54 protein-coding genes (2 of these 54 cut by a window edge) are annotated in these 56,733 nt (G+C 72.8%); 12 read left to right on the top strand and 42 right to left on the bottom strand.

Annotated elements, in window-relative coordinates; translation table 11 throughout:
* From lgt to hisI, 11 genes are all read right to left on the bottom strand, one after another.
* A protein-coding gene (gene lgt, locus K7787_RS05865) for a prolipoprotein diacylglyceryl transferase (protein WP_223000681.1) crosses the window boundary here: on the bottom strand, positions 1-515 show its 5' end (the start). It extends 559 nt beyond the left edge of the window; only the first 515 of its 1,074 coding nucleotides appear in the window; its start codon is at positions 513-515; its stop codon lies off the left edge, out of view.
* Positions 516-695: 180 nt separating this feature from the next.
* The gene (locus tag K7787_RS05860) at positions 696-1,466 is read right to left on the bottom strand and encodes a DsbA family protein (protein ID WP_223000680.1); all 771 of its coding nucleotides are present in this window, start codon (positions 1,464-1,466) and stop codon (positions 696-698) included.
* Between the two features lie 77 nt (positions 1,467-1,543).
* Positions 1,544-2,362: a tryptophan synthase subunit alpha gene (gene trpA / locus K7787_RS05855; protein ID WP_009188061.1), complete on the bottom strand. Its 819-nt coding sequence runs from the start codon at positions 2,360-2,362 to the stop codon at positions 1,544-1,546.
* Positions 2,359-3,642, bottom strand: a complete 1,284-nt coding sequence (gene trpB / locus K7787_RS05850; protein WP_223000679.1) for a tryptophan synthase subunit beta — start codon at positions 3,640-3,642, stop codon at positions 2,359-2,361. The genes trpA and trpB overlap by 4 nt, the downstream gene beginning before the upstream one ends.
* 80 nt (positions 3,643-3,722) lie before the next feature.
* Positions 3,723-3,947, bottom strand: coding sequence for a tryptophan biosynthesis modulator TrpM (gene trpM, locus K7787_RS05845; RefSeq protein ID WP_019984363.1), 225 nt, complete (start codon positions 3,945-3,947; stop codon positions 3,723-3,725).
* 21 nt (positions 3,948-3,968) lie between these two features.
* The gene (gene trpC / locus K7787_RS05840) at positions 3,969-4,778 is read right to left on the bottom strand and encodes an indole-3-glycerol phosphate synthase TrpC (protein ID WP_027758495.1); all 810 of its coding nucleotides are present in this window, start codon (positions 4,776-4,778) and stop codon (positions 3,969-3,971) included.
* 198 nt (positions 4,779-4,976) lie between these two features.
* Positions 4,977-5,420, bottom strand: a complete 444-nt coding sequence (locus K7787_RS05835; RefSeq protein ID WP_164390017.1) for a DUF2752 domain-containing protein — start codon at positions 5,418-5,420, stop codon at positions 4,977-4,979.
* Positions 5,421-5,585: 165 nt separating this feature from the next.
* On the bottom strand, positions 5,586-5,834 hold the full coding sequence (locus tag K7787_RS05830) for an HGxxPAAW family protein (protein ID WP_019984366.1): 249 nt from the start codon (positions 5,832-5,834) through the stop codon (positions 5,586-5,588).
* A 139-nt stretch (positions 5,835-5,973) separates the two neighbouring features.
* Positions 5,974-6,621, bottom strand: a complete 648-nt coding sequence (locus K7787_RS05825; protein ID WP_020657176.1) for a TIGR02234 family membrane protein — start codon at positions 6,619-6,621, stop codon at positions 5,974-5,976.
* A 70-nt stretch (positions 6,622-6,691) separates the two neighbouring features.
* Complete coding sequence (locus tag K7787_RS05820; protein ID WP_164387435.1) at positions 6,692-8,182, bottom strand: anthranilate synthase component I; 1,491 nt, start codon at positions 8,180-8,182, stop codon at positions 6,692-6,694.
* Between the two features lie 11 nt (positions 8,183-8,193).
* On the bottom strand, positions 8,194-8,649 hold the full coding sequence (gene hisI / locus K7787_RS05815) for a phosphoribosyl-AMP cyclohydrolase (RefSeq protein WP_372456610.1): 456 nt from the start codon (positions 8,647-8,649) through the stop codon (positions 8,194-8,196).
* 152 nt (positions 8,650-8,801) lie between these two features.
* On the opposite strand from hisI, the gene K7787_RS05810 reads away from it, so the two are divergent.
* Positions 8,802-9,437 carry a TIGR03085 family metal-binding protein gene (locus K7787_RS05810; protein ID WP_019984370.1) on the top strand — a complete coding sequence of 212 codons (636 nt, stop codon included), beginning with the start codon at positions 8,802-8,804 and terminating at the stop codon, positions 9,435-9,437.
* Between the two features lie 505 nt (positions 9,438-9,942).
* Here K7787_RS05810 and K7787_RS05805 read toward each other — a convergent pair.
* The 10 genes from K7787_RS05805 to hisD form a co-directional block, all read right to left on the bottom strand.
* A complete protein-coding gene (locus K7787_RS05805) occupies positions 9,943-11,199 on the bottom strand; it encodes an MFS transporter (protein ID WP_223000678.1) in 1,257 nt (418 codons plus the stop codon).
* Between the two features lie 14 nt (positions 11,200-11,213).
* Positions 11,214-11,801, bottom strand: a complete 588-nt coding sequence (locus K7787_RS05800) for an ArsR/SmtB family transcription factor (protein ID WP_009188071.1) — start codon at positions 11,799-11,801, stop codon at positions 11,214-11,216.
* A 134-nt stretch (positions 11,802-11,935) separates the two neighbouring features.
* Positions 11,936-12,691 carry an imidazole glycerol phosphate synthase subunit HisF gene (gene hisF / locus K7787_RS05795; RefSeq protein ID WP_223000677.1) on the bottom strand — a complete coding sequence of 252 codons (756 nt, stop codon included), beginning with the start codon at positions 12,689-12,691 and terminating at the stop codon, positions 11,936-11,938.
* On the bottom strand, positions 12,688-13,092 hold the full coding sequence (locus tag K7787_RS05790; protein ID WP_223000676.1) for a RidA family protein: 405 nt from the start codon (positions 13,090-13,092) through the stop codon (positions 12,688-12,690). The genes hisF and K7787_RS05790 overlap by 4 nt, the downstream gene beginning before the upstream one ends.
* A 16-nt stretch (positions 13,093-13,108) precedes the next feature.
* Positions 13,109-13,834, bottom strand: a complete 726-nt coding sequence (gene priA, locus K7787_RS05785; protein ID WP_009188074.1) for a bifunctional 1-(5-phosphoribosyl)-5-((5-phosphoribosylamino)methylideneamino)imidazole-4-carboxamide isomerase/phosphoribosylanthranilate isomerase PriA — start codon at positions 13,832-13,834, stop codon at positions 13,109-13,111.
* Entirely contained in the window at positions 13,834-14,478 is a 645-nt protein-coding gene (hisH, locus tag K7787_RS05780; RefSeq protein ID WP_043260691.1) for an imidazole glycerol phosphate synthase subunit HisH, read from the bottom strand. The genes priA and hisH overlap by 1 nt, the downstream gene beginning before the upstream one ends.
* The gene (locus K7787_RS05775; RefSeq protein WP_019984376.1) at positions 14,475-14,639 is read right to left on the bottom strand and encodes a CG2302 family histidine operon protein; all 165 of its coding nucleotides are present in this window, start codon (positions 14,637-14,639) and stop codon (positions 14,475-14,477) included. The genes hisH and K7787_RS05775 overlap by 4 nt, the downstream gene beginning before the upstream one ends.
* Positions 14,636-15,229 (bottom strand): imidazoleglycerol-phosphate dehydratase HisB, encoded by a 594-nt coding sequence (gene hisB / locus K7787_RS05770; protein ID WP_009188076.1) that lies wholly within the window; start codon positions 15,227-15,229, stop codon positions 14,636-14,638. The genes K7787_RS05775 and hisB overlap by 4 nt, the downstream gene beginning before the upstream one ends.
* Complete coding sequence (locus K7787_RS05765) at positions 15,226-16,335, bottom strand: histidinol-phosphate transaminase (protein WP_223000675.1); 1,110 nt, start codon at positions 16,333-16,335, stop codon at positions 15,226-15,228. Before K7787_RS05765 ends, hisB begins: the two co-directional genes overlap by 4 nt.
* A complete protein-coding gene (gene hisD / locus K7787_RS05760) occupies positions 16,332-17,657 on the bottom strand; it encodes a histidinol dehydrogenase (protein ID WP_009188078.1) in 1,326 nt (441 codons plus the stop codon). The genes K7787_RS05765 and hisD overlap by 4 nt, the downstream gene beginning before the upstream one ends.
* Positions 17,658-17,905: 248 nt before the next feature.
* On the opposite strand from hisD, the gene K7787_RS05755 reads away from it, so the two are divergent.
* The 4 genes from K7787_RS05755 (at position 17,906) to ybaK (ending at position 22,003) form a co-directional block, all read left to right on the top strand.
* Positions 17,906-19,486 carry an oxidoreductase gene (locus tag K7787_RS05755; RefSeq protein WP_223000674.1) on the top strand — a complete coding sequence of 527 codons (1,581 nt, stop codon included), beginning with the start codon at positions 17,906-17,908 and terminating at the stop codon, positions 19,484-19,486.
* Positions 19,487-19,666: 180 nt separating this feature from the next.
* On the top strand, positions 19,667-20,716 hold the full coding sequence (locus K7787_RS05750) for a hypothetical protein (RefSeq protein WP_019984380.1): 1,050 nt from the start codon (positions 19,667-19,669) through the stop codon (positions 20,714-20,716).
* 11 nt (positions 20,717-20,727) lie between these two features.
* Positions 20,728-21,468, top strand: coding sequence for an LON peptidase substrate-binding domain-containing protein (locus tag K7787_RS05745; protein WP_009188081.1), 741 nt, complete (start codon positions 20,728-20,730; stop codon positions 21,466-21,468).
* Between the two features lie 31 nt (positions 21,469-21,499).
* Entirely contained in the window at positions 21,500-22,003 is a 504-nt protein-coding gene (gene ybaK, locus K7787_RS05740) for a Cys-tRNA(Pro) deacylase (protein WP_009188082.1), read from the top strand.
* A gap of 418 nt (positions 22,004-22,421) precedes the next feature.
* On the opposite strand, the gene K7787_RS05735 is transcribed toward ybaK, so the two are convergent.
* From K7787_RS05735 to K7787_RS05720, 4 genes are all read right to left on the bottom strand, one after another.
* Entirely contained in the window at positions 22,422-23,192 is a 771-nt protein-coding gene (locus K7787_RS05735; RefSeq protein ID WP_223000673.1) for a CrcB family protein, read from the bottom strand.
* 34 nt (positions 23,193-23,226) lie between these two features.
* On the bottom strand, positions 23,227-24,069 hold the full coding sequence (locus tag K7787_RS05730; protein WP_223000672.1) for an ABC transporter permease: 843 nt from the start codon (positions 24,067-24,069) through the stop codon (positions 23,227-23,229).
* Between the two features lie 56 nt (positions 24,070-24,125).
* Entirely contained in the window at positions 24,126-25,100 is a 975-nt protein-coding gene (locus tag K7787_RS05725) for an ABC transporter ATP-binding protein (protein WP_223000724.1), read from the bottom strand.
* Positions 25,101-25,282: 182 nt separating this feature from the next.
* Entirely contained in the window at positions 25,283-26,506 is a 1,224-nt protein-coding gene (locus K7787_RS05720) for an NYN domain-containing protein (RefSeq protein WP_169436626.1), read from the bottom strand.
* Between the two features lie 251 nt (positions 26,507-26,757).
* On the opposite strand from K7787_RS05720, the gene K7787_RS05715 reads away from it, so the two are divergent.
* The gene (locus K7787_RS05715; RefSeq protein WP_019984386.1) at positions 26,758-26,931 is read left to right on the top strand and encodes a hypothetical protein; all 174 of its coding nucleotides are present in this window, start codon (positions 26,758-26,760) and stop codon (positions 26,929-26,931) included.
* Positions 26,932-27,093: 162 nt separating this feature from the next.
* On the opposite strand, the gene dnaE is transcribed toward K7787_RS05715, so the two are convergent.
* On the bottom strand, positions 27,094-30,633 hold the full coding sequence (gene dnaE, locus K7787_RS05710) for a DNA polymerase III subunit alpha (protein WP_009188087.1): 3,540 nt from the start codon (positions 30,631-30,633) through the stop codon (positions 27,094-27,096).
* 215 nt (positions 30,634-30,848) lie between these two features.
* Here dnaE and K7787_RS05705 point away from each other — a divergent pair, with 215 nt between their 5' ends.
* The 4 genes from K7787_RS05705 (at position 30,849) to K7787_RS05690 (ending at position 35,972) form a co-directional block, all read left to right on the top strand.
* Positions 30,849-32,186 (top strand): DUF2252 domain-containing protein, encoded by a 1,338-nt coding sequence (locus K7787_RS05705; RefSeq protein WP_223000671.1) that lies wholly within the window; start codon positions 30,849-30,851, stop codon positions 32,184-32,186.
* A gap of 69 nt (positions 32,187-32,255) precedes the next feature.
* Positions 32,256-32,948, top strand: coding sequence for a hypothetical protein (locus tag K7787_RS05700; RefSeq protein ID WP_223000670.1), 693 nt, complete (start codon positions 32,256-32,258; stop codon positions 32,946-32,948).
* A gap of 178 nt (positions 32,949-33,126) precedes the next feature.
* Positions 33,127-33,969 carry a thioredoxin domain-containing protein gene (locus K7787_RS05695; RefSeq protein WP_009188090.1) on the top strand — a complete coding sequence of 281 codons (843 nt, stop codon included), beginning with the start codon at positions 33,127-33,129 and terminating at the stop codon, positions 33,967-33,969.
* A 320-nt stretch (positions 33,970-34,289) separates the two neighbouring features.
* Positions 34,290-35,972 (top strand): alkaline phosphatase D family protein, encoded by a 1,683-nt coding sequence (locus tag K7787_RS05690; RefSeq protein WP_223000669.1) that lies wholly within the window; start codon positions 34,290-34,292, stop codon positions 35,970-35,972.
* Between the two features lie 70 nt (positions 35,973-36,042).
* Here the strand turns inward: K7787_RS05690 and K7787_RS05685 are convergent, their stop codons facing one another.
* A complete protein-coding gene (locus tag K7787_RS05685; protein ID WP_223000668.1) occupies positions 36,043-36,612 on the bottom strand; it encodes a dienelactone hydrolase family protein in 570 nt (189 codons plus the stop codon).
* Between the two features lie 202 nt (positions 36,613-36,814).
* Between K7787_RS05685 and K7787_RS05680 the strand changes: the two genes are divergently transcribed.
* Positions 36,815-37,984, top strand: a complete 1,170-nt coding sequence (locus K7787_RS05680) for a mechanosensitive ion channel family protein (RefSeq protein ID WP_169436621.1) — start codon at positions 36,815-36,817, stop codon at positions 37,982-37,984.
* 12 nt (positions 37,985-37,996) lie between these two features.
* Here K7787_RS05680 and K7787_RS05675 read toward each other — a convergent pair whose 3' ends face one another.
* From K7787_RS05675 to K7787_RS32390, 6 genes are all read right to left on the bottom strand, one after another.
* Positions 37,997-38,737 (bottom strand): SDR family NAD(P)-dependent oxidoreductase, encoded by a 741-nt coding sequence (locus tag K7787_RS05675; protein ID WP_164389383.1) that lies wholly within the window; start codon positions 38,735-38,737, stop codon positions 37,997-37,999.
* A 346-nt stretch (positions 38,738-39,083) separates the two neighbouring features.
* Entirely contained in the window at positions 39,084-40,670 is a 1,587-nt protein-coding gene (locus tag K7787_RS05670) for a Na+/H+ antiporter (protein WP_043260694.1), read from the bottom strand.
* Positions 40,671-40,809: 139 nt separating this feature from the next.
* On the bottom strand, positions 40,810-41,286 hold the full coding sequence (locus K7787_RS05665; RefSeq protein ID WP_019984395.1) for a GNAT family N-acetyltransferase: 477 nt from the start codon (positions 41,284-41,286) through the stop codon (positions 40,810-40,812).
* Positions 41,283-42,227, bottom strand: coding sequence for an RluA family pseudouridine synthase (locus K7787_RS05660; RefSeq protein ID WP_019984396.1), 945 nt, complete (start codon positions 42,225-42,227; stop codon positions 41,283-41,285). The genes K7787_RS05665 and K7787_RS05660 overlap by 4 nt, the downstream gene beginning before the upstream one ends.
* Before the next feature lie 52 nt (positions 42,228-42,279).
* Positions 42,280-42,990 carry a signal peptidase II gene (gene lspA, locus K7787_RS05655; RefSeq protein ID WP_009188098.1) on the bottom strand — a complete coding sequence of 237 codons (711 nt, stop codon included), beginning with the start codon at positions 42,988-42,990 and terminating at the stop codon, positions 42,280-42,282.
* Positions 42,991-43,051: 61 nt separating this feature from the next.
* A complete protein-coding gene (locus K7787_RS32390) occupies positions 43,052-43,882 on the bottom strand; it encodes a TraR/DksA family transcriptional regulator (protein WP_223000667.1) in 831 nt (276 codons plus the stop codon).
* A 640-nt stretch (positions 43,883-44,522) separates the two neighbouring features.
* On the opposite strand from K7787_RS32390, the gene ileS reads away from it, so the two are divergent.
* Entirely contained in the window at positions 44,523-47,669 is a 3,147-nt protein-coding gene (gene ileS, locus K7787_RS05645; RefSeq protein WP_223000666.1) for an isoleucine--tRNA ligase, read from the top strand.
* Positions 47,670-48,005: 336 nt separating this feature from the next.
* Here the strand turns inward: ileS and K7787_RS05640 are convergent, their stop codons facing one another.
* The 9 genes from K7787_RS05640 to ftsW form a co-directional block, all read right to left on the bottom strand.
* Complete coding sequence (locus K7787_RS05640; RefSeq protein ID WP_043260695.1) at positions 48,006-49,193, bottom strand: DivIVA domain-containing protein; 1,188 nt, start codon at positions 49,191-49,193, stop codon at positions 48,006-48,008.
* Between the two features lie 52 nt (positions 49,194-49,245).
* Complete coding sequence (locus tag K7787_RS05635; protein ID WP_009188102.1) at positions 49,246-49,536, bottom strand: YggT family protein; 291 nt, start codon at positions 49,534-49,536, stop codon at positions 49,246-49,248.
* Positions 49,537-49,587: 51 nt separating this feature from the next.
* The gene (locus tag K7787_RS05630; protein WP_027758500.1) at positions 49,588-50,229 is read right to left on the bottom strand and encodes a cell division protein SepF; all 642 of its coding nucleotides are present in this window, start codon (positions 50,227-50,229) and stop codon (positions 49,588-49,590) included.
* Positions 50,230-50,356: 127 nt separating this feature from the next.
* Positions 50,357-51,076 (bottom strand): YggS family pyridoxal phosphate-dependent enzyme, encoded by a 720-nt coding sequence (locus K7787_RS05625; protein ID WP_009188104.1) that lies wholly within the window; start codon positions 51,074-51,076, stop codon positions 50,357-50,359.
* Between the two features lie 5 nt (positions 51,077-51,081).
* Positions 51,082-51,810 carry a peptidoglycan editing factor PgeF gene (gene pgeF / locus K7787_RS05620; protein ID WP_164391842.1) on the bottom strand — a complete coding sequence of 243 codons (729 nt, stop codon included), beginning with the start codon at positions 51,808-51,810 and terminating at the stop codon, positions 51,082-51,084.
* On the bottom strand, positions 51,807-53,012 hold the full coding sequence (ftsZ, locus tag K7787_RS05615; RefSeq protein WP_009188106.1) for a cell division protein FtsZ: 1,206 nt from the start codon (positions 53,010-53,012) through the stop codon (positions 51,807-51,809). Before ftsZ ends, pgeF begins: the two co-directional genes overlap by 4 nt.
* Before the next feature lie 279 nt (positions 53,013-53,291).
* Positions 53,292-54,095, bottom strand: coding sequence for a cell division protein FtsQ/DivIB (locus tag K7787_RS05610; RefSeq protein WP_223000665.1), 804 nt, complete (start codon positions 54,093-54,095; stop codon positions 53,292-53,294).
* Between the two features lie 190 nt (positions 54,096-54,285).
* Positions 54,286-55,374 (bottom strand): undecaprenyldiphospho-muramoylpentapeptide beta-N-acetylglucosaminyltransferase, encoded by a 1,089-nt coding sequence (gene murG / locus K7787_RS05605; RefSeq protein ID WP_009188108.1) that lies wholly within the window; start codon positions 55,372-55,374, stop codon positions 54,286-54,288.
* Between the two features lie 6 nt (positions 55,375-55,380).
* Positions 55,381-56,733, bottom strand: partial view of a putative lipid II flippase FtsW gene (gene ftsW / locus K7787_RS05600; protein WP_164391838.1) — the 3' portion only. The gene runs 147 nt beyond the window's last position; the window shows 1,353 of its 1,500 coding nt (coding positions 148-1,500); the start codon falls outside the window, past its right edge — the gene reads right to left on this strand; the stop codon is at positions 55,381-55,383.

Raw genomic sequence — 56,733 nt, 5'->3', positions numbered from 1 at the left:
GGGACCCGGCCGTCCGCCGAGGAGGTGATGTGCAGCGCCCACGGAACGTGCGTCTCCCGGCCGTACAGCTCCTGGTTGAACCAGTTGCCCCAGCGGCCGATGGCCTGCGCGAAGGCGATGCCCGGCGCGACGGCGTCGGCGTAGGCGGGCATCGGGACGCCCCGGCGCCGGGCGCCGATCCACGCTCCGAGCGCGCCGAGCGCGATCGCGCCCCAGATGCCGAGGCCGCCCTGCCACACCTTGAAGGCGTCCACCCAGTCACGGCCGTCGCTGAAGTACAGCTCGTAGTCCGTGATCACGTGGTAGAGCCGGCCGCCGACCAGGCCGAACGGCACGGCCCAGACGGCGATGTCGGCGACCGTGCCGGCCCGCCCGCCCCGGGCGACCCAGCGCTTGTTGCCGAGCCAGACGGCGACGAAGACGCCGATGATGATGCAGAAAGCGTAGCCGCGCAGCGGAACGGGTCCGAGGTAGACCACTCCGTGCGACGGGCTGGGAATGTAGGCAAGTTCCATGGCAGGGTCGACGCTACCGCAGCCGGAGCCGGGCCACGGCGGGCAACCCGGCTACGGGTCCATAACAGGGGCCCGCTTCACCGGTCCGCCGCCCGCCGCCGGACGCGGTCCTCGCCGATTCCTCGCCCGTCCTTCGCCCGCCGTCCGTCCCGGGCCCCTCGTCCGTCCCGTGCGCGCCGCTCATCCCTTGCTCGCCGCCTCCACCGTCTGCTTCAGCTTGGCCGGGGTCATCGAGCGGTCCTCGATGATGTTCTTGCCGTTCAGCAGGACTGTCGGGGTGCCGGAGTAGCCGCCGGCCTGGAACGCCTTGTTGGACTTGCCGACCCAGCTGTCGTGCACACCGTCCTTGACGCACTTCTGGAAGGCGGGCGTGTCCAGGCCGTTCACCTTGCCGGCCAGTTCGATCAGCTTGCCGTTGTCCGCGAAGGCGTCGTCGGTCTCCTCGGGCTGGTTGTCGTAGAGCACGTCGTGGTAGGCGGGGAACTTGCCGGCGTCCTGCGCGCAGGCGGCGGCGTTGGCCGCGCGCAGCGAGCCGGTGCCGCCGAGGTTGCCGTCGATCAGGCGGACCAGGTGGTACTCGATGCGGAGCTTGCCCGCGCCGGTCAGCTCGTGCAACGTGGGGCGGTAGGCCGCCTCGAAGGCCTTGCAGGCCGGGCAGCGGAAGTCCTCCCACACCGTGAGCGTCGACTTCGCGCCGTCCTGGCCGACCGGGATGGCGAGGCCGTCCTTGCCGAGCGCCCCGGAGGGCGCGGCGACCGGGCCGGAGCCGGAGCCGCTCTTGCCGGCGTTCGCCGCGAGCACGCCGATCACCGTGGCCAGGCCCAGCACACAGACCACGCTCGCGGCCACGATCAGCGTGCGCCGCCGCCGCTCCGAGGCCTTCTGCTTCTCCCGCTCGACCGCCAGCCGCTGCCGGGCGGTGCGCTTTGCGTCATGGTTCTTCTCGCTCACACCACCAGAACGAACCGGGGAGGCGCATTGCGCCTCCCCGGTCCCAGGTCCACCCCTTCGGGTGATGCGATCTTGCGCTACGCCTGTCCGCGCACCCCGCGCGCCAGCTCACCGGCGAGCGTGCGGACGGCCTCGACGCCGGCCGCCTGGTCGGGGGCGTCCAGCATCCGCTTGACGAACGCCGAGCCGACGATCACGCCGTCGGCGAAGCCGGCGACCTCGGCGGCCTGCGCCGGGTTGGAGACGCCGAGGCCGACGCAGACGGGCAGGCCGGTGCCGGTGGCCCGGGTGCGCCTCACCAGGTCCTGGGCCTGCTCGCCGACGGACTCGCGGGTGCCGGTGACGCCCATCAGGGAGGCGGCGTAGACGAAGCCGGAGCCGGCCGCGGTGATCTCGGCCAGCCGGGCGTCCCTGCTGCTGGGGGCGACGACGAAGACGGTGGCGAGACCGTGCTTGTCGGCGTGCTCGCGCCACAGCGCGGACTCCTGCACCGGCAGGTCGGGCAGGATGCAGCCGGCGCCGCCCGCGTCGGCCAGTTCGGCGGTGAACCGCTCGACGCCGTAGCGGTCGATGGGGTTCCAGTAGGTCATGACGAGGACGGGCTTGCCGGTGGCCGCGTGGGCCTCGCGCACCGTCCGCATCACGTCCGCGATCCGGACGCCGCCGCGCAGGGCGATGTCGTCGGCGGTCTGGATGACGGGGCCGTCCAGGACCGGGTCGCTGTGCGGCAGGCCCACCTCGACGACGTCGGCGCCGCCGTCGAAGACGGCCTTGATCGCCTCGATGCCGCCGTCCACGGTCGGGAAGCCGGCCGGGAGGTAGGCGATGAGCGCGGAGCGGTCCTCGGCGCGGGCGGCGGCGAGGGTGTCGGTCAGCAGCTGGATGTTCCCGCTCACTTGGCGTCTCCCTCGATCTCGGCGGTGTCGGCCTGGTCGGCGGCGACCTCGGCGTCGGTGTCGTACAGCCCGAAGTAGCGGGCGGCGGTGTCCATGTCCTTGTCGCCGCGCCCGGAGAGGTTGACGACGATCAGCCCGTCCTTGCCGAGTTCCCTGCCGACCTCCAGGGCGCCGGCCAGGGCGTGGGCGCTCTCGATCGCCGGGATGATGCCCTCGGTGCGCGACAGCAGGCGCAGCGCCTGCATGGCCGCGTCGTCGGTGACCGCGCGGTACTCGCCGCGCCCGGAGTCCTTGAGGTAGGAGTGCTCGGGCCCGATGCCGGGGTAGTCGAGGCCGGCCGAGATGGAGTACGGCTCGGTGATCTGGCCCTCGTCGTCCTGGAGGACGTAGGAGCGGGAGCCGTGCAGGATGCCGGGCTCGCCGGCGGTCAGGGTGGCCGCGTGCTCGCCGGTCTCCACGCCGTGCCCGGCGGGTTCGCAGCCGATCAGGCGGACCTCCGCGTCGGGGATGAAGGCGTGGAAGAGGCCGATGGCGTTGGAGCCGCCGCCGACGCAGGCGACGGCGGCGTCGGGCAGGCGGCCGGCCTGCTCCAGGAGCTGGCGGCGGGCCTCGACGCCGATGACCCGGTGGAAGTCGCGGACCATGGCCGGGAAGGGGTGCGGTCCGGCGACGGTGCCGAAGAGGTAGTGGGTGTGGTCGACGTTGGCGACCCAGTCGCGGAACGCCTCGTTGATGGCGTCCTTCAGGGTGCGGCTGCCGGACTTCACGGCGACGACCTCGGCGCCGAGCATGCGCATCCGGGCGACGTTGAGGGCCTGCCGCCGGGTGTCGATCTCGCCCATGTAGATCGTGCAGTCCAGGCCGAACAGCGCGCAGGCGGTGGCGGTGGCGACGCCGTGCTGGCCGGCGCCGGTCTCCGCGATCACCCGCGTCTTGCCCATGCGCTGGGTGAGCAGCGCCTGGCCGAGCACGTTGTTGATCTTGTGGGAGCCGGTGTGGTTGAGGTCCTCGCGCTTGAGGAACACCCGGGCGCCGCCGGCGTGCTCGGCGAAGCGGGGCACCTCGGTCAGGGCGCTGGGGCGGCCGGTGTAGTGGACGAGCAGCTCGTCCAGCTCACGGGCGAACTCGGGGTCGGCCTTGGCCTTGTCGTACTCGACGGCGACCTCGTCCACGGCGGCGACGAGCGCCTCCGGGATGAACTTGCCGCCGTAGACGCCGAAGTAGCCCTCGGGACTGGGGACCTGACCCTCCGGGTCGGGGAAGAAGTAGTTGCTGGGCATGCCAGTACCTCACGGTGAGTGCGTGTGGAAGAACACTGTTCGCCGTGGGGGGCGGGGTTTCATCCGTCGGCCGCGCGCCGTCAGTGGCTGATCGCGGCCCTGCGGCCGAGCCGCGTGTCCGGGCACAGCCCCGCGCCCCTGGGGGCGCGGTGCCATCGGCGGCCGTTCACCTGCCCGGGCTCGTCGCCGATGACGTACCTGACACGGCGGCCGTGGACCCGGCGGGCGGGCGCGCGGCAGCCTCGGGGGCGGCAGCCGCGCGCCAGGCGGGCGTACCGGTCCACGGGGGTCATGGTCAGCGTCATCGGGGACAGCCTACCGGCAGCTCAGCCGCGGCCGTGCCGCAATGCGGGATGGGTGCCGGCCGCCACCAGGTCGGCGACCGCGGTCTTGGGGTCGCGGCCGGTGACCAGGGACTCGCCGACCAGGACCGCGTCGGCGCCGGCGTTGGCGTAGGCGATCAGGTCGTGCGGGCCGCGGACGCCGGACTCGGCGACCTTGACGATGTGGTCCGGGATCTCCGGCGCGACGCGCTCGAAGGTGTCGCGGTCGACCTCGAGGGTCTTGAGGTTGCGGGCGTTGATGCCGATGACCTTGGCTCCGGCGTCCACCGCGCGCTCCACCTCGTCCTCGTCGTGGACCTCCACGAGCGGGGTGAGTCCGATGGACACCGCGCGTTCGATCAGCGACTCCAGGGCCGGCTGGTCGAGCGCGGCGACGATCAGCAGGGCGAGGTCGGCGCCGTAGGCGCGGGCCTCCCAGAGCTGGTACGACGTGACGATGAAGTCCTTGCGCAGGACCGGGATGTCCACCCGGGCGCGGACCGCCTCCAGGTCGGCGAGCGAGCCGCCGAAGCGGCGCTGCTCGGTCAGGACCGAGATGACGGAGGCGCCGCCCGCCTCGTAGTCCGCGGCGAGTCCGGCCGGGTCGGCGATCGCGGCCAGCGCGCCCTTGGACGGGCTGGAGCGCTTGACCTCGCAGATCACCTTGACGCCGTCGCCGCGCAGCGCGGCCACACCGTCCTTGGCGGCCGGAGCCTTCGCCGCGCGCTCCTTGAGCTCTTCGAGGCTGACGCGCGCCTGCCGCTCCGAAAGGTCGGCACGGACTCCGTCGATGATCTCGTCGAGCACACTCACGCGAGCGGCCCCCTTCCAGACGGTGGGATGTTCCAGCGGGTCGGATCGGCCCCCGGCGTCCGCTTGGCGGTGAAACGGGCGGAACCGGCGGTCACTGCGATGGTATCCGCAGGACGGCGTCGGGCTCGCATCCGGTGGAGCACGGTCCCACGTCCTGGACAGCCGCCGGGCCGGGCCGAGGGACGGCGGCGGCTCCGCTCAGGGGTGGAGCGGGGCGCCGAGGGGGAGGTTGCGCAGCACGGTGAAGACGGCGAACAGGGTGAGCGCGCTCCACAGGTGGACCGGTCGCGGGTCCAGGCGCAGCCGCCTGCCGCGCGCGGCCTGGACGGTCCACGCGGTCCACACCACGGCGCAGACCAGGTAGCCGGCGACGGCCAGGGCGTTGTCGTGGAGGGCGGCGGCGAGGTCGCCGTGGACGACGGCGTGCGCGCTGCGCAGTCCGCCGCAGCCGGGGCAGTAGAGGCCGGCGTAGCGCAGCAGGGGGCAGGCGGGGTAGTGGCCGGGCTGGTTGGGGTCCACCGCGCCGACGTAGGCGAAGGCGGCGGCGACGGCGGCCAGCGCCCCGGCGGGGACGGCGAGCCGTCCGAGGAGGGACTGCTGTCCCGGCGGCAGCGCTCGGCTCTCGGCGTTCACGCCTGGCATTCTGCCCGGCGCGCCGGGCGTGCGCGCGCCCGCGGGTCCGTACGCGCGAGGGGCGGTGTCACGCCCGGCCTCGCCCCGATGCCTCGCGGCAGGGTCCGTACGCGCGCGAGGGGCGGCTGCCGGCCGCCCCTCCTGCTCGTCCCGTGCGGCTGCGCCGTACGGGTGTCAGCTCTTGGCGCCGGCCGGCTCGCCCTTGCCCGCGATCTGGTGGACGGGGTGCTCGTTCTTCTGGCCGAGGCCCATCATGCGCATGATGGCGCCGACGACACCGCCGAGCAGCACGACGCCCATGCTCGCCCAGAAACCGACCGGCTGGGCGGCCACCATGAAGGCGCCCGCGGCGCAGAAACCGATGAAGGCGATGATGACACCGGTCCAGGCGGCCGGGGTGTGACCGTGGCTGCTGCCCGCCATGACTTGCTCCTCGTTGCTTGTACGTGTCTGAGCCGGACGCTCGGGTCCATTGTCCCGTACCCGCGCACGGGAGGTGATCGGGGGTGGCTCCTTGCGCACGCGTTTCGCCGCGGCCCGCGGGCGGGCCGCGGCGCCCGGGTCAGGCGGGTCCGGTGCCGGTGGGGTCCTCGCCGCGGTCGAGGGCCTTCCACAGGTCCTCGGGACGGTCCGGGTCGACCGGGCGCGCCGCGCGGGGCCGGGGCGCGCCGGAGCGCTCGTAGCGGCCGGACATGGCGGGCCACAGGCGGCCGAAGCGCAGGGCGAGCAGACCGGCCAGCAGGATCAGGGCGCCGCCGGCCGCGGCGACGTAGGGCCAGCCGGTGTGGCCGATCGAGGCGGCGGTGGCGGCGGCGTCGCCGGAGACCTGCGCGGCCTTGCTGTCCAGGGAGCCGCTGTCGGAGGCGCCGGAGACGGCCGCGGCGATGGTGCCGGCGCCGGAGAGCGCGAGCAGGGCGGAGACCAGGAGGCGGCCGGAGCGGCGGACGGCGAAGACGGCGACGAGTGCGGCCAGGCCCACTATGGCGAGCGCCGCGGGCACGCCCGTGACGTCGCTGCCCTTGACGGTCAGGGGGAAGGCGCCGCCGGCCACCGTCGCGGTGCCCTCCGCCCAGCGCTGCCGGGACGCCAGCAGCGCCACGGCCGCGCCGAGCGCACCGCACAGCAGGGCGACGGCGAGGCTGCGGCGGCCGGACCGCGCGGGGGCGGCGGCTTCGGTACGGGGGTGAGGTACGGCAGTCACGTACTCCACTATCGCGTGAACCCGGGGCGAACCGTCACCCGGGGCTCTTTACGGGCACGTGAGATATGCCCCACCCGTCCTACCTGGCCAGCCGGTTGGCGGTGTGCACCGCGCGGAGGACGGCCGCCGCCTTGTTGCGGCATTCGGTGTCCTCGGCCTCCGGGTCGGAGTCGGCGACGATGCCGGCGCCCGCCTGGACGTGGGCGGTGCCGTCGCGCAGCACGGCGGTGCGGATGGCGATGGCGGTGTCGGAGTCGCCGGCGAAGTCGAGGTAGCCGACGCAGCCGCCGTACAGGCCGCGCCGGGAGGGTTCGAGTTCGTCGATGATCTGCAGGGCGCGCGGCTTGGGGGCGCCGGACAGGGTGCCGGCCGGGAAGCAGGCGGTGAGCACGTCGAAGGCGGTGCGGCCCGGTGCGACGCGTCCGGTCACGGTGGAGACGATGTGCATGACGTGGGAGTAGCGCTCGATGGACATGAAGTCCACGACCTCGACGGAGCCCGGTTCGCAGACCCGGCCCAGGTCGTTGCGGCCGAGGTCGACCAGCATGAGGTGCTCGGCGCGCTCCTTGGGGTCGGCGAGCAGTTCCTCGGCGAGGGCCTGGTCGCGCTGCGGGGTGGCGCCGCGCGGCCGGGTGCCGGCGATGGGGTGGACCATGGCCCGCCCGTCCTCCACCTTGACCAGGGCCTCGGGCGAGGAGCCGACGACGTCGAAGCCGTCGAAGCGCAGCAGGTACATGTACGGCGAGGGGTTGGTGGCCCGCAGCACCCGGTACACGTCCAGGGCGCTCGCGGTGCACGGCGTCTCGAAGCGCTGCGAGGGGACGACCTGGAAGGCCTCGCCGGCGCGGATGCGCTCCTTGATGTCCTCGACGGCGGCCTTGAAGTCCGCGCCGCCCCACCGGGCGGTGTACTCGGGCAGTTCGGACGGCGGGAGGGCGGCGGGCGGCTGGGGCACCGCCCTGGACAGGTCGGCCTCCATCGCGTCGAGGCGGGCGACGGCGTCGGCGTAGGCCTCGTCGACGCCGGTGTCGAGGTCGTTGTGGTTGATCGCGTTGGCGATCAGCAGCACGGTGCCGTCCCAGTGGTCGAGGACGGCGAGGTCGGAGGTGAGCAGCATGGTCAGCTCGGGGAGCTTCAGGTCGTCCCGGTCGCCGGGGCCGATCTTCTCCAGGCGGCGCACGATGTCGTAGCCGAGGTAGCCGACCATGCCGCCGGTGAAGGGCGGCAGGCCGAGGTCGTGGGCGAGGTCGCGGGGGGTGTGCAGGGCCTCGACGGTGGCCCGCAGGGCGGCCAGCGGGTCGCCCTCGACGGGGACGCCGACCGGCGGTGCGCCCTGCCAGTGGGCGCGGCCGTCCTTCTCGGTGAGGGTGGCGGCGCTGCGCACGCCGACGAAGGAGTAGCGGGACCAGGTGCGGCCGTTCTCCGCGGACTCCAGCAGGAAGGTGCCGGGGCGCTCGGCGGCGAGCTTGCGGTAGAGGGCTACGGGGGTGTCGCCGTCGGCGAGGAGCTTGCGGGTGACCGGGATGACGCGCCGGTCGGTGGCCAGCTTGCGGAACGTGTCGAGGTCCATGGCGGCAGACCCTACTGATCCGCGGCGGTCGCGGCGGAACCGGCGCCGTGCTGCGCGCGGGGCGCGGCGTCGTGGGCCACGCGGGGCGCAGGGCCGTCGTCCTTGAGGAGCACGTCGGCGTCGAAGCAGGTGCGGTCGCCGGTGTGGCAGGCGGCGCCTACCTGGTCGACCTTGACCAGCAGGGTGTCCGCGTCGCAGTCCAGGGCGACGGAGCGGACGTGCTGCACGTGGCCGGAGGTGTCGCCCTTGACCCAGTACTCGCCGCGGCTGCGCGACCAGTAGGTGCAGCGGCCGGTGGTGAGCGTGCGGTGCAGCGCCTCGTCGTCCATCCAGCCGAGCATCAGCACCTCTCCGGTGTCGAACTGCTGGGCGATCGCGGGCAGGAGTCCGTCGGCGCTGCGCTTGAGCCGCGCGGCGATCTCGGGGTCGAGGCTGCTGGGCCGGGGGGTCCCGGGCATGCTGGTCATGGGTGCCATTGTGCCGCGCGGGACGGGTGGGCGGAGGACGCCGTCCACTCAGTGGGCACGCCGGTGGACGTCGGCGGGCGGGGCGGCGGGGCCGGGTGCGGTGGCGCGGGGGACGGGTGGGCGGACCCGGTGGGTGGTCGTAGGCTGACTCCATGTCGACCTTTGCCAAGCGTGAACGGCTTCTGCTCGCCGACCTCTTGGAGACCGCCGGTCCGGAGGCGCCGACCCTGTGCGAGGGGTGGCGCACCCGTGATCTGGCCGCGCACGTGGTGGTGCGCGAACGGCGTCCCGACGCGGCCGGCGGCATGTTCATCAAGCCGCTGGCGGCCCGTCTGGACAAGGTGCAGGAGGAGTACGCGGCCAAGCCGTACGAGGAGCTGATCCAGCTGATCCGCACCGGCCCGCCGCGGTTCTCCCCCTTCCAGCTCAAGCAGGTCGACGAGGCGGCCAACACCGTCGAGTTCTACGTCCACGCCGAGGACGTGCGGCGGGCGCAGCCGGACTGGGCGCCGCGGGAGCTGGACCCGGTCTTCCAGGAGACCCTGTGGTCGCGGCTGGAGCGCACCGCCCGGATGCTCGGCCGGGGCATCCCGACCGGCCTGGTGCTGCGCCGCCCCAACGGCCAGACGGCGGTCGCGCACCGGGGCACCCCGGTGGTGACGGCGACCGGCGAACCGTCGGAGCTGCTGCTGTTCGCCTTCGGCCGGCAGAGCGCGGCCAAGGTGGAACTGGAGGGCGAGCAGACGGCCATCACCCAGGTCTCGGAGACGAACCGCCTCGGCTTCTGAGCGACCACCTGCCCGATTCGGCCCGACCGGCCCCGGCGCGCCCACCCCTGCGGCCCGGGCGGCACCCACGGGGCGGCGGCCTGCTCGCTCGGCCCCGAGCGCCGGCGACGGGCGCTGCCCGGAGCCGAGCGGCGGCGACGAGCGCAGCCGGGCTGCCAACTGCCCGCACACGGCCGCACCGGCGCGACCGGGGCCGCCCCGGCCCGGCAGTCAGCTACGGGCCCAACCCGCGCACCACCCCCGCCAGGATCACGCGGAGCCGGCCCGGAGGCCCCGTCTCCGAGTGGAAGCCGACTCCCCGGGCGCAGCCCAGAAGCCAACCGCCCGCACACGACCGAAACGGCGCGAGCGGAGCCGCCCCGGCCCGGCAGTCGGCCGTGGGCCCGACCCGCGCACCGCCCCGGCGAGATCGCGCGAGCCCGGGGGTTCGCCTCCGGGTGCGGGTCCGTCGCCCGTAGGGGGCGACGGGCGGGACAGGGCGTTGCGCGTGAGGGTGGGCCCGGGGTCAGTTCGGGAGTTGTGCGCGGCGCAGGGCCGGGGCGGTGAGGGCGATGACGCCGCCGAGGGCGCAGATCGCCGCGCTCACGACGAACACCGGGCCGGTGCCGAAGGCCCCGATCGCCGCGGCGGACAGGGGCATGCCGAGCGGGGCGAGGCCCAGGCTGACCAGGCCGGAGACGGCGGTGACCCGGCCGAGGTAGGCCGGGTCGGCCTGGGTCTGGAGCAGCGCGCCGCACAGGGCGCCGCTGAGTCCGGCGAGGAGGCCGACCAGCAGGGCCACGCCGACGGCGGCGGCGACGCCCGGGGCGTAGGCGAGGGCGCCGATGGCCACGGAGCCCGCGAAGATCGTGTACGCAAGCAGGCGGCCGGCGTGCGGGAGGCGGCCGCGCACGGCCAGCAGCAGGGAGGCGGCGCCGGCCCCGGTGCCGAAGCCGGCCAGCACCCAGCCCATGCCGGCCGCGCCCCAGCCGCGTTCGTCGGCGAGCAGGGTGAGGCCGACGTTGAGCGGCCCGACGAAGCCGAGGTCGCCGAGGGCGATGGCGAGCATGAGCGGGGCCAGCACCCGGTGCCGGCGGATGTAGCGCAGGCCCGCCGCGAGGTCCTGCCGAGCGGTGGCGCGACCGGCCGGAGCGGCGTCGTCCGGCGGCAGTTCCCTCACCCGTACGGAGGTGAGCAGCGGCACGGAGACTGCGATCAGCAGTCCGGCGATCCCGAAGGCGGCCGCGGCGCCCCCGGCCGCGATCGCGAGGCCGCCGAGCGGGGCGCCGACGACGCTCGCGAGCCGGATCGCCAGGCCCCGCATGCCCTGCACCCGTGCGAGCTGGTCGCGGCTCGTCACCCGGGACGGCAGCGCGCCCACGGCGGGCAGGAACACGGCGTCCACGGTGCCGAAGAGGAGGGCGAGCACGGTCAGCGGCCACAGCCCCGGGCCGGTGTGCCACAGCAGGGCGGCCACCGCGAGGACGGCCGCGCACCGCACGGCGTCGCTGCCGATGACGACCCGGCGCGGCCCGAACCGGTCGGCGACCACTCCCCCGCCGAGCATCAGCAGCGCCCGGGGCAGCGCGCTCACCGCGGTGACGACACCGGCCTGCGCGGGCGATCCGGCGCGCACGGCCGCCCAGGACAGGGCGAGGTAGTAGACGTTGTCGCCGATCATCGAGGCGGCGTAGGCGGTCAGCCAGCGCAGGACGTTGCCGTCGCGGTGGGCGGGGACCTCGGTGCGGGGCGCGGCGGTGCGGGTCACGGGCAGGACGGTCACGGCGGTGGCCTCTCTCAGACGCGGAACGGGAATCCGTACACGTGCAGCGCGACGTTCTCGCGCCCTTCGGTGTCGCCGGCCGCCTCCCGGGCGCGGCCCTCGGCGTCGTACTTCTTCACCAGGTCGAGCAGGTCCTTCTGGAGGCCGGCCAGTTCGGCGGCGGTCAGCCGCAGCAGCGACTCGCTGTCGTGGGCGGCCTCGTTCCACTCGGGGCCCCAGTGGGCGCGCCCGTCGAGGTAGGCGCGGTACATCTCGGCGCGCTGCTCCACGAAGAGCCGGGAGGCGGCCAGGTGCGCCGCCGCCTTCTCCGGCGCGTCGCGGAAGTCCTCGTCGCGGATGGAGACGCCGTCGGAGGCGGGCTGCCACCAGCGTTCCCGGGCGTCCCCGCTGCGCGGCTCGGCCTCCTCGATCAGGCCGTGCCCGGCGAGTTTGCGCAGGTGGTAGCTGACCAGCGACACGGCCTCGTCCACCTGTTCGGCCAGTTGGGAGGCGGTGGCGGTGCCGGCCACGAACAGCAGCCGGTACAGCTTCATCCGCAGCGGGTGGGCGAGCGCCTTGAGCGTGCCGAGATCGGTGATCTCGCGGCTCTTCTCGGGTGACATGCCCTGAACAGTAGAAGGGAAAGAAAAACTGCGCAATATAGTTTGCGCAACTTTTCTTTCGCGTCTGCCCACGAGAAGGCCCCGGCCGCCCGCAGGGGCGACCGGGGCCGGACCGCTTCTTCGTCCGCCCGGGCTCAGCGCACCGGGTGGCCCGCCGCGCGCAGGGTCTCCTTGACCTGACCGATGCGCAGGTCGCCGAAGTGGAAGACGGAGGCGGCGAGGACCGCGTCCGCGCCCGCGCCGACGGCCGGCGGGAAGTGGTCGAGCCGGCCGGCGCCGCCGGAGGCGATGACCGGCACCGTGACGTGCTTGCGGACGGCGGCGATCATCTCCAGGTCGTAGCCGTCCTTGGTGCCGTCCGCGTCCATGGAGTTCAGCAGGATCTCCCCCGCGCCGAGTTCGGCGGCGCGGTGCGCCCACTCCACCGCGTCGATCCCGGTGCCCTTGCGGCCGCCGTGCGTGGTCACCTCGAAGGAGCCGGACTCGGTGCGGCGCGCGTCGACGGACAGCACCAGCACCTGGCGGCCGAAGCGCTCGGCGATCTCCCGGATCAGGTCCGGGCGGGCGATCGCGGCGGTGTTGACGCCGACCTTGTCGGCACCCGCCCGCAGCAGCTTGTCCACGTCCTCGGCGGTGCGCACGCCGCCGCCGACGGTGAGCGGGATGAACACCTGCTCGGCGGTGCGGCGCACCACCTCGTACGTCGTCTCGCGGTTGCCGGAGGAGGCGGTGATGTCCAGGAACGTCAGCTCGTCGGCGCCCTCGGCGTCGTACACCTTGGCCATCTCGACGGGGTCGCCCGCGTCGCGCAGGTTCTGGAAGTTGACGCCCTTGACGACCCGGCCGCCGTCCACGTCCAGGCAGGGGATGACTCGGACCGCCAGGGTCATGTGCTCTCGGCTCCTCTGAATGCCTCTAGTTCCACTTCGACCAGGATGCGCGGGTCGACGAAGCCCTCCACGACCAGCAGGGTCGCCACCGGGCGCACGGAGCCGAACAGCTCCTGGTGGGCGCGGCCCACCTCGTCGACGTCCCGGGAATGGGACAGGTACATCCTGGTCCGCACCACCGACTCCGGACCGAGCCCGAACTCGGCGATCGCCTCGAGCGCGGCGGTGAAGGCCACCTTCGCCTGCTCGTAGGGGTCGCCCTCACCGTAGAGGACGCTGCCCTTGAAGGACGTCGTGCCGCCGACCAGCACGCGGTCGCCCACCGCGACGGCACGCGCGAATCCGAAACTCTCTTCCCAGGGGCTTTCGCTCTGCACGCGCCGTACGGCTTCGGACGTCATGACACCGTGCCCCTTTTCAAGACGTGGCCGCCAGGGCCTCTTCGAGGGTGAACGCCTTCGCGTACAGGGCCTTCCCGACGATGGCGCCCTCGACACCGAGCGGCACGAGGTCGGCGATGGCCCGCAGGTCGGCGAGCGAGGAGACGCCGCCGGAGGCCACCACCGGGCGGTCGGTGGCCGCGCAGACGTTCTTCAGCAGTTCCAGGTTGGGGCCCTGGAGGGTGCCGTCCTTGGCGATGTCGGTGACGACGTAGCGGGCGCAGCCCTCCTTGTTCAGGCGCTCCAGCGTCTCGTAGAGGTCGCCGCCGTCGCGGGTCCAGCCGCGGCCGCGCAGCGTGGTGCCGCGCACGTCCAGGCCGACGGCGATCTTGTCGCCGTGCTCGGCGATGACCTTGGCGACCCACTCGGGGGTCTCCAGGGCGGCGGTGCCGAGGTTGACGCGGGTGCAGCCGGTGGCGAGGGCGGCGGCGAGGGTGTCGTCGTCGCGGATGCCGCCGGACAGCTCGACCTTGATGTCCATGGCCTTGGCGACCTCGGCGATCAGGGCGCGGTTGTCGCCGGTGCCGAACGCGGCGTCCAGGTCGACCAGGTGCAGCCACTCGGCGCCGGAGCGCTGCCAGGCGAGGGCCGCCTCCAGCGGGGAACCGTAGGAGGTCTCGGTCCCGGACTCGCCGTGCACGAGGCGGACGGCCTGGCCGTCGCGGACGTCGACGGCGGGGAGGAGTTCGAGCTTCGAAGCCATCACAGGGTTCCGATCCAGTTGGTCAGCAGCTGCGCTCCGGCGTCGCCGGACTTCTCGGGGTGGAACTGGGTGGCCCACAGGGCGCCGTTCTCCACGGCGGCCACGAAGGGCTTGCCGTGGGTGGCCCAGGTGACCTTGGGGGCGAGCATCGCCGGGTTGTGCGCCTCCAGCTGCCAGTCGTGGACGGCGTAGGAGTGCACGAAGTAGAAGCGGGCGTCGGCGTCGAGGCCGGCGAACAGCTCCGAGTCGGCGGGCGCCTCGACGGTGTTCCAGCCCATGTGGGGCACCACGTCCGCCTCCAGCGGGGCGACCGTGCCGGGCCACTCGTCCAGGCCCTCGGCCTCCACCCCGTGCTCGATGCCGCGGGCGAAGAGGATCTGCATGCCGACGCAGATGCCCATGACCGGGCGGCCGCCGGAGAGCCGGCGGTCCACGATCCAGTCGCCGCGGGCCTCCTTCAGGCCGCGCATGCAGGCGGCGAACGCGCCGACGCCGGGCACGAGCAGCCCGTCGGCGTTCATCGCCGTGTCGAAGTCACGGGTGATCTCCACGTCGGCGCCGGCCCGGGCCAGCGCGCGCTCGGCGGAGCGGACGTTGCCGAAGCCGTAGTCGAAGACGACCACCTTCTTGGGCGTCGTGCTCAATTCCACACCTCCAGCCGCATCACGCCCGCCACCAGGCACATCCCCGCGGCGATGGACAGCAGCACGATCAGGCTGCGCGGCATCTGCTGCTTGACGAAGGAGATGATGCCGCCGACCAGGAACAGGCCGACGACGATGAGGATGGTCGACAGGCCGGTCACAGGGCGCCCTTCGTGGAGGGGAGGATGCCGGCCGCGCGCGGGTCGCGCTCGCTGGCGTAGCGCAGCGCGCGGGCGAGCGCCTTGAACTGGCACTCCACGATGTGGTGCGCGTTGCGCCCGTAGGGCACGTGGACGTGCAGGGCGACCTGGGCCTGGGCGACGAAGGACTCCAGGATGTGCCGGGTCATCGTGGTGTCGTACTCGCCGATCATCGGCGCCATGTTCTCGGGCTCGGTGTGCACGAGGTAGGGGCGGCCGGAGAGGTCGACGGTGACCTGGGCGAGGGACTCGTCCAGCGGGACCGTGCAGTTGCCGAAGCGGTAGATGCCCACCTTGTCGCCGAGCGCCTGCTTGAAGGCGGCGCCGAGCGCGAGGGCGGTGTCCTCGATGGTGTGGTGGGAGTCGATGTGCAGGTCGCCGTCGGTCTTGACGGTGAGGTCGAACAGCCCGTGCCGGCCGAGCTGGTCGAGCATGTGGTCGTAGAAGCCGACGCCGGTGGCGATGTCGGTCTTCCCGGTGCCGTCGAGGTCGATCTCGACCAGGACCGAGGTCTCCTTGGTGGTGCGCTCCACGCGCCCGACGCGGCTCATGCCTGGGACTCCTTCTTGATGTGACGGACCGCGTCCAGGAACGCGTCGTTCTCCTCGGGGGTGCCGGCGGACACCCGCAGCCACCCCGGTACGCCGTTGTCCCGGACCAGGACGCCCCGGTCGAGGATCCGCTGCCAGACCTGGTGGGCGTCGGCGAACCGGCCGAACTGGACGAAGTTGGCGTCGGACTCGACCACGTCGTAGCCGGCGGCGCGCAGTTCGGCGACCAGGCGGTCGCGTTCGGCCTTGAGCTGCTCGACGTACTTCAGCAGCGTGTCGGTGTGCTCCAGGGCGGCCAGGGCGGTGGCCTGGGTGATCGCCGAGAGGTGGTAGGGCAGCCGGACCAGCTGGACGGCGTCCACGACCGCGGGGTGCGCGGCGAGGTAGCCGAGGCGCAGCCCGGCCGCGCCGAACGCCTTCGACATGGTGCGGGAGATCACCAGGTGGGGGCGGCCCGCCAGCAGCGGCAGCAGCGAGTCGCCGTGGCTGAACTCGATGTAGGCCTCGTCCACGACCACGATGGACGGCTTGGCCGCCTGCGCCGCGTCGTACAGCGCGAGGACCGTCTCGGGCGGGACCGCGCTGCCGGTGGGGTTGTTGGGGGTGGTGACGAAGACGACGTCGGGCTTGTGCTCGGCGACGGCCCGCTCGGCGGCGGGCAGGTCGATGGCGAAGTCCTCGCCGCGCGGGCCGGAGATCCAGCCGGTGCCGGTGCCGCGGGCGATGAGCGCGTGCATCGAGTACGAGGGTTCAAAACCGATCGCGGTGCGGCCGGGGCCGCCGAAGGTCTGCAGCAGTTGCTGGATGACCTCGTTGGAGCCGTTGGCTGCCCAGACGTTCTCGATGCCGAGCCGGTGGTGGCCGGTCTTCGTCAGGTACGCGGCCAGGGCGGTGCGCAGTTCGACCGCGTCCCGGTCGGGGTAGCGGTTGAGGTCGCGGGCGACCTCGCGGACCCGCTCCGCGATCCGCTCCACGAGCGGTTCGGGCAGCGGGTAGGGGTTCTCGTTGGTGTTCAGCCGTACGGGGACGTCCAACTGGGGCGCTCCGTAGGGGGACTTGCCGCGCAGCTCGTCCCGTACGGGGAGATCGTCGATGCCGAACGTCACTTGCTTTCCGGGACCTTCCACTCGAACCTCGCCTTGATCGCCGCGCCGTGCGCGGGCAGGTCCTCCGCCTCGGCCAGCGTCACCACGTGGTGGGCGACCTCGGCGAGGGCGTCGCGCGTGTAGTCCACGATGTGGATGCCGCGCAGGAAGGACTGCACGGACAGGCCCGAGGAGTGGCAGGCGCAGCCGCCGGTCGGCAGGACGTGGTTGGAGCCCGCGGCGTAGTCGCCGAGCGAGACGGGCGCCCAGGGGCCGATGAAGATCGCCCCGGCGTTGCGCACCCGGTCGGCGACCGCGGCGGCGTCGGCGGTCTGGATCTCCAGGTGCTCGGCGCCGTAGGCGTCGACCACGCGCAGGCCCTCCGCCAGGCCGTCCACGAGAACGATCGCGGACTGCTTGCCCGCGAGCGCCGGGCGGATCCGGTCCTCGATGTGCTTGGTGGCCGCGACCTGCGGCTCCAGTTCCCTCTCCACCGCGTCCGCCAGCTCGACGGAGTCGGTGACGAGGACGGCGGCGGCCAGCGGGTCGTGCTCGGCCTGGCTGATCAGGTCGGAGGCGATGTGCACCGGATCGGCGGTGGCGTCGGCGAGGACGGCGATCTCGGTCGGCCCGGCCTCGGCGTCGATGCCGATCTTGCCGGTGAAGTAGCGCTTGGCGGCGGCGACCCAGATGTTGCCGGGGCCGGTGACCATGTTCGCGGGCGGGCAGGACTCGGTGCCGTGGGCGAACATCGCCACGGCGGTGGCGCCTCCTGCGGCGTACACCTCGTCCACGCCGAGCAGGGCGCAGGCGGCCAGGATCGTCGGGTGCGGCAGGCCGCCGAACTCGGCCTGGGCCGGGGAGGCGAGCGCGATGGACTCGACGCCGGCCTCCTGGGCGGGCACGACGTTCATCACCACGGAGGACGGGTAGACCGAGCGGCCGCCCGGCGCGTACAGCCCGACGCGCTCGACGGGCACCCACTTCTCGGTGACCGAGCCGCCGGGGACGACCTGGGTGGTGTGCGTGGTGCGGCGCTGTGCGCGGTGGACCAGGCGGGCCCGGCGGATGGACTCCTCCAGGGCGGCGCGCACGGCGGGGTCCAGCCGCTCCAGGGCTTCCTTGATCGCCTGCTCGGGGACCCGCACCGATTCCAGCCGTACGCCGTCGAACTTCTCGGCGAAGTCGATCAGCGCCGCGTCGCCGCGATGATGCACGGCCTCGCAGATCGGACGCACCTTCTCCAGGGCGGCCTGAACGTCGAAGTCGGCTCGGGGCAGCAGGTCACGCAGGGCGGGGCCCTCGGGGAGGGCGTCGCCGCGCAGATCGATTCGGGAGATCACGGTTCCAATTCTCTCAGACCGCGCGCGCGAGCCGTTCGCCCGTATCAATGGCTGATACAGAACGTCCGTCACTCGGGTGTCCCCTGTGACGGCGTCCCGGGCCCGGCTCCCGCCCGGCGCGCCCCGGCACGTTCGGGTGATCGTCGGAAGATCTTCTTCACGCTTCGCGTTCGAATCGTCACACATCGGGCATGACCGGTTGTACGAACCCACAGAACCCACGAGTAGCCGGGGAAGAAGGGGTGACCGTGACCGAGGGCACCGGCCGCCGGGCCGGAGACCTGCCGGACGACCTGACCGACGTCGAGGCCGGGATGTGGCAGGCCTTCCGCAACGGCAGCGTGTACGACCTGCGCGCCGGGGACGCGGCGGTGGACGATCCGCACGGCGACCGCCCCTGGGGGCCGGAGCGGTCGGTGCGGGCGCGGGTGGTGTGCTGGCTGCTGCTGGACGGGCCGCCCGCGCTCGCCGGGCGGGTCTCCTCGCTGAAGCTGACCGGTCTGCGGATCACCGGCCCGCTCGATCTGGCCGGGGGCACGGTGGTGCCGTTCGTGGAGATGAAGGGGTGCCGGTTCGAGGAGGAGGTGCTGCTGCCGGAGGCCCGCTTCACGACGCTGCGGCTGGTGGACTGCGCGGTGCCGCGGCTGGAGGCGGCGCGGGTGCAGACCGAGGGCGATCTGCATCTGCCGCGGTGCCGGTTCCGGCGCGGGATGCGGCTGACCGACGCGCAGATAGGCACGGACCTGCTGCTCAACCAGGCGGTGGTGCACCGGGACCGGGCCGGGCGGTCGCTGGCCGCCGACGGGCTGACGGTGGGCCAGGACCTCCAGGCGGAGCTGTTGCAGGCGTACGGCGAGGTGAGCCTGCGCAGCGCGAAGATCGGCGTGTCGCTGAGCCTGCGCGGCGCCCGGCTCGCCGGCCCGTACACGCGCTACGCGCTCAACGCGCCGCAGCTGACCGTCGAGCGCACCCTGTATCTGACCCCGGCCGGGCTCGGCAACCCGATGATGAGCGGGGTGACGCCCGCGCGCGGGACGCGCATCCAGCACGTGGAGTGCGAGGGCGGGGTGCGGCTGGACGACGGGCGGTTCGGCGACGCGGTCGATCTGGAGGGGGCGCGGTTCGTCCTCGGCGACGAGCAGGAGCTGTCGCTGCGCCGGGTGCAGGCGCCCGAGCTGCGCTTCCTCGGGGAGCGGCCAGGGCGCGGCAAGGTGGTGCTGTCGGGCGCGAAGATCGAGACGCTGGTCGACCGCGCGGACAGCTGGCCCGGCCCCGGTCAGCTGCACATGGGCGGCTTCACCTACGAGAACCTGGTGCCGCAGGGGCCGTTCCCGCTGGCCGAGCGGCTGCAGTGGGTGGCGGCGGCGACCGCCGAGTTCAACCCGGAGCCGTACGAGCGGCTGGCGGCGGTGCTGAAGGAGTCGGGCGAGGACGAGGACGCGCGCGAGGTGCTCCTCGCCAAGCACCGCCGCCGTCGCGAGACGCTGCCGCTGGCGTCCAAGCTGTGGGGCTACCTCCAGGACGTCACGGTGGCCTACGGCTACCGGCCCGGCCGGGCGGCGGTGTGGATGGCGGTGCTGTGGGCGGCCGGCTCGCTGGCCTTCGCGCACGCCGGGCGTCCGCCGGCCGCCTCGGGCGATCAGCACCCGCACTGGAACCCGGCCCTGTACGCCCTCGATCTGCTGCTGCCGGTGGTGGACTTCGGCCAGGCCAGCCAGTGGCAGCTGAGCGGCGGCTGGCAGTGGCTCGCGGCGGCGCTGGTCCTGCTGGGCTGGACGCTGGCCACGACGGTGGCGGCGGGCGCGACCCGGCTGCTGCGCCGGAACTAGCGTTCGAGCCCGTTCGAGGATCGTTCGAGACCCGTTCGGATTCCGGGGGGCGCGAGAGGCGCCCTGCGGCGCGAGAACATAGTTGAACGCTCACCTTTTTACCGGACCTTGACCGGTCGGCGTACAACTTTCACCGGCTTGCCCCCATCCTCTGGCGCGGTCGCCACCTGCGCACTTTCAATGGTCGACACCATGGCTCTGCTGCCCCCCTTCATCCGCCCCACCCGGATGACACGAAGCGCCCGGCGCCCCGTCGCCGTCCTCGCCGCCGACGGACTGCCCGCCGACGACGAGGTGCTCCTGGACGTCCCCGACGACCGCCTCGGACCGGCGCTGGTCGCCGCCGCCGCGGGCGCCTACGCGCCCGCCGCCGCCCTGCTCGCCGAGACCCGCGAGCGGAGCGAGTGGGACGACCGCGACCGGTACGCGCTGAAGCTGGCCGCCTTCGCCCGCTCGCGGCCCGACTGGCTGCGGGACTGGCGGGCCGCCGCCCCGCACGACCCGGACGCGCTGCTGGTCGCCGCCCAGCTCGCCGTGGACCGCGCCTGGCCCTCGCCGGGCCGGGCCGAGCTGCTGCGCGAGGTCAGCCCGCTGATCACCGCCGCCGCCCGCGCCGACGACCGGGACCCGGTGCCGTGGCGGGTCGCGCTGGACCACGCGCGCGGCAGCCGCGCCGGGCACACCTACTTCGGCGAGCTGTGGGAGGCCGCGGTGCGCCGCGCCCCGCACCACTGGGGCTGCCATGTCGCCGCCCTGCGCTACCTGGCCTCCTCCTGGCACGGCTCGCACCGCGAGTGCTTCGACTTCGCCGACCTGGCCGCGCAGGACGCCCCGGCCCGTTCGCTGGTGCGGGCGCTGCCGGCCCGCGCCGCCTTCAGCTACCTCACCGACCGCGGCGCGGCCGGGGTGGAGCGGGCCCGGCTGGACGCGGCGGCGGACCGGGCCATCGCGCTGTCCGCCCTGCTCCCGGCGGACCGGCCCCGGCCGGCGGCGGAGATCCGCAACCTGCTGGCGTACGTGCTGATCCGGCTCGGCCGCCGGGAGGAGGCGCTCGGACAGTTCGGCCTCATCGGCCCGTACGCCACCTCCTTCCCCTGGGACCGGGTGTCCGACGACGGGCTCGGCCTGTTCCTGGAACTGCGCGCCGAGGTCCGTGCGGCATGCGGCACGAAGCCGGACGACGGCCCGGAAAACGGGCGCGGCCGACGCGCCCGCGCCCGCGGCCATTAGGCTTCTGCGGCGTGACCACCGTCCGGCTTCCCCTGTTCCCGCTGAACTCCGTGCTGTTCCCGGGACTGGTGCTCCCGTTGAACGTCTTCGAGGAGCGGTACCGCGCGATGATGCGCACCCTGCTGAAGAGCCCGGAGGACGAACCGCGCCGGTTCGCCGTCGTGGCGATCCGCGACGGCCACGAGGTCGCCCCGAGCGCCCCGGGCCTGCCCGACCCGACGGCCGTGCCCGACAGCGGGCCCGCCGCCGGGTTCGGCGCCGACCCCGCCCGGGCCTTCCACGGCGTGGGCTGCGTGGCGGACGCGGCGACGATACGGGAGCGGGCCGACGGCACCTTCGAGGTGCTCGCGACCGGCACCACCCGGGTGCGGCTGGTGTCGGTGGACGCCTCGGGGCCGTTCCTGACGGCGGAGCTGGAGGAGCTGCCCGAGGAGAGCGGCGACGAGGCGGGCGCGCTGGCCGAGGGGGTGCTGCGGTCCTTCCGGCAGTACCAGAAGCGGCTGGCGGGCGCGCGGGAGCGGTCGCTGGCCACCGGCGCGGAGCTGCCGGACGAGCCGAACGTGGTGTCGTACCTGGTGGCGGCGGCGATGGTGCTGGACACGCCGACCAAGCAGCGGCTGCTCCAGGCGCCGGACACCGCCTCGCGGCTGCGCGACGAGCTGCGGCTGCTGCGCGCGGAGACGGCGATCATCCGCAGCCTGCCGTCGCTGCCGTCGCCCGATCTGACGCGCGCCCCGACCAGCCTGAACTGACGTACGAACGCAGAGGGAACCCCGGCCGCACATGGCGAAGAAGGCGAAGAAGCAGCAGCAGTCCGCAGGGACGCCGGCGACGGTGGCCCTGACCGCGGCGGGCGTGGACTTCACCGTCCACGCCTACGACCACGACCCGTCCCACCCCTCCTACGGCGAGGAGGCCGCCGAGGCGATGGGCGTCTCCCCGGACCGGGTGTTCAAAACCCTGGTCGCGGACGTGGACGGGAACCTGACGGTGGCCGTGGTCCCGGTGGCGGGCTCGCTGGACCTGAAGGCCCTGGCCTCGGCGGTCGGCGGCAAGCGGGCCGCGATGGCGGACCCGGCGCTCGCGGAGCGCACCACGGGCTACGTCCGCGGCGGCATCTCCCCGCTCGGCCAGCGCAAGAAGCTGCCCACGGTCCTGGACGCCTCGGCGACGGCCCACGCCACGATCTGCGTCTCGGCCGGCCGCCGCGGCCTGGAGGTCGAACTCGCCCCCCAGGACCTGGCGGCCCTGACGAACGCGACGTTGGCACCCGTCGGCCGCACCTGACCCGGACGCCCGGGAGGGCACCCTGCCCGCCGCTCGCCCGCCGCCGGGGCGTGCGCGCGGGGCGGGCGCCGCAGGGCCCGGGAACCGGGCCAAGCGCAGGTCGACCGAGGGCCGAAGGCCAGGCGCGCCGGGGGCCACTTCGCTGGCAGCGGTCGTAGCCGTAGAGTCCAGGCCGCAGGGCGGCCGAGGGCCACAGACCGGGAAGCCGAAGGCCGGGCGGCCAGCGCGGGGCGGCCGAGGCCCCCGGGGCCACTTCGCCGACAGGCGGCCGTAGCCGTACGGCCCGGTCGCGGGGCGGCCGAGGGCCACAGACCGGGAAGCCGAGGACCGGGCAGCCGGCGCGGGGCGGCCGAGGCCGCCGGGGGCCGGGAAGCCGAGGACCGGGCCGACGATGCGGGGCCGACGAGGTCCCCGGGGGCTACTTCGGCGGCAGGTGGTCGTAGCCGTACGGGTCCGGGTCGCGGGGGCCGAAGAGGGCCGTGAGGGCGAGGTGGACCACCAGGGCCGCCAGCGGCCACGCCAGCAGCGCGCCCTTGGCGCCCAGCTTCATCGGGGCGGAGAACGTCACGCCCTTGCCGACGGCCTTGGCGTGCGCGATCACGTCGTGCTCGGGGCCGAGCCACAGCCCGAGCCGCCAGGCCAGCACCGACCCGAGCAGTCCGCCCACGCACAGCGCCACCACCAGCGGCACTCCGCCGCGCTTGCGCAGCAGGAAGACGACGACCGCGCTGAGCGCGCCGAGGGCCAGCGCGAGCAGGGTGAACGTTCCGTCCACGCCGACCGCCTGCTCCCCCTCGGAGTCCTTGAGGTAGACCACCCAGCTGTTGTCCGTCAGCTCGCCGACCAGCGGCACCCGGGGCGCCAGCCACAGCCACAGCAGCCCCAGCAGCACCCCGCCGAGCGCCACGGCCACCGTGACGACGGCGGCCTCCCGGAGTTCGGTCTTCATCCCGGGGCCGTCCTGTCCGTACAGGGAACGCGTCGCCCCGCCCGTCGGCGCCTGCCACACCGGCGCCTGGGCGTCCTGCGCGGCCCGGGGGTCCTGCGCGCCGTGCGCCTCGTGGGCCTCGTGCGCCCGGTCCGCGGGCTCCGGCCGGTCGGACTGCGAGGGCTGCGCCGACTCGCCGGGCGGGGGCGTGTGGGACGGCCGCCCGTGCGGCGGCGGAGGTGGAGTCAACGGAGAGGTCACCCAGCCATCGTGCCAGTTGGCTCCGAAGGCCGCGTCACCGGACGGCCGCCCGGCGGTAGGCCCAGGTGGCGACGGCCAGCGAGACCACGCCGACCCCGGCGCACACGGCCATGTCGACGGCGACGTACGTCCAGTCGGGCCGCTCCGCGAAGGTGCGCGCGTACGCCTCCACGCCGTACGTCGAGGGCAGCAGGTCACGGGCGAGCCGTACGATCCCGGGCATCCGGTCGGGCGGCAGCACCCCGAGCAGCAGCGCCGCCGACATCCCCAACTGGCCGAGCAGCGTCGCGAGTTCCGGCCGCGGGGCGAGCAGCCCGCAGGCGGCGCCGAGCCCGGCGAGCGCGGCGCCCGCGAGCGGGATCACCGCGACCAGCACCCACAGGTTGGCCAGCGGCAGCCCGAACAGCACACAGCCGAAGACGGCGGTCACCAGCGTGCCCGGCACGGTGAAGGAGGCGTAGGCCGCCGCCGCGCCGAGCACCACGGCGGCCGGCGGCACGGGCAGCGTCGCGTAGTGGTCGAGGCCGCCGCTGAAGCGCAGCTGTCCGAAGTACTGGGAGAGCAGGTTCAGCGCGACGTAGGCGACGACGACGATGGAGGCGCCGGCCACCACGAAGTGGGCCTCGCCGCCGCCGCTGACCACGCCCCGCATCATGATCATGATGCCGACGGACTGGAAGGTCGCCACGAACAGCAGCGGGATCCGCGCCACCCGCGCCCGGGACAGCTGCGCCCGGTACACGGCCGCCAGCGACGGCCACAGCCGCGCCCGCGGGCACAGCTCGGCCGCCGCCGTCCGCCCGGCGCCGTCGCGCGGCCCGGCCGCCGGGGGGGCCGGCGCCTCGGTGGCCGGCAGGTCGGCGGGTACGACACTCACGTCGGGCTGCTCCTCTTCCCCGCGTCCGATGTGACGCGGTCCGGCACCGATCACGCTCACGCCTTCACCAGCCCCTGCCGGGCGGCGCCGCCGAGGGCCAGGTAGACGTCCTCCAGGCTCGGCGTGGCGAGGGTGAAGTCGTCTAGGGCGGTGAAGGCGGCCCCGCCGGTCACCGTCGCCACGGCGGCGCGGGCCTCCTCGGGGGCCAGGCGCAGGGTCCAGCGGCGCCCGGACTCCACCGCCCGCTCGCGCAGCGCGGCGACCTCCGGCACCTCCAGCGGCGCCCGTTCCCGCCACACCAGCTCGACCCGCACCTCGCCGGAGACCCGCTCCTTGAGGCCGGCCGGGGTGTCGCAGGCGATGACCCGGCCGCCGTCGAGGACGGCGACCCGGTCGAGGACCGTCTCGGCCTCGATGACGTTGTGGGTGACCAGCAGGACGGTCGTGCCGCGTTCGGCGCGCCGCCGGTCGACGGCGGACCACACCGCCCGCCGGGCGACCGGGTCCATGCCGGTGGTGGGCTCGTCCAGCACCAGCAGCGGACGCTCGCCGACCAGCGCGGCGGCGAAGCAGGCGAGCCGGCGCTGGCCGCCGGACAGCTTCTTCAGGGCGCGCCCGGCGATCGCGGTGAGCCCCAGTTCCTCCAGGACGGCGTCCCGCTCGGCCCGGGCCCGGGCGACGTCCAGGCCGCGCAGCCGTCCGGTGGTCTCGGCGGCCAGGGAGACGGTCAGCTCGTCCAGGGCGCCGGCCTCCTGGCCGAGATAGGCCAGCAGGCGCGCGGCGCGCTCGGGGTGGGCCACGATGTCGTGGCCGAGGATCTCCACGGTGCCGTGGTCGGGGCGCATCAGGCCGGTGAGCTGCCGGACGAGGGTGGACTTGCCGGCGCCGTTCGGGCCGAGCAGGCCGAAGATCTCGCCACGCCGGACGTCGAGGGCGACGTCGTCGGTGGCGCGCACCTCGGGTGTGCCGGGCGTGCCCCGCCGGCCGCGGGCCGCGGGGTAGGTCTTGGTCAGTCCGCGCACCGCGCACACGACGTCGTCTCCGGGCCGAAGTGCCTGTGCCACGCGCGTACTCACAAGGGACGAGGGTACGGGGTCGGTGCGCTTTACTCGCCCTTGGGGCGTCCTCTCCCGGTTCTTCCCGGGCCGCCCGGCCCGGCCGGACGGCGGCTCACCCGGCGGCCACCGGGCCTCTTCGGTCCGGACCGGGCCCCTCAGTCGCCCGCCGGGGCGTGTTCGACGCCGGTGCGCACGTCGATCTCGCGCCAGAAGCCGGCCCGGATGGCGTAACGGTCGTGTTCGTCGATCTGGTCGTCCTTGTGGGCGAGGAGGCCGAACCGGGCGGCGTAGCGCAGCAGCTCGCCGTCGATGCGGTGCGGGATGCGCGGGTACATCGAGGACAGCTTCTCCAGGTGGCCGTGGTCGCCGAGCCGTTCCACCCACCGCCGGGCGAACACCTGTCCGACCTCGTACGGGTCGCCGCCGACGGTCGTGATGTCCTCCTCCCGGTCGGCCCACCGCTGTTCGGCCGAGGTCAGCTGGGCGAGGGTGGGCATGGCGGCGGCCTCGGCGGGTTCGGCGGCCGTGCCGGGCCGCTCCACCCAGCCGCGGTCGGAGGACCAGCGCAGGGTGGCCGTCGGCGGGTGCGCGGGGGCGGCCTGCGGGGCGCCGGACGCGCGCAGGGCGGCGAGGTCCTTCGGGGTGGGCACGCCCTTGGCGGCCGGCATCCGCTCCACGGCGCCGTCGCGCGTGTCCGCGCCGTCGGCCGGGTGCGGGCGTTCGGCGGGGCGCTCGCCGGTCTGGGACAGCGCGGACTCGGGCAGCGGCGCGGAGAGGATGGCCGCGATCTCGGGGCGGGGCACGGGCGGCGGCGCGCAGATCCCGCCGTACTCCTTGGCGCGTACCGCCTTGGTGATCCAGGTGCGGTCCAGGACGCGGCGTTCGTCGGCCTCGGCGACCAGGTCCTCGGACTGGTTGTAGTCGCCGTCGGCGGCCTGCACGGCCCACAGGTGGACGGCGACGCCGTGCTCCTTGGCGGCCATCATGCCGGGCAGCAGATCGCCGTCGCCGGTGACCAGGACGACGTCGGAGCAGGCGCGGTTGCGGGCCAGTTCGGTCAGTTCCGCGTGCATGGCCGCGTCCACGCCCTTCTGCGCCCAGCGTCCGTCGCTGCGGGTCAGCGCGCCGAGCCGGACGGTCACGCGGGGCATCACGCGCAGTCTGCGGTGCTCGGGCTGCGGCACGCGGTCGGGAGCGCCGTCGAACCAGTAGATGCGCAGCAGCGGCCGTTCGGTGTCGGACTCGGCCTGTTCGCGCAGTTGCTGCACGAGCGCGGAATGATCGACGGTGATCCGGGAACGCGAAGGCTCCCCGGCGAGGAGGCTGGCGGCGGCCCCCAGCAGGTACCCGGCGTCCACCAGGACGATGCAGCGGTCCACGCGATCCACCCTCTTTCCGGGAGGTTGTTTCGGGTTTTGTTGCTTCGGGTTTCGCTTCGGAGCTTGTTTCGAGTCTGCCCGACCACGCCGGGGTTAACGGCCCGAACTCGATCTTCGGCGTGGCGTTTCCGGGCCCCGCGGCCCGATGACCCTTGTCACATACGGTAATTATCCGACATGCGTTCATTGTCGGCGTGTGTGAATCTGGTCGCGGCCCTGGCCCCTAGATCCCCCACAGGAGGCTGATCACCATGGCCAAGAACCGCAAGCAGGACCGCAGCCGGCAGAAGACGTCCGTGGCCGCCAACGGCCCTCGGGAGACGGAGCACTCCGTGACGGAGCCGCAGCCCGAGCACCACTCGCCGCAGCTGAGTCCCACCGAGGCGGCCCGCAAGGGACGCCAGAAGCGCTTCGGCCACAACTGATTCCGGCCCGAGGCGCGTTGAGCGGACTCTGAGCCCGGTACCGAGAGGGGGCGTACCCGATGCGCACGGGTACGCCCCCTTCTTCATGGCTCGTTCGCCGCCGGATGCCGGAGCCGGATACCGAAGCCCGATGCCGAAGCCGGGTGCCGCAGCCGGGTGCCGTCAGCCCGCCAGGCAGGACGGGCCGAGGAGGACCTTCAGGTCACCGAAGAGGGCCGGGTCCGGCTTCACCCGGTGCCGGTCCAGGCGCAGCACCGTCGTCTTCGTCGGGCCCTGGAGCTTGATCCGCACCTCGCTCTCGCCCCGGTGGTGGGTGAGGATCTCGCCGAGGCGGCTGACCATCGGCGGGGTGACCCGGGTGGCCGGGATGGTGAGGATCACGGGGGCGTTGGCACCGGCGTTGGACAGGTCGGGGACCTGGAGTTCCATGGCGACCAGACGCGGCACGTCCTCCCGCTTGTCGAGCCGGCCCTTGACGAACACCACGGCGTCCTCGACGAGTTGGGTGGACACCAGCTGGTAGGTCGCCGGGAAGAACATGCACTCGATGGAGCCGGCCAGGTCCTCCACGGTGGCGATCGCCCACGCGTTGCCCTGCTTGGTCATCTTGCGCTGCAGGCCCGAGATGATGCCGCCGATGGTGACGACCGCGCCGTCGGCGTGCTCGCCGCCGGTGAGCTGGGAGATACCGGCGTCGGCCTTGTCGGCGAGCACGTTCTCCAGGCCGAACAGGGGGTGGTCGGAGACGTAGAGACCGAGCATCTCCCGCTCCTGGGCGAGCAGATAGGTCTTGTCCCACTCGTCCGGGGAGAACTCCACGTCGAGTCCGAAGCCGGGCTCGCTGCTGGTCTCCTCGCCCATGCCGCCGAAGAGGTCGAACTGGCCCTCGGCCTCCTTGCGCTTGACCGCGACCACGTTGTCGATCATCGGCTCGTACTGCGCGGTGAGGCCCTTGCGGGTGTGGCCCATGGTGTCGAAGGCGCCGGCCTTGATCAAAGACTCGGTGGTGCGCTTGTTGCAGACCACGGCCTCGACCTTGTCGAGGTAGTCGGGGAAGGAGGAGTACTTCCCCTTGGCCTTGCGGGTCCTGATGATCGACTCGACGACGTTGGTGCCGACGTTGCGGACGGCGGAGAGGCCGAAGAGGATCACATCGTCGCCCTGGGCGGCGAAGTTCGACTCGGACTCGTTGACGTTGGGCGGGAGCACCTTGATGCCCATGCGCCGGCACTCGTTGAGGTAGACCGCCGACTTGTCCTTGTCGTCCTTGACGGAGGTCAGCAGCGCGGCCATGTACTCGGCGGGGTGGTTCGCCTTGAGGTAGGCGGTCCAGTACGACACCAGGCCGTAGGCGGCGGAGTGGGCCTTGTTGAAGGCGTAGCCGGCGAACGGGACCAGCACGTCCCACAGCGCCTGGATGGCCTCGTCGCTGTAGCCGTTCTTCTTGGCGCCGGCCTGGAAGATGGTGAAGTTCTTGGCCAGCTCGTCGGGCTTCTTCTTGCCCATCACGCGGCGCAGGATGTCGGCCTCGCCGAGCGAGTAGCCGGCGATGATCTGGGCGGCCTTCTGCACCTGCTCCTGGTAGACGATCAGGCCGTAGGTGACGTCCAGGACCTCCTTGAGGGGCGCCTCCAGCTCGGGGTGGATCGGCGTGATCTCCTGGAGGCCGTTCTTGCGCAGCGCGTAGTTGGTGTGCGAGTCCATGCCCATCGGGCCCGGCCGGTACAGCGCGGACACGGCGGAGATGTCTTCGAAGTTGTCCGGCTTCATCAGGCGCAGCAGGGAGCGCATGGGGCCGCCGTCGAACTGGAAGACGCCGAGGGTGTCGCCGCGCTGGAGCAGTTCGAAGGTCGTCGGGTCGTCCAGCGGCAGGGCGAGGAGATCGATGTCGATCCCCTTGTTGGACTTCACCATCTTGACGGCGTCGTCCATGATCGTCAGGTTGCGCAGGCCGAGGAAGTCCATCTTCAGCAGGCCGAGCGACTCGCAGCTCGGGTAGTCCCACTGGGTGATGGTCACGCCGTCGGTGTGCCTGACCCAGACCGGGACGTGCTCGGTGATGGTCTCGCTGGACATGATCACGCCGGCGGCGTGGACGCCCATCTGCCGCACCAGGCCCTCGACGCCCTTGGCGGTGTCGATGACCTTCTTGACGTCCGGCTCGTTCTCGTACATCGCGCGGACCTCGCCGGCCTCGCTGTAGCGCGGGTGCGAGGGGTTGGTGATGCCGTCCAGGTCGATGCCCTTGCCGAGGACGTCGGCGGGCATGGCCTTGGTGATGCGGTCGCCCATCGCGTACGGGTAGCCCAGCACGCGCGCGGAGTCCTTGATCGCGTTCTTGGCCTTGATCTTGCCGTAGGTGCCGATCATGGCGACCTTGTCGGCGCCGTATTTCTCCGTGACGTACCTGATCACCTCGACGCGCCTGCGCTCGTCGAAGTCGATGTCGACGTCGGGCATGGAGACGCGCTCGGGGTTGAGGAACCGCTCGAAGATCAGACCGTGCGGGATCGGGTCGAGGTCGGTGATGCCCAGGGCGTAGGCGACGATCGAGCCGGCCGCCGAGCCTCGGCCGGGGCCCACCGCGATGCCGTTGTTCTTGGCCCACATGATGAAGTCGGCGACGACGAGGAAGTAGCCCGGGAACCCCATCTGGATGATGACGTCCATCTCGTACTCGACCTGCTTCTGGCGGTCCTCGGGGATGCCGCCGGGGAAGCGGCGCTCCATGCCGCGGCGCACTTCCTCCTTGAACCAGGTGACCTCGGTGTAGCCCTCGGGGATGTCGAACTTGGGCATCAGGTCGCGCTTGACGAACATGCCCGTGGTGTCGACCATCTCGGCCACCAGCAGCGTGTTGGCGCAGCCCTCCTGCCAGGCGTCCGAGGAGTCGATGGCGTACATCTCGTCGGTGGACTTCAGGTAGTAGCCGGTGCCGTCGAACTTGAAGCGGTCGGGGTCGGAGAGGTTCTTGCCGGTCTGGATGCACAGCAGGGCGTCGTGGGCGGTCGCCTCGTGCGCGTAGGTGTAGTGCGAGTCGTTGGTGACCAGCGGCGGGATGCCGAGCTTCTTGCCGATCTCCAGGAGGCCGTCGCGGACCCGGTGCTCGATGTCGATGCCGTGGTCCATCAGCTCCAGGAAGTAGCGGTCCTTGCCGAAGATGTCCTGGTAGTCGGCGGCGGACTTCAGGGCCTCGTCGAACTGGCCGAGGCGCAGCCGGGTCTGCACCTCGCCGGAGGGGCAGCCGGTGGAGGCGACGATGCCCTCGGACCACTGCGCGATGGTCTCCTTGTCCATGCGCGGCCACTTCTGCAGCCAGCCCTCGGCGTAGGCGTCGGAGGAGAGGCGGAAGAGGTTGTGCAGGCCCGTGCTGTTGACCGCCCACATCGTCTTGTGGGTGTAGCCGCCGGAACCGGAGACGTCGTCGCGCTTCTGGTGCGGCTGGCCCCACTGGATCTTGCGCTTGTTGCGCCGGGACTCGGGGGCGACGTACGCCTCGATGCCGATGATCGGGGTGACCCCGGCCTTCTGCGCGGTGTGGAAGAAGTCGTACGCCCCGTGGAGGTTGCCGTGGTCGGACATGGCGATGTGCGTCATGCCCATCTCGTTGCACGCGTCGAACATGTCCTTCAGCCGCGCGGCACCGTCCAGCAGCGAGTACTGGGTGTGGACGTGCAGGTGCGTGAACGGCGGTTTCGACACGGTTCGGCCTCCTGGGGGAATGCGGTGGCGGCGGGCTTCGGACAAGTCTGGGGGTCAGCGTCGAAGTCTATGCCCCGCCGCTGACACCCGGGCCGCCCCGCCGCGTACCTTCATGCGAAGGAGAGACGGGCACTCCCCGGCGGCGCCGGACGTTGCCCCCGGAGGAAGACCCGTCCCGAACGTCACGTACCACCTGTACCAGGAGGCATCCCCCGATGTCGGTCCCCCAGCTCAGCGACGAGCAGCGCGGCGAGGAGATCCTCGCCGTCTTCGACACCGCCTTCGGCGAGCTCCTGGCCGCCGACCCGGCCGCGTTCCGCGTGAAGTTCCGGAAGATGGCGGCCTCGGCCTTCGCGTTCTACCGGGGCACGGCCTGCCTCTTCTACCACGACCTCGCGGCCGGCAGCGGCGGCTCGATAGCCGGCGGGCCCTACCTGGACGAGCGCACCTCGCGCGTGTGGATCCACGGCGACCTGCACGCGGAGAACTTCGGCACCTACATGGATTCGAACGGGCGTCTGATCTTCAACGTCAACGACTTCGACGAGGCCTACGTCGGCCCGTTCACCTGGGACGTCCAGCGCTTCGCCGCCTCCATCGCCCTGATCGGGTACGCCAAGGCGCTCAGCGACGACCAGATCACCGAGCTGGTGCGGGTCTACGCCGCCGCCTACCGGGAGCGGATCCACGCCCTGGCGACCGGCGCCAAGGACGACGAGGTGCCGCCCTTCACCCTGGACACCGCCGAGGGCCCGCTGCTGGACGCGCTGCGCGACGCCCGGTCGCTGACCCGGTTCGGGCTGCTGGAGTCGATGACGGAGATCCGCGACTTCGAGCGCCGCTTCGCGCCCGGCGGCGGCTCCATCGAGCTGGACGCCGCCACCCGCTACAAGGTGCTCGCCGCCTTCGACGGCTATCTGGAGACGCTGCCCGAGTCCTCGCTGGCCCGGCCGGACTCCTACCGCGTCAAGGACGTCGTCGGCCGCCGCGGCATCGGCATCGGCTCGGCCGGGCTGCCGTCGTACAACATCCTGCTGGAGGGCAACAGCGACGCCCTGGAGAACGACGTGGTGATCTACGTCAAGCAGGCGCAGACCCCGGCCGTCTCCCGGCACATCGCCGACCGGGCGATCCGCGACTACTTCCAGCACGAGGGCCACCGCACGGTGATCTCCCAGCGCGCCCTCCAGGCGCACGCCGACCCGTGGCTGGGCTGGACCGAGCTGGACGGCGCGGGCCAGCTGGTCGCCGAGGTCTCGCCGTACGCCGTGGACCTGGAGTGGGGCGACATCGACGACCCGGAGGAGATCGCGCAGGTCGTCGCCGACCTCGGCCGGGCCACGGCCACCATGCACGCGGCGGCCGACGACCAGTCCGGGGAGTCGCTGGTGCCGTTCTCCACCGAGCGGGCCATCGACGCGGCCATCGCCGCCGACGAGGAGGGCTTCGCCCCGCTCCTGGTGGACTTCGCCCACGCCTACGGCGCCCGCGCGCGCGGCGACCACCAGATCTTCGTGGACCTGTTCCGCAACGGACGCATTCCGGGTCTGTGACGGAAGGGCCGCTCACAGGGATCCTTTAGAGACCCCTTACCGGCCCGCATGACACACTCTCCTCTCGCTATGGACATATCCGGGATCCCGCTCAGAGCCGTACGCGCGGCGCTGTTCACGGCCGTGGTCGTGACGCTCAGCACCGCGTCGCACGTGCTGCTGTCGCAGGTCCCGCTGCCGCTGAACACGGTGGCCGCCGTCGCGGCCGCCGTGTTCACACTGGCCTACGCCCTGGCCGGCCGCGAGCGCGGTTTCGGGCGGATCGCCGCCCTGCTGATCCCGCTGGAGCTGGCCGCCGACACGGTCTTCACCACCGGCCAGCACCTGTGCTACGGCCCCGCGGGCGGCCCGGTCGCCGGGCCCCTGCGCTCGGTCGGCTGGGACGTGCTGTGCGGCAACCGGCACGACGTGGCCACACCGCTGGCCCGGATGACCGGGACGAACGCCGACCGGCTCGCGCCGCTGCTCGCGCACGCCGACCCGGCGACCGCCTGGCTGCTGCTGGCCGCGCACATCGGCGTCGGCCTCCTCGCGGCGGCCTGGCTGCGCCGCGGCGAACGCGCCCTGAGCCGGCTGCTGCGCTCGGCGGCGGCGCTCACCTTCCGGCCGCTGCTGCTCGCGGCGGCCGCCGTCGCGGTCCGCCGCGAGCGCGCCGCGGCCCGGCCGGTGCGGCCCGCGCCGCCCCGCGGCAGGCCGCGCGCCCTGCTCCTCGCGCACTCCCTGGGACGGCGCGGCCCGCCGTGCCCGGCCGCCCTCGTCTGACGTCCCGGAGCCGGCTTCCCGAGGCCGAGTCCTCGAAGCCCGCGCACTCGAACACCGAGTCCGCGAAGACCGAGTCCGCGAAGACCGGCTCCCCGAAGCGACGACGGCGCCCCGAGCACGACAGGTACCGACCGAATCCCGCGCGGCCCGGCCGCGCGTTCCCCAGGAGAACACCACCATGAGCAAGCGGAACAGCCAGACGGCGAAGACGGCGGCCCGGGAGCGGCTGCGCGCCGAGCGCGAGCGCCAGGCCAAGCGCGACAAGGCGAAGCGGCAGATCATCGTCGCCTGCTCGGTCGTCGCCGTGCTGGCGGCGGCCGGCGGCATCGGCTACGCCGTCGTCCAGGCCAACAAGCCGGGCTACTGGGAGGCCGTGAAGGACGACAAGGTCGTCGCGCCGGCCAACACCACCGGCGAGAACGGCTCGACGGTGATCATCGGCAAGAGCACGGCCAAGAAGACCCTCAAGGTCTACGAGGACCCGCGCTGCCCCGTGTGCGCGCAGTTCGAGCAGACCGTCGGCCCGACCCTGAAGAAGGACCTGGACGACGGCAAGTTCAAGATGCAGTTCATCGGCGGCACGTTCATCGACGGCGACGCGCTCGGCAAGGGCACGATCGGTTCGCGCGGCGAGGGCTCCAAGAACGCGATGAGCGCCCTGGGCGCCGCCCTCAACGTGAGCCCCGAGGCGTTCCTCGAGTTCAAGACCGCGCTCTACTCCGCCAAGTGGCACCCGGAGGAGACGACCGACAAGCTCAAGGACGACTCCTACCTCATCAAGATCGCCGACACCGTCCCCGCGCTGAAGAACAACGCCAAGTTCCAGAACGCGGTGAAGAACGGCACCTACGACGCCTGGGCGCTGGCGATGTCGAAGAGCTGGGACACCAACAAGGACGGCGTGACGGGCACCCCGAGCCTCGTCATGGACGGCAAGATCCTCACGCCTCCGGGTTCGCAGAACGCGCCGATGACCGTGGACGAGTTCAACTCGGTGGTGGGCGCGGCCCTCAAGGGCTGACCCCGCCCCGCCGCGAGGCCGTGGCCACCTCCCGCGCGGGGGGCCACGGCCTCGCGGCGCCCGCAAGTCCCTCTCGACCGGCGAGGGCATCAAGGCGACCGTCCAGATCTGCGTCCGCGACCGCGCCGACGGCGACCCGGAGCACTGCGCCACCCAGTACGGCAAGGCCTGATCCGAGCCCTGACCGCGCCCCGGACGCGGGGCGCGGGCCGCGCGTTCCCCGGACGCGGGGGACGCCCGGGCCGATCACCGGTGAAGAGCGGGCGAACTTTTGCCGGTTCGCCCGCTCCCGCGCGTACTGATCAGTAATCTGATCGCCCGTGACCAGTCGATACAGATCAATCCAGGACGACGGCTCGCGCCCCGAGACCGTCAACCCGCTGTCCCCGAGCCGCCGTACGGTCGTCAAGGCCGCGGCGGCCGGCGCCGTGCTGGCGGCGCCCCTCGCCGCCGCGCTGCCCGCGCGGGCGGCCACCGCGACGCCCGCCTTCCTGCACGGCGTCGCCTCCGGAGACCCGCTGCCCGACGGCGTCCTGCTGTGGACCCGGGTGACCCCCACCGAGGAGGCCGTACCGGGCTCCGGGCTCGGCCCGGACACCGAGGTGAGCTGGGTGGTGGCCCGCGACAAGGCGCTCACGGACGTCGTCGCCCGCGGCTCCACCACCGCCACCGCCGCCTCCGACCACACCGTCAAGGCCGACATACGCGGCCTGGAACCGGCCACCGACTACTGGTTCCGCTTCTCCGCCGGCGGCGCGGACTCCCCCGTCGCCCGCACCCGCACCACCCCCGCGCACGACGCCGCCGTCAGCGGGCTGCGCTTCGGCGTGGTCTCCTGCGCCAACTGGGAGGCCGGCTACTTCTCGCCGTACCGGCACCTCGCGGCCCGCGGCGACCTGGACGCCTGGCTGCACCTCGGCGACTACATCTACGAGTACAAGTCGGGCGAGTACGCGGCGCGCGGCAAGGTGGTCCGCCCGCACGCCCCGGCCAACGAGATCCTCACGCTCGCCGACTACCGGACCCGGCACGCCAAGTACAAGACGGACCCCGACCTGCAGGCGCTGCACCACCGGGCGCCGGTCATCGCGATCTGGGACGACCACGAGTTCGCCGACAACGCCTGGTCGGGCGGCGCGGTCAACCACACCGAGGGCGCCGAGGGCGCCTGGAGCGACCGCAAGGCCGCCGCCAAGCAGGCCTACTTCGAGTGGATGCCGGTCCGCCCGGCGATCGCCGGCACCACCTACCGCCGGCTGCGCTTCGGCAAGCTCGCCGATCTGTCCCTGCTCGACCTGCGCTCCTTCCGCTCCCAGCAGGCCTCCACCGGCAGCGGCTCGGTCGACGACCCGGACCGCACCATCACCGGCCGCGCCCAGCTCGACTGGCTGAAGGCCAATCTCGCCTCGTCCGACACCACCTGGCGGCTGGTCGGCAACTCGGTGATGATCTCCCCCTTCGTCGTCGGCTCGCTCTCCGCGGACCTGCTCAAGCCGCTGGCGAAGCTGCTCGGGCTGCCGCAGGAGGGCCTGGCGATCAACAGCGACCAGTGGGACGGCTACACCGACGACCGCCGCGAGCTGCTGGCCCATCTGCGGACCAACGCCATCCGCAACACCGTCTTCCTGACCGGCGACATCCACATGGCGTGGGCCAACGACGTGCCGGTGGACGCCGGCACCTACCCGCTGTCGGCGTCGGCCGCCACGGAGTTCGTGGTCACCTCGCTGACCTCGGACAACCTCGACGACATCGTCAAGGTGCCCGAGGGCGTGGTCTCGGCGGTGGCGGCGCCGGTCATCCAGGCCGCCAACCGGCACGTCCACTGGGTCGACACCGACCGCCACGGCTACGGCGTCCTGGACATCACCGCCGAGCGCGCGCAGATGGACTACTACGTCGTCTCCGACCGCACGAACCCGAACGCGACCTCGTCCTGGGCGCGTTCGTACCGCACCCGCAGCGGCACGCAGAAGGTCGAGCGGACGTACGACCCGGTGTAGCCGAGCCCGTCGTCCCGCGGGCCGCCCGCAGGCCGCCCTCCTGCGGGCCGCCCCGAGGTCCGGGCGCCGTCTACAGGCTGTCGAGGAAGCCGAGGGCCACCCGCCAGGTGGCCTCGGCCGCCTCCTCGTCGTAGTCCGGCATGCCGGGGTCGGTGTAGAGGTGGCCGGCCCCCGGGTAGCGGTAGATCTCCACGTCGGCGCCGGCCCGGCCCATCTGGAGGTACCAGGCGCTCAGCCAGTCGTCCGTCTCGAACGGGTCGGGCTCGGCCACGTGCAGCTGGACCGGCAGCCCGTCCACGGACGCGTTCGGCGCGATGTCCGAGGTGCCGTGCAGGAGCAGCAGCCCGCGCGCCTTCTCGTCGCCGAGGGCGAGGGTCTGCGCGATCGAGGCGCCGAGCGAGAACCCGGCGTACACCAGGCCCCGTTCCGAGTACGGCGCCGCCGCCAGCACGGCCCGTCTGAGCAGCTCGTCCTTGCCGATGCCGTCCTTGAAGGCCATGCCCTCCTCGACCGAGTCGAACGTACGCCCCTCGAAGAGGTCCGGGGTCCACACCTCGTGCCCGGCGGCGCGCAGCCGGTCCGCGGCCTCGCGCACGGCGGGCCTGAGGCCTTGGGTCGAGTGGAAGAGCACGATGTTCATGAGGCCATGGTGCCAGCCGGGTACGACAACGCCCGGCCCGGCCGGCCGCCGCCTGCCGCCGCCGGGCGCGGGCAGGGGCGGACGGGCGCGGACGGGCGCGGGCAGGCGCGGACGTAAGCCTCGCCACACCGCACGGGCGCTACCCGCGAACGCGGCGAAGACACATGTTCATGCCCGGCCGGCTCCGGTTAGGAGCGCAGGCATGGAGAACGTACTCCGCCCGCTTGCCGTGATCGGCGGCTCGGTGCTGCTCACGCTGATCATCGGCTGGGCCACCGACCTGCTGCTGCGCAAGGCCGACGAACGGCACCACGAGACACCCTTGTGGGGCCTGTTGCGCCGTGCCCGCGTGCCCTATCAACTCGTCCTGTGCGCCGCCCTGCTCAGAGGCTCCTACGACCAGGCCAAGCTGCTCCTGGAGCACCGGGCCGGGATCGGCCGGACGCTGACGCTGGTGCTGATCGGATCGGCCGCCTGGCTGGCCATCCGGATCGCCGGGGCCATAGTCGAGACCTCGTACTCGCGCTACGCCAGCGCCCGCGCCCACCGCGACCCGGCCCGGGTGCGCCGGGTGCGCACCCAGGTCGAGCTGATCATGCGCGTGGTCTCGGCGGTCGTCATCGTCGTGGCCGCCGCCTCGATGCTGCTGACCTTCCCCGCGATGCGCGCGGCCGGGGCCTCGCTGCTGGCCTCGGCCGGCATCCTCGGCATCGTCGCGGGCGTCGCCGCGCAGTCCACGCTGAGCAACATGTTCGCCGGGCTGCAGATCGCCTTCGGCGACATGGTGCGCATCGGCGACACCGTGGTCGTCGACGGCGAGTGGGGCACGGTGGACGAGATCACGCTGACCTATCTGACGGTGCGCACCTGGGACGAGCGCCGGATCACCATGCCGGTGTCCTACTTCACGGCCAACCCGTTCGAGAACTGGTCGCGCGGCACCCCGCAGATGACCGGCACCGTCTTCTGGCACCTGGACCACTCCGCGCCGCTGGAGGCGATGCGCACGAAGCTGCGCGACATCGTGCGCGAGTGCCCGGCCTGGGACGGCCGCGCCTACAACCTGTACGTCACGGACACCACCCCGAACACCATCGAGGTGCGGGCGCTGGTGACGGCGAAGGACGCCGACGACATCTTCACGGTGCGGGTCGCGGTGCGCGAGGAGATGATCCGCTGGCTGTGCGCGGAGCACCCCTACGCGCTGCCCCGCGTCAACACGGCGCACGCGGTGCCGCCGCAGGGCCGCGCGGAGGAGGGCGCGCCCGAGCGCGACGGCGCGGAACGGCCCCGGCCCGCGCTGGACAAGGACGACCGTCGGCCCCGTGACGGGGTCCGCGCCGAGTCCGTCGGCAGGCCGGGGCGCCGGTGAGGCGCCGTCGGCTCAGTGGCCGCGTTCCGCGCCGCCGTTGACCTGGACGATCTGCGAGGTGACGTGGCCGGCCGCCGGGGAGGCCAGCCAGTGCAGGGTGGCGGCGACGTCGCCCGGGGTCCCGGCCCGGCCGTCGGCGGTCTCGGCGATCAGCCGCTCGCGGCGGGCCTCGTCCATCGCGTCGCCGAAGAACTCGGTGTCCTCGATGTAGCCGGGCGCCACCACGTTGACCGTGATCCCGCGCGGGCCCAACTGGCGGGCCAGGTCGTGGGCGTAGGGGTGCAGCGCCGCCTTGGACGCGGCGTAGGCGCCGGTGCCCGAGCCCCGGTAGGCGGCGATGGAGCTGAGGAACAGCACCCGTCCGCCGGGCTCGGCGAGCCGGTCCTTCAGGGCCTCGGTGAGGAGCACCGCGGTCAGCGTGTTGAGACGGAAGTTGACGCTCCAGTTGTCGGCGACGAGGTCGAGCGGATCGTCCCGCTCCACCCGGGGCTCCAGCTGACCGGTCCCTCCGGCGGCGTGGATCAGCACGTCCACCGCGCCGAGTTCGCCGGCCACGAACCGGGCCGCCCGGCGCACTCCGGCCACGTCCGCGACGTCGGCCGCGAAGGTGAGCGCCCCGGGCACGTCCGCCTTCCGCAGCACCTCCTCCCGCCGGCCGAGCAGCAGGACCCGGTCGCCGTCGGCCGCGAACGTCTGCGCCGCGGCCAGCCCGATCCCCGTACCGCCACCACTGATCACCACGTTGCGAGTCATGCTCCCGAGCCTAGGGCCGTCCCTCGGTACGGCACGGCAATTACGGGGCCGCCACACCACGGCGGACGCGCGCCCGGCGCGGACCGCACGGCCCGCGGCCGACGGCCGGCGCAGGGCGTCGGGCGTCGGGCATCGACGCCGGCTGCGGCCCGCACCCAGCGGACGCCCGTCGGCGAAGCCCACGGCCTGCAGACGCCGAAAGAAAGCCCACGGCCGGCGGTCACGGACCGCGGCCGGCAGACGGCAGACGGCAGACGGCAGACGGCAGACGGCAGACGGCAGACGGCAGCAGCAGCCGCCCGCAGGCCGGCGATCCGCCGAGACCGCCACCGGCGGCGACCGCCGCTCAGCGCAGGCTGCGGACGTCCAGATGGCGCAGCACCCGGTCCACGATCTCCGGGTCGGCGCCGGGCTCGCTGCGGGCGGCCAGCACCTCGTGCCGGGCCGCGCTCAGCATCTCGTTCTGGATCCGCCGCACCCGCCTGATCCGCCGTACCCGGTTCTCCTGCGCCTCCCGGCGCTCCTCGTCCCCGATCTGCGGGTTGATGCGCAGCCCGATCTCGAAGGCGCGGCGCAGCATCTGCTCGGACAGCTCCTCGGGCAGGTCCTCGACCGACTCGATCTCGCGCAGCCGCCGCTTGGCCGCCTTGGCCGCCCGTACCGCGAGCTGCTTCTCGAACTCCTTCTCGCGCTCGGTGTCGGCCCGCACCCCCAGCTTCCTGACCAGCCAGGGCAGGGTGAGGCCCTGGACGACGAGGGTCGCCATGATGACCCCGAAGGCGATGAAGACGATCTCGTCGCGGTCGGGGAAGGGCGCGCCGGTCTCCGTCTTCAGCGGGATGGCGAGCGCCAGCGCCACCGAGGCCACGCCGCGCATCCCGGACCACCACATGACGACGGTCTCCCGCCAGCTGGTCGGGATGTCCTCGTCGTAGTCGCGCAGCGCGTGCAGGCGTTTGGTGAGCCAGGTCGCCGGGAGCAGCCACAGCAGCCGTACGAGCACCACCACGGCCACGACCGCACCGGCCCAGCCGAGCAGTTCGTGCCAGCGACCTGAGGCGGTCCGGATGGCGTTGTGCAGCTCCAGGCCGATCAGTCCGAAGGCGACGCCGGTGACGAGGGTGTCGACGACGTCCCAGACGGTGTGCCCGGCCAGCCGGGACAGCACGTCGTCGGCGTCGGCGGCGTACTCGGCGAGGAACAGCGCGGTGGTCAGCACGGCGAGGACGCCGGAGCCGTGCAGTTCCTCCGCCAGGACGTAGGACGCGTAGGGCACCAGCAGGGTCAGGCCGATCTGGAGGGTGGCGTCGCCGAGCCGGTCCAGCATCTTGTTGGCGCCCCAGCCGAGCGCCACGCCGATGATCAGGGCGACCACGGCGGACAGCACCAGGTCGAGCCCGGCCCGCCAGACGGAGAACTCGCCGCTGATCGCGGCGGCGATCGCCACGTGGTAGAGCACGATGGCGGTGACGTCGTTGAACAGGCCCTCGCCCTCCAGGATCGACACCAGGCGGCGGGGCAGCCCGAGCTGTCCGGCGACGGCGGTGGCGGCGACCGGGTCGGGCGGGGCGACCAGCGCGCCGAGCGCCACCGCGGCGGCCACCGGCAGCCCCGGCACGATGGTGTGCGCGACGGCGGCGACACAGATCGTGGTGACGAACACCAGCGCGACGGCCAGCAGGAAGATCGGCCGTTTGTTCGCCGCGAACTGGCGCCAGGAGGTGCGCCGTACGGCGGCGTAGAGCAGCGGCGGCAGCAGCGCGGGCAGGATCAGCTCGGGCGGGATGTCGACGTTCGGCACGAACTTCAGCAGCGCCAGCACGATCCCGAGGAGGGTCATCAGCACCGGCGCGGGCAGCCCGAGCCGGTCGCCGACCGGGACACTGATCACGGCCCCGAGCAACACGATGAACAGCAGGGCCAACTGATCCACGGTCAGCGCTCCGGGAGGTCGGACGATCACACGGCAGACCTCAAGACTGCCATGCCACCCAGCTCACCGGCCCCTTCGGGGGCCGCGGCCCGCTTCCCGGCGCGGCGGCCGGACCGCCGCACCCGCCTTCGCGGGGGCCCTAGAGGGCGCGTCGCATCGCGCGGTGCGGAATGCCGGCGTCCGGGAACTCCGGTCCGTACGCCGTGTAGCCGAGCCGCTCGTAGAAGCCGAGGGCGTGCGTCTGCGCGTGCAGATCGACGGCCGTGAGGCCACGCGCGCGTGCCGCCTCCTCGACGGCGCGCACCAGGGCGACGCCGACGCCCAGTCCGCGGGCCTCCTTGACGACGGCGAGCCGCCCGAGGGAGCCGACGCCCGCCTCGCCGCCGGTCTTCGCCGCGGCCGCCTCGCCGTGCAGCAGCCGGCCGGTGCCCAGCGGCACGCCGTCCGCGCGGACGGCCAGGACGTGCACGGCGACGGCGTCGTACGCGTCGTACTCGATCTCCTCGTCGACGCCCTGTTCGGCGACGAAGACCTCCTTGCGGACCGCGAAGCAGGCCTCGCGGTCGGCGGGGCTCTCGGCGGGACGCACCTCGTACGCCACGGGGGACGGGCTCATGCGTAGGTCTCCTCGCGGACCTGGTCCAGGGCCTGCTGGAGGTCCTCGGGGTAGTCGCTGGCGAACTCCACCCACTGGCCGTCGCCGGGGTGCTCGAAGCCGAGCCGCACCGCGTGCAGCCACTGCCGGGTCAGCTTCAGCCGCTTGGCGAGCGTGGGGTCGGCGCCGTAGGTCAGGTCGCCGACGCAGGGGTGGCGGTGGGCCGCCATGTGGACGCGGATCTGGTGGGTGCGGCCGGTCTCCAGCTTCACGTCGAGCAGGGAGGCGGCGCGGAACGCCTCGATCAGGTCGTAGTGCGTCACGGAGGGCTTGCCGTCGGCGGTGACCGCCCACTTGTAGTCGTGGTTGGGGTGCCGGCCGATGGGCGCGTCGATGGTGCCGCTGGTCGGGTCGGGGTGGCCCTGGACCAGGGTGTGGTAGCGCTTGTCGACCGTGCGCTCCTTGAACTGGCGCTTGAGCGACGTGTACGCGTACTCGGACTTGGCGACCACCATCAGACCGGAGGTGCCCACGTCGAGGCGGTGCACGATGCCCTGGCGCTCGGCGGCGCCGGAGGTGGAGATCCGGTAGCCGGCGGCGGCCAGCCCGCCGATGACGGTGGGGCCGCTCCAGCCGGGGCTGGGGTGGGCGGCGACGCCGACCGGCTTGACGATCACCACGACGTCGTCGTCGTCGTGCACAATCTCCATGCCCTCGACCGGCTCGGCGACGACCTGCACGGGCGCGGGCGCCTGCGGCATCTCGACCTCCAGCCAGGCGCCGCCGCGCACCCGCTCGGACTTGCCGACCGCCGTGCCGTCGACCAGCACCTTGCCCGCCGCGGCCAGCTCGGCCGCCTTCGTACGGGAGAAGCCGAACATGCGGGAGATGGCGGCGTCGACGCGCTCGCCCTCCAGGCCGTCGGGCACGGGCAGGGTACGGATCTCGGGAAGCGTGCTCACCCGTCGAGTATGCCGGACGGCTCCGGTGCTCCCGAACGGCAGCCTGTCCGGCTCAGTCCTTGTGGACGGTGCCGTCCGGGTCCAGGCCGCGGAAGGAGAGCAGCACGATCAGGATGCCGCCGCACACGATCGCCGAGTCGGCGAGGTTGAAGACGGCGAAGTGCTTGGGCGAGATGAAGTCGACGACCGCGCCCTTGAACACGCCCGGCGAGCGGAAGATCCGGTCGGTGAGGTTGCCGAGCGCGCCGCCGAGCAGCAGGCCGAGGGCGATCGCCCAGGGCAGGCTGTACAGCTTGCGGGCCAGCCGGACGATCACCACGATCACGGCGGCGGCGATCACCGTGAAGATCACCGTGTAGGCCTCGCCGAAGCTGAAGGCGGCGCCCGAGTTGCGGATCGCCTCCAGCTGGAGCCAGTCCCCGACGACCCGCACGGGCGCGTGGTGCTCCAGCTTGGCGACCACCAGCAGCTTGCTGACCAGGTCGAGGGCGTACGCGAACGCCGCGACCGAGAACAGCACGGCGATCCGGCGCCCGCGGCGGGGTCGCTCGGGCCCGGCCGCGTCCGGCGCGGGCTGTGCGCCCGCGCGGGGCGACGCCTCGGCGGCCTCGGGCGCGGCGGGGGCCGTGCCGTCCGTCCCGGCCGTCGTGCCGTCGGCGCCGGACGGCTCGCCCGGCCCCGACCGTGCGCCCGGCCGCTGCCCGGGCCGCTTGGCCTCCGGGGTGTCGTCCGGCGTACCGATGATGCGCTCCGCCTCTGCCACGTGAGTCCCTCGACCTAGGTACCTGACTGAGGACGAGGGTACGGCACGCCCCGGACCCGGTTCAGTACCGGCGTTCCTGCTTCTGCTTGCACTCCACGCACAGGGTGGCGCGCGGGAAGGCCTGCATACGGGCCTTGCCGATGGGGTCGCCGCAGTTCTCGCACAGGCCGTAGGTGCCGGCGTCGAGCCGGTCCAGGGCGCGCTCGGTCTGCAGGAGCATCTCGCGGGCGTTGGCGGCGAGCGCCATCTCGTGCTCGCGCGTGATGTTCTTGGTGCCGGTGTCGGCGTCGTCGTCGCCCGCACCGTCGCCGGAGTCCCGCATCAGGCCCGCCAGGGACTCCTCGGACGAGGTGATCTCGGTGCGCAGCCGTTCCGTCTCGGACTGCAGCTCCGCGCGGGCCTCGTCGACCTCCTCCGCGGTCCACGGGTCCTCGCCCGGCCGTACCGCGAGGTCGCCGGGCTCGGCCGCGGCGGCGAGGCGCGCCTTGGGGACGGCGGAGGTGTCCGCCGTGGCCGCCGTACCAGGGGTCTTCTTAGCAACCACCGTCGTGACTCCCGTCTGCTCCGCGGTCCGAGCCGCGCCCGCCTTCTTGCCCGTGCTCTTCCTGCCCACACCGGCGCCTTCCGCACCCTTGCGGTGGGCTCCGTTCCGCCGGGTTCCGTCCGCACCCGCCGTCCGCCTCCCGGAGGGCGTCCCGGGGGCCGCACGGCCGGTCCGCTCGCGGCCGGCCCGCTCCCGGCCGGCGGCCGAGGGCGCGTCGGCGGCCGTCGGGACGACGGCGTCCACGCGCGCGCGTGCGGTGCGTTTCGTGGGGGCCGCCGGCTTCCCGGCCGCGGTTCCCGCGCTCGTCCCGCCGGACGCCGACTGCTCGGCGGTCTTCCTCACCACCATGGCCGCGGCCCCTTCACATATTGTGATCTTCCCAGAAGAATCGTGCTGGGACGATAAATCGACACGGGTCGCGCGGCAACGGGGCACGCCGCCCGATGCGCCCGCCTCACGGGTACCGCTCGGCAGGCATGCATGCGTTGTGCCCCGCTCCCCGCCGGGTAATCCGGCCGGCCGCGCCCGCCGCGATCCGGACACCGTCCCGCGCGCCGTTCGGGTCACCGCGTGCCCCCGCCGTCCCCGTGCCGCCCGTCCCCGCGCCGCCCCGGACCATGGGACCGGTCGGCCCCGTACCGGAAAACCGGTCGGCCGCTGTCCGCGGCGCGCCGTACACTGGGGCGCAGCGAGAAGCGTGGATGGGGACGAGTAGCGGCGTACGCAGCCCAGAGCGACCCGGGGACGGTGGGAGCCCGGGGGCGAGCGCGACGTGAAGATCACCCCGGAGCCGCCGGAAGAACGCCCCGTAAGGCCGCGGGGCCAGTAGAACCGGCATCGCGACCCCAATGAGGGGGCTCGTCGGCGCGTACGGCGCACCGGGGGGCCAAGGAGGGTGGTACCGCGGGAGCGCGCCGCACACGGCGTAGGAAGCACGAAGGCTCTCGTCCCTCCGACGGAAGGCAGCACGTCCGCCGGAGGAAGCTCGTTGAACACGCAGCCGCAGTACCGCCAGGTGCCCGCCCAGGTCGACCTGCCCGCGCTCGAACACGCGGTGCTCGACTTCTGGCGCGAGCAGAAGATCTTCGCCAAGAGCCTCGAGCAGTCCGAGGGCCGCCCCGAGTGGGTGTTCTACGAGGGCCCGCCCACCGCCAACGGCATGCCGGGCGCCCATCACATCGAGGCGCGCGTCTTCAAGGACGTCTTCCCCCGCTTCCGCACCATGCGCGGCTACCACGTGGCCCGCAAGGCCGGCTGGGACTGCCACGGCCTGCCGGTGGAGCTGGCGGTCGAGAAGGAGCTGGGGTTCAGCGGCAAGCAGGACATCGAGGCGTACGGCATCGCCGAGTTCAACGCCAAGTGCCGTGAGTCGGTGACCCGGCACACCGACGCGTTCGCCGAGCTGACGACCCGCATGGGCTACTGGGTCGACCTGGACGACGCCTACCGCACCATGGACCCCGAGTACGTGGAGTCGGTGTGGTGGTCGCTGAAGGAGATCTTCGACAAGGGCCTGCTGGTCCAGGACCACCGCGTGGCCCCCTGGTGCCCGCGCTGCGGCACCGGCCTGTCCGACCACGAGCTGGCGCAGGGCTACGAGACGGTCGTGGACCCCTCGGTCTACGTCCGCTTCCCGCTGACCTCCGGCCCGCTGGCGGGCGAGGCCGCGCTGCTGGTGTGGACGACGACCCCGTGGACCCTGGTGTCCAACACGGCGGTCGCCGCGCACCCCGAGGTGACGTACGTCGTCGCGACGAACGGCGAGGAGAAGCTGGTCGTCGCCGAGCCGCTGGTCGCCAAGGCGCTCGGCGAGGGCTGGGAGCCCACCGGGCAGTCCTTCACGGGCGCGGAGATGGAGCGCTGGACGTACCGGCGCCCGTTCGAGCTCATCGAGTTCCCGAGCCCCGCCCACTTCGTGGTGAACGCCGAGTACGTGACGACCGAGGACGGCACGGGTCTGGTCCACCAGTCCCCCGCCTTCGGCGAGGACGACCTCAAGGTCTGCCGCGCCTACGACCTGCCGGTCGTCAACCCGGTGCGCCCCGACGGCACCTTCGAGGAGGAGGTCCCGCTGGTCGGCGGCGTCTTCTTCAAGAAGGCCGACGAGAAGCTCACCGAGGACCTCGCCGAGCGCGGCCTGCTCTTCAAGCACCTCCCCTACGAGCACAGCTACCCGCACTGCTGGCGCTGCCACACCGCGCTGCTGTACTACGCGCAGCCGTCCTGGTACATCCGCACCACGGCGGTCAAGGACCGGCTGCTGGAGGAGAACGAGAAGACCAACTGGTTCCCGGAGACGGTCAAGCACGGCCGCTTCGGCGACTGGCTGACCAACAACATCGACTGGGCGCTGTCCCGCAACCGCTACTGGGGCACCCCGCTGCCCGTCTGGCGCTGCGAGGAGGGCCACCTCACCTGCGTCGGCTCCCGCGCGGAGCTGACCGAGCTGACCGGCGCCGACCAGTCGGGCCTGGACCCGCACCGCCCGTTCATCGACGAGGTGACCTTCGCCTGCCCGCAGGACGGCTGCGGGGCGACGGCCACGCGCGTGCCGGAGGTCATCGACGCCTGGTACGACTCGGGCTCGATGCCGTTCGCGCAGTGGGGGTACCCGTACAAGAACAAGGAGCTGTTCGAGAGCCGCTACCCGGCGCAGTTCATCTCCGAGGCGATCGACCAGACCCGCGGCTGGTTCTACACGCTGATGGCCGTCGGCACGCTGGTGTTCGACCGGTCGTCGTACGAGAACGTCGTGTGCCTGGGCCACATCCTGGCCGAGGACGGCCGCAAGATGTCCAAGCACCTGGGCAACATCCTGCAGCCGATCCCGCTGATGGACCAGCACGGCGCGGACGCGGTGCGCTGGTTCATGGCGGCCGGCGGTTCCCCGTGGGCGGCCCGCCGGGTCGGTCACGGCACCATCCAGGAGGTCGTCCGCAAGACGCTGCTGACCTACTGGAACACGGTCGCCTTCCAGGCGCTGTACGCCCGTACGTCGAACTGGGCGCCGAGCGGGGCGGACCCGGCCCCGGCCGACCGTCCGGTGCTGGACCGCTGGCTGCTCAGCGAGCTGCACGCGCTGACCGACCAGGTCACCCAGGCCCTGGAGGCGTACGACACGCAGCGGGCCGGCAAGCTGCTGTCCGCGTTCGTCGACGACCTGTCCAACTGGTACGTCCGCCGGTCGCGCCGCCGCTTCTGGCAGGGCGACAAGGCCGCGCTGCGCACGCTGCACGAGGTCGTCGAGACGGTGACCAAGCTGATGGCGCCGCTGACCCCGTTCATCACCGAGCGGGTCTGGCAGGACCTGGTCGTGCCGGTGACGCCGGGCGCCCCGGAGTCGGTGCACCTCGCCTCCTGGCCCGAGGCCGACCTGTCGGCGATCGACCCGGAGCTGTCGCAGCAGATGGTGCTGGTACGGCGGCTGGTGGAGCTGGGCCGGGCCACGCGCGCGGAGTCGGGCGTCAAGACGCGTCAGCCGCTGTCGCGGGCGCTGGTCGCGGTGGCGGGCTTCGAGTCCCTGCACCCCGAGCTGCACGCGCAGATCACCGAGGAGCTGAACGTCTCCTCGCTGGCGTCGCTGTCCGAGGTCGGCGGGTCCCTGGTGGACACCACCGCGAAGGCCAACTTCCGGGCGCTCGGCAAGCGGTTCGGCAAGCGGGTGCAGGACGTGGCGAAGGCGATCGCCGCGGCCGACGCCGCCGCGCTGTCGCTGGCGCTGCGCGAGGGCACGGCGTCGGTGGAGGTCGACGGGGAGACCGTCGCCCTCGCGCCGGACGAGGTGATCATCACGGAGACCCCGCGTGAGGGGTGGTCGGTGGCGTCCGAGGCGGGCGCGACGGTGGCGCTGGACCTGGAGATCACGGAGGAGCTGCGGCAGGCCGGGCTCGCGCGGGACGCGATCCGGCTGATCCAGGAGGCGCGCAAGAACAGCGGTCTGGACGTCGCCGACCGGATCGCGCTGCGGTGGACGTCGACGGACCCCGCGGTCATCGCGGCGCTGTCGGAGCACGCCGGGCTGATCGCGGACGAGGTCCTCGCCACGGACTTCGCCCAGGGCGAGGCGGACGAGACGTACGGCGAGCCGTTCACCGACGAGGGCCTGTCCCTGACGTTCCGCCTCCGCAAGGCGTAGCCGCCCTGGGGGCTCCGCCCCCCAGACCCCCGTTCGCGCGGTTCCCCGCGCCCCTTGGAAGGGGCGCGGGGAACCGCGCGTTTGAAGGGGCGCGGGGAACCGCGCGAACGGCCCCCACCGCGCCGCGCCCGAAGACGCGCCCCACCCGCCCCGCGCCGGGGTCGAAGGGGCGGAGCCCCTGGAGGACGGGACGGGCAGGGGCGGCGGGGGCGAGACACCCCTCGCCCCCGCCGCGGACCCGGTGCCCCGGCGCACGAGAACGGCCCCGGAGGAGAAACCTCCGGGGCCGTTCTGCAGGCTGCCGACGCCTAGGTGGGGCCCTTCAGGGCCGCCGCCTCAGTTGTCGTCCTCGTCGATGAGGAAGCCCCGCATCGGCGACGGCGCCTGCCCCATCGGCGACGGCCCCTGCGGCCGCACCGGCGCCATCGGCTGGGTCATCGCCGGCGACATCTGCTGCTGACCGCCGTAGGACGGCCCGGACGGGCTCGGCGCACCGCCCATGCCCTGGTTCCCGCCGTACGACGGGGCGCTCGCACCGGCCGGAGCCATCGACGGCGCCGGGGACGGCGGCAGCGAGGCGGCGGCCGGGGTGCGCGGCGGCGCCAGCGAGTCGTCGGCCTGGGTCTCCAGCTGACGCAGCTGCGACTCCAGGTACGACTTCAGTCGCGTACGGTACTCGCGCTCGAAGCCCCGCAGGTCCTCGACCTTGCGCTCCAGCGTGGCGCGGGCGGACTCCAGGGAGCCCATCGCGACGCGGTGCTTCTCCTGCGCGTCCCGCTCCAGCGCGTCCGCCTTGGCGCGGGCGTCCCGCTCCAGGCCCTCGGCCCGGGAACGCGCCTCGCCCACGATCTTGTTGGCCTCGGAACGGGCCTCCGCGATCGCCTGGTCGGCGGTCTGCTGGGCCAGCGACAGCACGCGCGCGGCGCTGTCGCCACCGGGACCCTGACCCATCGGGCCGGGGCCGCCCATGGGACCGGGGCCACCCATCGGGCCCGGACCCATCTGGCCCTGCATCGGACCCTGGCCCATCGGACCGGGTCCCTGGCCCATCGGACCAGGACCCTGACCCATGGGGCCGGGACCCTGCGGGCCCTGTCCGCCGGGGCCGGCGGGCAGCTGCGGGGCACCGCTCGGCAGCTGGGGCGGGCCACCCATGGGGCCGCCCATCTGCTGCTGCGGCGGGCCCGATATCCCGGCGGGCACCGGAGCCCCGGGACCTCGCATGCCCTGCTGCGGCATACCACCCTGCTGGGGCATCCCGCCCTGCTGCGGCATTCCGCCCTGCTGCTGCGGGTGCTGCTGGTCCTGCTGCTCCGGGGGCTTGCGCATGTTCTGCTGGTTCTGGGCGGCCGCGCGCGTGGCGGCGGCCAGCTTGGCGCGCAGGTCCTCGTTCTCGCGGAGCAGACGGGTCAGCTCGGCTTCGACCTCGTCGAGGAAGGCATCGACCTCGTCCTCGTCATAGCCTTCTCGGAGGCGGACGGTCGTGAACTGCTTGTTCCGCACGTCCTCGGGGGTCAACGGCATCTCTTCACCTCAACGTAGTCATCGGCAGTCGGCAAGACCGTATCGTCCACAGTCACGTCGCGAGGTTCCCCACGATGTAGATCAGGATGTAGACGATGATCATCAGAACGAAGAAGGACAGGTCGAGCGCCACGCCCCCGAGACGCAACGGCGGGATGAACCGCCGCAGAAGCTTCAACGGTGGATCGGTGACAGTGTAGGTGGCCTCGAGAACGACCACCATCGCCTTGCCGGGTTGCCACGAGCGGGCGAACTGGAACACGTAGTCCATGACCAATCGGAAGATCAGCACGATGAGGAACACCATCAGCGCGATGTAAAGAACCTCCATGGCCACGCCCATGATCGGTGCTTCCCTCTCCCCTGCTCCGTGCCTGTCTTCCAGCGGTGTGTCTCAGCTCTGGTTGAAGAACCCGCCCTCTGCGATGCGGGCCTTGTCCTCCGCCGTGACATCGACGTTAGCAGGCGACAACAGAAACACCTTCTGCGTCACCCGCTCGATGCTGCCGTGAAGACCAAACACCAAACCGGCCGCGAAGTCGACAAGTCGCTTCGCGTCTGTGTCGTCCATCTCAGTCAGATTCATGATCACCGGGGTGCCCTCACGGAAGTGTTCCCCGATGGTACGGGCCTCGTTGTAGGTCCGGGGGTGAAGTGTGGTGATCCGGTACGGCTCACGTTCGGACACGACCTTGGGCATGATCACCGGTGCGTTCTTCTCCAGGCTCGCGCGTTCTTGTGTGATGGATGCCACGGGCGCGATGCGCGCCGGACGCCCGGATTCCGCCGGAAGCGAAGCGGAATGCGACACGGGTTCGCGGGGTGCCGGAGGCTGCACCACGCGTACCGGTTCGTCCCTTTGCGGCTGATGTGCCCCATGCGGCTGGTGCGACGGCTCGTGCCGCCGGCGGTCCCGCTCGGGCTCCGGGTCGAGTTCGGGTTCGAAGTCGTCGTCAGGGTCAAAACCCCGGCCGTCGTACCCATCGTCCTCCACGAGGCCGAGGTAGACCGCCATCTTGCGCATCGCGCCGGCCATGCTCTGAGTCCTCCGCTCTGTGGTGGATCCGCTGACGACCGCGAAGTCCCCGCGATCCACTAGGTCGTTGCGCCTTCTTCGGCGGTATTGACCATATTTTCTGCTGTGGTCCGACTTCCTGGCGACGTTACCCGAGCCTGGGGCGGACTCCGAGTACCGAGGTGCCGACGCGCACATGTGTCGCTCCGGCCGCCACGGCCTGTTCGAGGTCCCCGCTCATCCCTGCCGAGACCATGGTGGCAGCCGGATGGTTCGCGCGCAGGCGGGTCGACAAATCCATGAGCCGTTCGAACGCGGCCTGTTGACGGCCCGCGTACTCCCCGGTCAGCGGCGCGACGGTCATCAGCCCGCCGAGCCGCAGCCCCTCGGCCGAGGCGATCGCGTCGGCCAACTCCCCGATCCCGCCGGGCGCCACGCCCCCGCGCTCGCCGCGGGCGCTCTCGCCCGCGTCCAGCGCGACCTGGATCAGGCAGCCCACCTCGCGCCCGGCGCGCACCGCCTCCTTCGACAGCGCCGTGACCAGCCGCAGCCGGTCGACGGACTGCACGAAGTCCGCGTATCCCACGACCGAGCGGACCTTGTTGGTCTGGAGTTGACCGACGAAGTGCCAAGTCAGCGGCAGGTCGGCGCACTCGGCGGCCTTGGGCGCCGCCTCCTGGTCGCGGTTCTCGGCGACCTGGCGCACCCCGAGGTCGGCCAGGAGCCGCACGTCGGAGGCCGGGTAGGTCTTGGTGACCACGATGAGGGTCACCTCTTCGCGCCCGCGGCCGGCGGCGGCGCACGCGGTCGCGATGCGCTCCTCCACCCGCGCCAGGTTCCCGGCGAGTTCGTCCTTACGTTCCGTCATGCCCATCAGTCCAGCCAGACGTAGCCCGCGAGCCGACCGGTGGTGCGGTCGCGGCGGTACGAGAAGTGATCGGCCGACTCGCGCGTGCACACCGGCGAGCGCTCCCGGTCGTGCACCCCGAGCCGTTCGAGCTGCGCGTGCACCCCGGCGCCCACGTCGAGCGCCGGCGTGCCCCAGCTCGTCTCGGCGTGCGCCGCCGGCTCGACGGCGGCCACCTCGGCGCGCATCGCCTCCGGCACTTCGTAGCACCGGCCGCAGACGGCCGGTCCGGTGCGGGCGACGATCCGGGCGGGTTCGGCGCCGAGCGACCGCATCGCCTCGACGGCCGCCGGGACGACCCCCTTGACCATGCCGGGCCGTCCCGCGTGCGCCGCGGCGACCACCCCGGCGACCGGGTCGGCCAGCAGCACCGGCACGCAGTCGGCGGTCAGCACGGCGAGCGCCAGACCGCGGACGGCGGTGACCAGGCCGTCGACCGGCGGGGCGGGGTCGGTGGTCCACGGTCCGTCCACGACGGCGACGTCGTCGCCGTGGACCTGGTTCATCCAGACCACCCGGGCCGGGTCGAGTCCCAGGGACTTCGCGGCCAGTTCCCGGTTGGCGCGGACGGCCGCGGGGTCGTCGCCGACCGCGCCGCCGAGGTTCAGCTCCTCGTACGGAACGGCGCTCACCCCGCCCCACCGGTCGGTGAAGGCGAAGTGCGCGCCGCTCACGGTGTCGTGCTGCCCTATCACTTCAGGAAGTCCGGTACGTCCAGTTCCTCGGCGGCGCTGTCCGTGTAGGTCCGCGGCGCCGGCGGGACGGCCGGGGTGGCCGGGATGTCGTGCACCGGCTCGGGGGCCGGGGGCTCCGGCTCCTCCTTCGGCGTCACGCTGCCGAGCGAGCCGAAGGTCGGACGGCTCTCGGGCTGGCGCGCCGGGGCGGGTTCCTCGCGGCGCGGGGCCGAGGAGGAGGCCGAGCCGAGGACGTTGTCCCGGCGGGCCGGCGGCTGGCCGCCGTCGAAGCCGGCCGCGATCACGGTGACCCGGACCTCGTCGCCGAGGGCGTCGTCGATGACCGCGCCGAAGATGATGTTGGCCTCGGGGTGGGCGGCCTCGCTGACCAGCTGGGCCGCTTCGTTGATCTCGAACAGGCCGAGGTCGGAGCCGCCGGAGATGGAGAGCAGGACGCCGCGGGCGCCGTCGATGGAGGCCTCCAGCAGCGGCGAGGAGATCGCCATCTCGGCGGCGGCCACCGCGCGGTCGTCGCCGCGGGCCGAGCCGATACCCATGAGGGCCGAACCGGCCTCGGACATGACCGACTTGACGTCGGCGAAGTCGAGGTTGATCAGACCGGGGGTGGTGATGAGGTCGGTGATGCCCTGGACGCCGGAGAGCAGCACCTGGTCGGCGGACTTGAACGCGTCGAGCACGCTGACCTGGCGGTCCGAGATGGACAGCAGCCGGTCGTTGGGGATCACGATGAGGGTGTCGACCTCTTCGCGCAGTTCGGCGATGCCGTCCTCGGCCTGGTTGGCCCGGCGCCGTCCCTCGAAGGTGAACGGGCGGGTGACCACGCCGATGGTCAGGGCGCCGAGCGAGCGCGCGATGTTGGCCACGACGGGCGCGCCGCCGGTGCCGGTGCCGCCGCCTTCACCGGCCGTCACGAAGACCATGTCGGCCCCCTTGAGGACCTCCTCGATCTCCTCGCGGTGGTCCTCGGCGGCCTTGCGGCCGACGGCCGGATTGGCTCCGGCGCCGAGTCCGCGGGTGAGTTCGCGGCCCACGTCGAGCTTGACGTCGGCGTCGCTCATCAACAGCGCCTGTGCGTCGGTGTTGATGGCGATGAACTCGACGCCCTTGAGACCGACCTCGATCATCCGGTTGATGGCATTGACACCACCGCCGCCGACACCGATGACCTTGATGACTGCGAGGTAGTTCTGCGGTGCTGCCACGTCGAAGGCCTCTCGCCTCGAATTACGTTGCCGTCGCTGCGCGGTTGCCCGCGTGGCGGCGGCTGATGCCGAATGGGACGGTCCGTAACGCCGACCCGAACCCTAACCCTGAAGTTTAGGGTTACCAGTGTGCCTGTTCCTTGAAGTCTTCTGAACAGGACACTAAGTCGACAAGCGGCGCCCGTTCAACGAACACGCCGAACCTCCCGTTTTTCTTTTCACCCTATGTGATCAGCCATAGCGCTGCCCAACCAGGGTGCTGGCCTGCGCTGATGTGCGTCAACTCCCCGCTGACGCGGGGGCGCTGGGGACGCTGACGTCGAAGTGCCGTGCGTCCGGGGCCGCTTTCATCAGCGCGGTCAGTGCGCGCGCCTTCTCCCGGCTGCGGTCGCCGCTGCCCCAGGCGACGGTGCGGCCGTCGGTCAACTCCAGTGAGATGTCGTCGTAGGTACGGACCTTGACGACGCGGGTGCGGTGGGCGACCTGGGCCGGGAGGTGGCCGGAGACCGTCACCGCCGCGCGCACCAGGCGGTCCTCGCCGAAGCGGCGCAGGCTCGCGGCCGAGGCGGCGGAGCGGGAAAGGGACAATTCCAGGAGCGGGACGCCTTCGGGCGGCCGGGAGACCGTGGCGAAACGGACTCCGCCGGCGTCCACTTCGGCGAACTTTCCGCCCTTTTCCTCCACCATGACCGCGGTGCGCTCGACCACTTTCAGGTCGATTCCGTGCGGCCAGGAGCGTTCCACGCGGACGGAGTCGATGCGGGGCAGCTGCCGGCGCAGCCGGGCGGCGATCGCGCCGGTGTCCACGGAGACCAGCGGGTCCCCGACCGGCACGTCGGCGGCCCGGCGGACCTCCTCGGGCGTCAACACCCGTGTGCCGGAGACGGATACGCGCTCCGCCCGGGTCCACGGGGAGCCGTAGAGCACCCAGAGGACGGCGGCGCCGAGGAACGCGACGGCCAGCGCCAGGATGACGATCGTACGAAGGCGCAGTCGTCGCAGCCGTCGCAGCCCGCGGACGAGAGGCGGGCCGGACGACTCCTGCTGGCGTTCACCGCGCTCGGCGGTGCTCGGTCCGGCCACGCTCTCAAGTCCTTTCGGTCATACAGTCCTAGGGTCTTTCGTTCGGATCAGGCCGGATCAGGGAGCGGGGTCTGGTGCCGTGCCTCGCAAGGCGGAGGAGGGCGTCATGGCGGAGCCATGGCAACCGACGACAACGCCGCGAGGTGCGGTGCCAGACCCCGCGAGCCCGGCATGATCCGAACGAGAGGCCCTAACGGTGCGAGGCGATCGCCTTGTACACCATGCCGACGAGCAGGTCGTCGGCGTCCCGGCGGCCGAACTCGCTGGCGGCGCGGGACATCTGGTACAGCCGGTGCGGATCGCCGAGCACGGGCAGGACGTTGGCCTGGACCCACTCGGGGGTCAGGTCCGCGTCGTCGACCAGCAGTCCGCCGCCGGCCTTCACCACCGGCTGGGCGTTCAGCCGCTGTTCGCCGTTGCCGATGGGCAGCGGGACGTAGGCGGCCGGGAGTCCGACGGCGGAGAGTTCGGCGACGGTCATCGCGCCGGCGCGGCAGAGCATCATGTCGGCCGCGGCGTACGCGAGGTCCATCCGGTCCAGGTAACTTACCGGGATGTAGGGGGGCATTCCCGGCATCTGCTGCACGCGCGGCAGTTCGTTCTTCGGGCCGACCGCGTGCAGGATCTGGATGCCCGCCTGCTGGAGCCACGGGGCGACCTGCTGGACCACCTCGTTGAGGCGGCGGGCGCCCTGGGAGCCGCCGGAGACCAGCAGCGTGGGCAGATTGGGGTCGAGCCCGAACATCGCGCGCGCCTCCGGGCGCATCGCGGCCCGGTCCAGGGTGGCGATGGCGCGGCGCAGCGGGATGCCGATGTACTGCGCGCCCCGCAGCTTGCTGTCCGGGGTGGAGACGGCGACCTGCGCGGCGTAGCGGGAGCCGATCTTGTTGGCCAGACCGGGGCGGGCGTTGGCCTCGTGGACCACGATGGGCACGCCGAGCCGCTTGGCGGCGAGGTAGCCGGGCAGCGCGACATAGCCGCCGAAGCCGACCACGGCGTCGGCCTTGGTGCGCTCCAGGATCTGCTCGGCCGCCTTGATGGTGCCGCGCAGCCGGCCCGGGACGGTGATCAGTTCGGGGGTGGGCTTGCGCGGCAGCGGCACCGCCGGGATCAGCCCGAGTTCGTAGCCCCGCTCGGGGACGAGCCGGGTCTCCAGGCCGCGCTCCGTGCCCAGGGCCGTGATCCCCACGGTCGGGTCCTGCCTGCGCAGGGCGTCCGCGAGGGCGAGCGCGGGCTCGATGTGGCCCGCGGTACCTCCGCCGGCGAGTACGACATGCACCGAAATTCACCGCTCTCCGGACGGACGCGCCGCCGAGGCGCGCCGTCGCATCGTGTTCCATCTCCGAGGCCCCTGACCGGACCCCTGACCCGAGCCCTGCCCGGATCCCCGGTCCGCCGCCCGGCCGGCCGCCCCGCCGGGCTCCCGGCCTGGCTTGCGGCCGGACGTCCGCGCGGGCTTCCGCTCGGGTCTGCGGCCGGTCTTGCGGCCGGCCGCGGAACCTGTCGCCCGCTTTCTACCAAAGCGAGGTTGCCGCATGGCAAGCGCCGCCCGCGCAGCGGGCTCGTCACGCGCGAACGCGATCATCAGCCCGATGGCGAACATGGTCGGCAGCAGGGCGGACCCGCCGTAGGAGAACAGCGGGAGCGGGACGCCGGCGATCGGCAGCAGGCCGAGCACCGCACCGATGTTGATCACCGCCTGAGCGACGATCCAGGTGGTCACGCCTCCCGCGGCGTACCTCACGAAGGGGTCCTCCGTGCGTCCGGCCACGCGGATGCCCGCATAGCCTAGAGCCGCGAACAGGGCGAGCACCGACAGCGTCCCCGCCAGGCCCAGTTCCTCACCGGTGACGGCGAAGATGAAGTCGGTGTGGGCTTCGGGGAGTTGACCCCATTTTTCCACACTCGCGCCGAGCCCGGAACCGAAGAATCCGCCGGAGGCCAGGGCGTAGATGCCGTGCACCGCCTGCCAGCACTTGGTGACGTCGGTGGAGCCGACGCAGGCGAACCGGTCCAGGCGGTTGGGGCTGGTCTTGATGAGGACCAGGCCGATCAGGGCGGCGACCGACAGCACGCCGACGAAGAGCCGGGTGGGGGCGCCCGCGAGCCACAGCAGGCCGAACAGGATGGCGGTGAGGATGATCGCGGTGCCCATGTCGCCGCCGAGCATGATCAGGCCGAGCAGCATGAAGGCGACCGGGACCAGCGGCACCAGCATGTGCTTCCACTGGGTCAGCAGCCGCTTCTCCTGCTTGCGGGCGATCAGGTCGGCGCCCCACAGCACCAGGGCCAGCTTGCCGATCTCGCTGGGCTGGATCTGGAAGGAGCCGCCGAGCGAGATCCAGTTCTGGTTGCCGTTGACCGACATCCCTATCCCCGGCACCTGCACCAGCGCCATCAGGAACACCGCGCCCGCCAGGATCGGGTAGGCCAGGGCCCGGTGCAGCTTGACCGGCATCCGGGAGGCGGCCAGCAGCAGCCCGGCGCCGATCACGGCCGCCAGGAGCTGCTTGCGGAAGAAGTAGGAGCCGGGCAGCGACATCTGGAGCGCGGTGACCTGGGAGGCCGAGTAGACCATCACCAGGCCGAGCACCGTGATCAGCGAGCTGCCGCCGAGGATCAGGTAGTAGGCGGTCAG

The sequence above is a fragment of the Streptomyces sennicomposti genome (genome assembly GCF_019890635.1).
Classification (GTDB): domain Bacteria; phylum Actinomycetota; class Actinomycetes; order Streptomycetales; family Streptomycetaceae; genus Streptomyces; species Streptomyces sennicomposti.
Note: the sequence above shows the minus strand (reverse complement) of the source record. Positions and strands in the feature narration are given on the sequence as shown.

What these genes read in the sequence shown, in the direction of transcription:
- trpB (WP_223000679.1), bottom strand. Translation starts at nt 3,642, where the DNA reads ATGCCCAGCAACTACTTCTTCCCCGACCCGGAGGGTCAGGTCCCCAGT.
- trpM (WP_019984363.1), bottom strand. Translation starts at nt 3,947, where the DNA reads ATGACGCTGACCATGACCCCCGTGGACCGGTACGCCCGCCTGGCGCGC.
- K7787_RS05835 (WP_164390017.1), bottom strand. Translation starts at nt 5,420, where the DNA reads ATGCCAGGCGTGAACGCCGAGAGCCGAGCGCTGCCGCCGGGACAGCAG.
- K7787_RS05830 (WP_019984366.1), bottom strand. Translation starts at nt 5,834, where the DNA reads ATGGCGGGCAGCAGCCACGGTCACACCCCGGCCGCCTGGACCGGTGTC.
- K7787_RS05820 (WP_164387435.1), bottom strand. Translation starts at nt 8,182, where the DNA reads ATGGACCTCGACACGTTCCGCAAGCTGGCCACCGACCGGCGCGTCATC.
- hisI (WP_372456610.1), bottom strand. Translation starts at nt 8,649, where the DNA reads ATGACCAGCATGCCCGGGACCCCCCGGCCCAGCAGCCTCGACCCCGAG.
- K7787_RS05810 (WP_019984370.1), top strand. Translation starts at nt 8,802, where the DNA reads ATGTCGACCTTTGCCAAGCGTGAACGGCTTCTGCTCGCCGACCTCTTG.
- K7787_RS05800 (WP_009188071.1), bottom strand. Translation starts at nt 11,801, where the DNA reads ATGTCACCCGAGAAGAGCCGCGAGATCACCGATCTCGGCACGCTCAAG.
- hisF (WP_223000677.1), bottom strand. Translation starts at nt 12,691, where the DNA reads ATGACCCTGGCGGTCCGAGTCATCCCCTGCCTGGACGTGGACGGCGGC.
- K7787_RS05790 (WP_223000676.1), bottom strand. Translation starts at nt 13,092, where the DNA reads ATGACGTCCGAAGCCGTACGGCGCGTGCAGAGCGAAAGCCCCTGGGAA.
- priA (WP_009188074.1), bottom strand. Translation starts at nt 13,834, where the DNA reads ATGGCTTCGAAGCTCGAACTCCTCCCCGCCGTCGACGTCCGCGACGGC.
- hisB (WP_009188076.1), bottom strand. Translation starts at nt 15,229, where the DNA reads ATGAGCCGCGTCGGGCGCGTGGAGCGCACCACCAAGGAGACCTCGGTC.
- K7787_RS05750 (WP_019984380.1), top strand. Translation starts at nt 19,667, where the DNA reads ATGGTCGACACCATGGCTCTGCTGCCCCCCTTCATCCGCCCCACCCGG.
- ybaK (WP_009188082.1), top strand. Translation starts at nt 21,500, where the DNA reads ATGGCGAAGAAGGCGAAGAAGCAGCAGCAGTCCGCAGGGACGCCGGCG.
- K7787_RS05715 (WP_019984386.1), top strand. Translation starts at nt 26,758, where the DNA reads ATGGCCAAGAACCGCAAGCAGGACCGCAGCCGGCAGAAGACGTCCGTG.
- K7787_RS05705 (WP_223000671.1), top strand. Translation starts at nt 30,849, where the DNA reads ATGTCGGTCCCCCAGCTCAGCGACGAGCAGCGCGGCGAGGAGATCCTC.
- K7787_RS05700 (WP_223000670.1), top strand. Translation starts at nt 32,256, where the DNA reads ATGGACATATCCGGGATCCCGCTCAGAGCCGTACGCGCGGCGCTGTTC.
- K7787_RS05695 (WP_009188090.1), top strand. Translation starts at nt 33,127, where the DNA reads ATGAGCAAGCGGAACAGCCAGACGGCGAAGACGGCGGCCCGGGAGCGG.
- K7787_RS05685 (WP_223000668.1), bottom strand. Translation starts at nt 36,612, where the DNA reads ATGAACATCGTGCTCTTCCACTCGACCCAAGGCCTCAGGCCCGCCGTG.
- K7787_RS05680 (WP_169436621.1), top strand. Translation starts at nt 36,815, where the DNA reads ATGGAGAACGTACTCCGCCCGCTTGCCGTGATCGGCGGCTCGGTGCTG.
- K7787_RS05675 (WP_164389383.1), bottom strand. Translation starts at nt 38,737, where the DNA reads ATGACTCGCAACGTGGTGATCAGTGGTGGCGGTACGGGGATCGGGCTG.
- K7787_RS05665 (WP_019984395.1), bottom strand. Translation starts at nt 41,286, where the DNA reads ATGAGCCCGTCCCCCGTGGCGTACGAGGTGCGTCCCGCCGAGAGCCCC.
- K7787_RS32390 (WP_223000667.1), bottom strand. Translation starts at nt 43,882, where the DNA reads ATGGTGGTGAGGAAGACCGCCGAGCAGTCGGCGTCCGGCGGGACGAGC.
- K7787_RS05640 (WP_043260695.1), bottom strand. Translation starts at nt 49,193, where the DNA reads ATGCCGTTGACCCCCGAGGACGTGCGGAACAAGCAGTTCACGACCGTC.
- K7787_RS05635 (WP_009188102.1), bottom strand. Translation starts at nt 49,536, where the DNA reads ATGGGCGTGGCCATGGAGGTTCTTTACATCGCGCTGATGGTGTTCCTC.
- K7787_RS05630 (WP_027758500.1), bottom strand. Translation starts at nt 50,229, where the DNA reads ATGGCCGGCGCGATGCGCAAGATGGCGGTCTACCTCGGCCTCGTGGAG.
- K7787_RS05625 (WP_009188104.1), bottom strand. Translation starts at nt 51,076, where the DNA reads ATGACGGAACGTAAGGACGAACTCGCCGGGAACCTGGCGCGGGTGGAG.